Annotated in this window: 55 protein-coding genes and 2 tRNA genes; 24 read left to right on the top strand and 33 right to left on the bottom strand. The window is 68.1% G+C overall.

The genetic code is table 11. From position 1 onward, the window contains the following. Nucleotides 1-165: 165 nt before the first annotated feature. The 4 genes from ACSGC5_RS02760 to ACSGC5_RS02745 all read right to left on the bottom strand — a co-directional run bounded on the left by ACSGC5_RS02760 (nt 166) and on the right by ACSGC5_RS02745 (nt 2,414). Complete coding sequence (locus ACSGC5_RS02760) at nt 166-366, bottom strand: cold-shock protein (protein WP_228176859.1); 201 nt, start codon at nt 364-366, stop codon at nt 166-168. Nucleotides 367-495: 129 nt separating this feature from the next. Further along, nucleotides 496-1,095, bottom strand: a complete 600-nt coding sequence (locus ACSGC5_RS02755; protein WP_434969081.1) for a LytR C-terminal domain-containing protein — start codon at nt 1,093-1,095, stop codon at nt 496-498. Then, on the bottom strand, nt 1,095-1,394 hold the full coding sequence (locus ACSGC5_RS02750) for a DUF3263 domain-containing protein (RefSeq protein WP_434969080.1): 300 nt from the start codon (nt 1,392-1,394) through the stop codon (nt 1,095-1,097). The genes ACSGC5_RS02755 and ACSGC5_RS02750 overlap by 1 nt, the downstream gene beginning before the upstream one ends. Before the next feature lie 9 nt (nt 1,395-1,403). After that, nucleotides 1,404-2,414: a DUF2332 domain-containing protein gene (locus ACSGC5_RS02745; RefSeq protein WP_434969079.1), complete on the bottom strand. Its 1,011-nt coding sequence runs from the start codon at nt 2,412-2,414 to the stop codon at nt 1,404-1,406. A 109-nt stretch (nt 2,415-2,523) separates the two neighbouring features. On the opposite strand from ACSGC5_RS02745, the gene msrB reads away from it, so the two are divergent. Then, nucleotides 2,524-2,928: a peptide-methionine (R)-S-oxide reductase MsrB gene (gene msrB / locus ACSGC5_RS02740; protein WP_434969078.1), complete on the top strand. Its 405-nt coding sequence runs from the start codon at nt 2,524-2,526 to the stop codon at nt 2,926-2,928. Between the two features lie 10 nt (nt 2,929-2,938). On the opposite strand, the gene ACSGC5_RS02735 is transcribed toward msrB, so the two are convergent. The 4 genes from ACSGC5_RS02735 to ppk2 form a co-directional block, all read right to left on the bottom strand. After that, nucleotides 2,939-3,919: a DMT family transporter gene (locus ACSGC5_RS02735; RefSeq protein WP_434969077.1), complete on the bottom strand. Its 981-nt coding sequence runs from the start codon at nt 3,917-3,919 to the stop codon at nt 2,939-2,941. Between the two features lie 240 nt (nt 3,920-4,159). Next, a tRNA-Thr gene (locus ACSGC5_RS02730) sits at nt 4,160-4,235 on the bottom strand. A 40-nt stretch (nt 4,236-4,275) separates the two neighbouring features. After that, on the bottom strand, nt 4,276-5,232 hold the full coding sequence (locus ACSGC5_RS02725; protein WP_434969076.1) for a DsbA family protein: 957 nt from the start codon (nt 5,230-5,232) through the stop codon (nt 4,276-4,278). Between the two features lie 150 nt (nt 5,233-5,382). After that, on the bottom strand, nt 5,383-6,291 hold the full coding sequence (gene ppk2 / locus ACSGC5_RS02720) for a polyphosphate kinase 2 (RefSeq protein ID WP_434969075.1): 909 nt from the start codon (nt 6,289-6,291) through the stop codon (nt 5,383-5,385). A 157-nt stretch (nt 6,292-6,448) separates the two neighbouring features. Here ppk2 and ACSGC5_RS02715 point away from each other — a divergent pair, with 157 nt between their 5' ends. From ACSGC5_RS02715 to ACSGC5_RS02705, 3 genes are all read left to right on the top strand, one after another. Further along, on the top strand, nt 6,449-7,297 hold the full coding sequence (locus ACSGC5_RS02715; protein ID WP_434969074.1) for an NAD-dependent epimerase/dehydratase family protein: 849 nt from the start codon (nt 6,449-6,451) through the stop codon (nt 7,295-7,297). Between the two features lie 147 nt (nt 7,298-7,444). Continuing rightward, nucleotides 7,445-8,548 carry an ABC transporter ATP-binding protein gene (locus ACSGC5_RS02710; RefSeq protein WP_434969073.1) on the top strand — a complete coding sequence of 368 codons (1,104 nt, stop codon included), beginning with the start codon at nt 7,445-7,447 and terminating at the stop codon, nt 8,546-8,548. 76 nt (nt 8,549-8,624) lie between these two features. After that, complete coding sequence (locus tag ACSGC5_RS02705; RefSeq protein ID WP_434969072.1) at nt 8,625-9,938, top strand: DUF4032 domain-containing protein; 1,314 nt, start codon at nt 8,625-8,627, stop codon at nt 9,936-9,938. Nucleotides 9,939-9,953: 15 nt separating this feature from the next. Here the strand turns inward: ACSGC5_RS02705 and ACSGC5_RS02700 are convergent, their stop codons facing one another. The 3 genes from ACSGC5_RS02700 to ACSGC5_RS02690 all read right to left on the bottom strand — a co-directional run bounded on the left by ACSGC5_RS02700 (nt 9,954) and on the right by ACSGC5_RS02690 (nt 14,157). Beyond that, the gene (locus ACSGC5_RS02700; protein WP_434969071.1) at nt 9,954-10,592 is read right to left on the bottom strand and encodes an NAD(P)-dependent oxidoreductase; all 639 of its coding nucleotides are present in this window, start codon (nt 10,590-10,592) and stop codon (nt 9,954-9,956) included. 113 nt (nt 10,593-10,705) lie between these two features. Then, the gene (locus tag ACSGC5_RS02695; RefSeq protein ID WP_434969070.1) at nt 10,706-11,965 is read right to left on the bottom strand and encodes a dihydrolipoamide acetyltransferase family protein; all 1,260 of its coding nucleotides are present in this window, start codon (nt 11,963-11,965) and stop codon (nt 10,706-10,708) included. Nucleotides 11,966-11,982: 17 nt separating this feature from the next. Then, entirely contained in the window at nt 11,983-14,157 is a 2,175-nt protein-coding gene (locus ACSGC5_RS02690; protein WP_434969069.1) for an alpha-ketoacid dehydrogenase subunit alpha/beta, read from the bottom strand. Between the two features lie 163 nt (nt 14,158-14,320). Between ACSGC5_RS02690 and ACSGC5_RS02685 the strand changes: the two genes are divergently transcribed. Together ACSGC5_RS02685 and ACSGC5_RS02680 are read left to right on the top strand one after the other, a co-directional pair. Then, a complete protein-coding gene (locus ACSGC5_RS02685) occupies nt 14,321-14,845 on the top strand; it encodes a VOC family protein (protein WP_434969068.1) in 525 nt (174 codons plus the stop codon). Beyond that, on the top strand, nt 14,842-15,549 hold the full coding sequence (locus ACSGC5_RS02680) for a GntR family transcriptional regulator (protein ID WP_434969067.1): 708 nt from the start codon (nt 14,842-14,844) through the stop codon (nt 15,547-15,549). The genes ACSGC5_RS02685 and ACSGC5_RS02680 overlap by 4 nt, the downstream gene beginning before the upstream one ends. 62 nt (nt 15,550-15,611) lie before the next feature. Here the strand turns inward: ACSGC5_RS02680 and ACSGC5_RS02675 are convergent, their stop codons facing one another. Further along, nucleotides 15,612-16,640, bottom strand: a complete 1,029-nt coding sequence (locus ACSGC5_RS02675) for a ketopantoate reductase family protein (protein ID WP_434969066.1) — start codon at nt 16,638-16,640, stop codon at nt 15,612-15,614. Nucleotides 16,641-16,789: 149 nt separating this feature from the next. Here ACSGC5_RS02675 and ACSGC5_RS02670 point away from each other — a divergent pair, with 149 nt between their 5' ends. Together ACSGC5_RS02670 and ACSGC5_RS02665 are read left to right on the top strand one after the other, a co-directional pair. Then, a complete protein-coding gene (locus ACSGC5_RS02670) occupies nt 16,790-17,101 on the top strand; it encodes a Dabb family protein (protein WP_434969065.1) in 312 nt (103 codons plus the stop codon). Continuing rightward, the gene (locus tag ACSGC5_RS02665; RefSeq protein WP_434969064.1) at nt 17,098-18,168 is read left to right on the top strand and encodes a zinc-dependent alcohol dehydrogenase; all 1,071 of its coding nucleotides are present in this window, start codon (nt 17,098-17,100) and stop codon (nt 18,166-18,168) included. Before ACSGC5_RS02670 ends, ACSGC5_RS02665 begins: the two co-directional genes overlap by 4 nt. Nucleotides 18,169-18,212: 44 nt before the next feature. Here ACSGC5_RS02665 and ACSGC5_RS02660 read toward each other — a convergent pair whose 3' ends face one another. Both ACSGC5_RS02660 and ACSGC5_RS02655 read right to left on the bottom strand, forming a co-directional pair. Continuing rightward, nucleotides 18,213-18,932, bottom strand: coding sequence for a helix-turn-helix domain-containing protein (locus ACSGC5_RS02660; protein ID WP_434969063.1), 720 nt, complete (start codon nt 18,930-18,932; stop codon nt 18,213-18,215). Between the two features lie 53 nt (nt 18,933-18,985). Beyond that, nucleotides 18,986-19,693 carry an SDR family NAD(P)-dependent oxidoreductase gene (locus ACSGC5_RS02655; protein WP_434969062.1) on the bottom strand — a complete coding sequence of 236 codons (708 nt, stop codon included), beginning with the start codon at nt 19,691-19,693 and terminating at the stop codon, nt 18,986-18,988. Between the two features lie 125 nt (nt 19,694-19,818). On the opposite strand from ACSGC5_RS02655, the gene ACSGC5_RS02650 reads away from it, so the two are divergent. From ACSGC5_RS02650 to ACSGC5_RS02640, 3 genes are all read left to right on the top strand, one after another. Beyond that, on the top strand, nt 19,819-21,201 hold the full coding sequence (locus tag ACSGC5_RS02650) for a M24 family metallopeptidase (protein ID WP_434969061.1): 1,383 nt from the start codon (nt 19,819-19,821) through the stop codon (nt 21,199-21,201). After that, nucleotides 21,198-22,094 (top strand): NAD(P)-dependent oxidoreductase, encoded by an 897-nt coding sequence (locus ACSGC5_RS02645; RefSeq protein WP_434969060.1) that lies wholly within the window; start codon nt 21,198-21,200, stop codon nt 22,092-22,094. Before ACSGC5_RS02650 ends, ACSGC5_RS02645 begins: the two co-directional genes overlap by 4 nt. Nucleotides 22,095-22,163: 69 nt before the next feature. After that, nucleotides 22,164-23,594 (top strand): amidohydrolase family protein, encoded by a 1,431-nt coding sequence (locus ACSGC5_RS02640; RefSeq protein ID WP_434969059.1) that lies wholly within the window; start codon nt 22,164-22,166, stop codon nt 23,592-23,594. 71 nt (nt 23,595-23,665) lie between these two features. Here the strand turns inward: ACSGC5_RS02640 and rlmB are convergent, their stop codons facing one another. From rlmB to ACSGC5_RS02620, 4 genes are all read right to left on the bottom strand, one after another. Further along, complete coding sequence (rlmB, locus tag ACSGC5_RS02635; protein ID WP_434969058.1) at nt 23,666-24,664, bottom strand: 23S rRNA (guanosine(2251)-2'-O)-methyltransferase RlmB; 999 nt, start codon at nt 24,662-24,664, stop codon at nt 23,666-23,668. Further along, nucleotides 24,661-26,094, bottom strand: a complete 1,434-nt coding sequence (cysS, locus tag ACSGC5_RS02630; protein WP_434969057.1) for a cysteine--tRNA ligase — start codon at nt 26,092-26,094, stop codon at nt 24,661-24,663. Before cysS ends, rlmB begins: the two co-directional genes overlap by 4 nt. Before the next feature lie 120 nt (nt 26,095-26,214). After that, nucleotides 26,215-27,417 (bottom strand): 2-C-methyl-D-erythritol 4-phosphate cytidylyltransferase, encoded by a 1,203-nt coding sequence (ispD, locus tag ACSGC5_RS02625; RefSeq protein WP_434969056.1) that lies wholly within the window; start codon nt 27,415-27,417, stop codon nt 26,215-26,217. Nucleotides 27,418-27,462: 45 nt separating this feature from the next. After that, nucleotides 27,463-27,945 (bottom strand): CarD family transcriptional regulator, encoded by a 483-nt coding sequence (locus ACSGC5_RS02620; protein ID WP_195692045.1) that lies wholly within the window; start codon nt 27,943-27,945, stop codon nt 27,463-27,465. Nucleotides 27,946-28,112: 167 nt separating this feature from the next. Between ACSGC5_RS02620 and ACSGC5_RS02615 the strand changes: the two genes are divergently transcribed. Continuing rightward, on the top strand, nt 28,113-28,577 hold the full coding sequence (locus ACSGC5_RS02615; RefSeq protein ID WP_434969055.1) for a DNA modification methylase: 465 nt from the start codon (nt 28,113-28,115) through the stop codon (nt 28,575-28,577). A 69-nt stretch (nt 28,578-28,646) separates the two neighbouring features. On the opposite strand, the gene ACSGC5_RS02610 is transcribed toward ACSGC5_RS02615, so the two are convergent. After that, on the bottom strand, nt 28,647-29,330 hold the full coding sequence (locus ACSGC5_RS02610; protein WP_434969054.1) for a response regulator: 684 nt from the start codon (nt 29,328-29,330) through the stop codon (nt 28,647-28,649). Continuing rightward, entirely contained in the window at nt 29,327-30,607 is a 1,281-nt protein-coding gene (locus ACSGC5_RS02605; protein ID WP_434969053.1) for a sensor histidine kinase, read from the bottom strand. The genes ACSGC5_RS02610 and ACSGC5_RS02605 overlap by 4 nt, the downstream gene beginning before the upstream one ends. Nucleotides 30,608-30,773: 166 nt before the next feature. On the opposite strand from ACSGC5_RS02605, the gene phoU reads away from it, so the two are divergent. After that, on the top strand, nt 30,774-31,445 hold the full coding sequence (phoU, locus tag ACSGC5_RS02600) for a phosphate signaling complex protein PhoU (RefSeq protein ID WP_434969052.1): 672 nt from the start codon (nt 30,774-30,776) through the stop codon (nt 31,443-31,445). Between the two features lie 69 nt (nt 31,446-31,514). Here the strand turns inward: phoU and ACSGC5_RS02595 are convergent, their stop codons facing one another. Continuing rightward, the gene (locus ACSGC5_RS02595; RefSeq protein ID WP_434969050.1) at nt 31,515-32,264 is read right to left on the bottom strand and encodes a phosphoglyceromutase; all 750 of its coding nucleotides are present in this window, start codon (nt 32,262-32,264) and stop codon (nt 31,515-31,517) included. A gap of 93 nt (nt 32,265-32,357) precedes the next feature. Here ACSGC5_RS02595 and ACSGC5_RS02590 point away from each other — a divergent pair, with 93 nt between their 5' ends. Further along, on the top strand, nt 32,358-33,179 hold the full coding sequence (locus ACSGC5_RS02590) for a class I SAM-dependent methyltransferase (protein WP_434969049.1): 822 nt from the start codon (nt 32,358-32,360) through the stop codon (nt 33,177-33,179). A 33-nt stretch (nt 33,180-33,212) separates the two neighbouring features. Here the strand turns inward: ACSGC5_RS02590 and ACSGC5_RS02585 are convergent, their stop codons facing one another. From ACSGC5_RS02585 to ACSGC5_RS02570, 4 genes are all read right to left on the bottom strand, one after another. Beyond that, a complete protein-coding gene (locus tag ACSGC5_RS02585) occupies nt 33,213-34,358 on the bottom strand; it encodes an FUSC family protein (RefSeq protein ID WP_434969048.1) in 1,146 nt (381 codons plus the stop codon). A gap of 10 nt (nt 34,359-34,368) precedes the next feature. Beyond that, on the bottom strand, nt 34,369-35,481 hold the full coding sequence (locus ACSGC5_RS02580; RefSeq protein ID WP_434969047.1) for a YgfZ/GcvT domain-containing protein: 1,113 nt from the start codon (nt 35,479-35,481) through the stop codon (nt 34,369-34,371). Further along, nucleotides 35,481-36,089, bottom strand: coding sequence for an FABP family protein (locus ACSGC5_RS02575; RefSeq protein WP_434969046.1), 609 nt, complete (start codon nt 36,087-36,089; stop codon nt 35,481-35,483). Before ACSGC5_RS02575 ends, ACSGC5_RS02580 begins: the two co-directional genes overlap by 1 nt. A 151-nt stretch (nt 36,090-36,240) precedes the next feature. After that, nucleotides 36,241-36,549, bottom strand: coding sequence for a hypothetical protein (locus ACSGC5_RS02570; protein WP_434969045.1), 309 nt, complete (start codon nt 36,547-36,549; stop codon nt 36,241-36,243). 79 nt (nt 36,550-36,628) lie between these two features. Between ACSGC5_RS02570 and ACSGC5_RS02565 the strand changes: the two genes are divergently transcribed. The 4 genes from ACSGC5_RS02565 (at nt 36,629) to ACSGC5_RS02550 (ending at nt 41,087) form a co-directional block, all read left to right on the top strand. Then, nucleotides 36,629-37,324 carry a response regulator transcription factor gene (locus tag ACSGC5_RS02565; protein WP_434969044.1) on the top strand — a complete coding sequence of 232 codons (696 nt, stop codon included), beginning with the start codon at nt 36,629-36,631 and terminating at the stop codon, nt 37,322-37,324. Nucleotides 37,325-37,402: 78 nt separating this feature from the next. Next, the gene (locus ACSGC5_RS02560) at nt 37,403-39,568 is read left to right on the top strand and encodes an RNA degradosome polyphosphate kinase (RefSeq protein ID WP_434969043.1); all 2,166 of its coding nucleotides are present in this window, start codon (nt 37,403-37,405) and stop codon (nt 39,566-39,568) included. 29 nt (nt 39,569-39,597) lie between these two features. Beyond that, nucleotides 39,598-40,536, top strand: coding sequence for an NUDIX hydrolase (locus ACSGC5_RS02555; RefSeq protein ID WP_434969149.1), 939 nt, complete (start codon nt 39,598-39,600; stop codon nt 40,534-40,536). Next, on the top strand, nt 40,533-41,087 hold the full coding sequence (locus ACSGC5_RS02550; protein WP_434969042.1) for a chemotaxis protein CheY: 555 nt from the start codon (nt 40,533-40,535) through the stop codon (nt 41,085-41,087). Before ACSGC5_RS02555 ends, ACSGC5_RS02550 begins: the two co-directional genes overlap by 4 nt. Here ACSGC5_RS02550 and ACSGC5_RS02545 read toward each other — a convergent pair. Together ACSGC5_RS02545 and ACSGC5_RS02540 are read right to left on the bottom strand one after the other, a co-directional pair. After that, a complete protein-coding gene (locus tag ACSGC5_RS02545) occupies nt 41,084-42,535 on the bottom strand; it encodes a M1 family metallopeptidase (protein ID WP_434969041.1) in 1,452 nt (483 codons plus the stop codon). The genes ACSGC5_RS02550 and ACSGC5_RS02545 overlap by 4 nt on opposite strands. Beyond that, the gene (locus ACSGC5_RS02540; protein WP_434969040.1) at nt 42,532-46,551 is read right to left on the bottom strand and encodes a Pls/PosA family non-ribosomal peptide synthetase; all 4,020 of its coding nucleotides are present in this window, start codon (nt 46,549-46,551) and stop codon (nt 42,532-42,534) included. Before ACSGC5_RS02540 ends, ACSGC5_RS02545 begins: the two co-directional genes overlap by 4 nt. A gap of 175 nt (nt 46,552-46,726) precedes the next feature. On the opposite strand from ACSGC5_RS02540, the gene ACSGC5_RS02535 reads away from it, so the two are divergent. The 4 genes from ACSGC5_RS02535 to pstB all read left to right on the top strand — a co-directional run bounded on the left by ACSGC5_RS02535 (nt 46,727) and on the right by pstB (nt 50,806). Next, nucleotides 46,727-47,827, top strand: coding sequence for a phosphate ABC transporter substrate-binding protein PstS (locus ACSGC5_RS02535; RefSeq protein ID WP_434969039.1), 1,101 nt, complete (start codon nt 46,727-46,729; stop codon nt 47,825-47,827). Nucleotides 47,828-47,955: 128 nt separating this feature from the next. After that, the gene (gene pstC, locus ACSGC5_RS02530; protein ID WP_434969038.1) at nt 47,956-48,918 is read left to right on the top strand and encodes a phosphate ABC transporter permease subunit PstC; all 963 of its coding nucleotides are present in this window, start codon (nt 47,956-47,958) and stop codon (nt 48,916-48,918) included. Continuing rightward, on the top strand, nt 48,918-50,009 hold the full coding sequence (pstA, locus tag ACSGC5_RS02525) for a phosphate ABC transporter permease PstA (protein ID WP_434969036.1): 1,092 nt from the start codon (nt 48,918-48,920) through the stop codon (nt 50,007-50,009). Before pstC ends, pstA begins: the two co-directional genes overlap by 1 nt. Nucleotides 50,010-50,026: 17 nt before the next feature. Then, nucleotides 50,027-50,806, top strand: a complete 780-nt coding sequence (pstB, locus tag ACSGC5_RS02520) for a phosphate ABC transporter ATP-binding protein PstB (RefSeq protein ID WP_434969034.1) — start codon at nt 50,027-50,029, stop codon at nt 50,804-50,806. 166 nt (nt 50,807-50,972) lie between these two features. On the opposite strand, the gene ACSGC5_RS02515 is transcribed toward pstB, so the two are convergent. The 4 genes from ACSGC5_RS02515 to sigK all read right to left on the bottom strand — a co-directional run bounded on the left by ACSGC5_RS02515 (nt 50,973) and on the right by sigK (nt 54,195). Beyond that, on the bottom strand, nt 50,973-51,857 hold the full coding sequence (locus ACSGC5_RS02515; RefSeq protein ID WP_434969033.1) for an aminodeoxychorismate lyase: 885 nt from the start codon (nt 51,855-51,857) through the stop codon (nt 50,973-50,975). Between the two features lie 323 nt (nt 51,858-52,180). Then, on the bottom strand, nt 52,181-52,819 hold the full coding sequence (locus tag ACSGC5_RS02510; protein ID WP_434969031.1) for a DNA-directed RNA polymerase subunit beta: 639 nt from the start codon (nt 52,817-52,819) through the stop codon (nt 52,181-52,183). 30 nt (nt 52,820-52,849) lie between these two features. Further along, complete coding sequence (locus ACSGC5_RS02505) at nt 52,850-53,608, bottom strand: anti-sigma factor (RefSeq protein ID WP_434969029.1); 759 nt, start codon at nt 53,606-53,608, stop codon at nt 52,850-52,852. Further along, nucleotides 53,605-54,195 (bottom strand): ECF RNA polymerase sigma factor SigK, encoded by a 591-nt coding sequence (sigK, locus tag ACSGC5_RS02500; protein ID WP_434969028.1) that lies wholly within the window; start codon nt 54,193-54,195, stop codon nt 53,605-53,607. The genes ACSGC5_RS02505 and sigK overlap by 4 nt, the downstream gene beginning before the upstream one ends. Before the next feature lie 120 nt (nt 54,196-54,315). Between sigK and ACSGC5_RS02495 the strand changes: the two genes are divergently transcribed. Further along, nucleotides 54,316-54,984 carry a fasciclin domain-containing protein gene (locus tag ACSGC5_RS02495; RefSeq protein ID WP_434969026.1) on the top strand — a complete coding sequence of 223 codons (669 nt, stop codon included), beginning with the start codon at nt 54,316-54,318 and terminating at the stop codon, nt 54,982-54,984. Between the two features lie 111 nt (nt 54,985-55,095). Here the strand turns inward: ACSGC5_RS02495 and ACSGC5_RS02490 are convergent, their stop codons facing one another. After that, the gene (locus ACSGC5_RS02490) at nt 55,096-55,524 is read right to left on the bottom strand and encodes a type II toxin-antitoxin system VapC family toxin (protein ID WP_434969025.1); all 429 of its coding nucleotides are present in this window, start codon (nt 55,522-55,524) and stop codon (nt 55,096-55,098) included. Next, complete coding sequence (locus ACSGC5_RS02485) at nt 55,521-55,772, bottom strand: antitoxin (protein WP_434969024.1); 252 nt, start codon at nt 55,770-55,772, stop codon at nt 55,521-55,523. The genes ACSGC5_RS02490 and ACSGC5_RS02485 overlap by 4 nt, the downstream gene beginning before the upstream one ends. 115 nt (nt 55,773-55,887) lie before the next feature. Between ACSGC5_RS02485 and ACSGC5_RS02480 the strand changes: the two genes are divergently transcribed. Continuing rightward, nucleotides 55,888-55,963: transfer RNA gene (locus tag ACSGC5_RS02480), tRNA-Lys, on the top strand. Nucleotides 55,964-56,024 lie beyond the last annotated feature (61 nt).

The following is a 56,024-nucleotide window of genomic DNA, read 5'->3' as shown; positions in this document are numbered from 1 at the left end:
TGTGTCGTCCCTCCCGGACGGGGCTAGGTCTTAGCACTCAGCGATACGGAGTGCTAACCCATTCTGGCACTCGACCATGGGGAGTGCAAGCCGCACGCGACGAAGACGACGAAGGGACGGATGCGGCAGCATCCGTCCCTTCACGAGACCTGTCGTGGGCGGATGCTAGACGACGCGCACGGACTCCGCCTGCGGGCCCTTCTGGCCCGTGCCGACGGTGAACTCGACTTTCTGGCCCTCTTCGAGAACACGGAAACCGGTCATGTCGATGTTCGAGTAGTGGACGAACACGTCTTGACCGTCATCGACAGTGATGAAGCCGTACCCCTTCTCGGCGTTGAACCACTTCACGGTGCCTTGGGCCATGCGTACTCCTGATGCTGGTGGGACACCGTCATCGTATGCACCGAGATCGCGCCGAAACCGCTGCCACGGGAAGTATTGACACGCGCGTCTTCACCTTGTTACGGCCCGGAAACACGGGGGCCGCGCGCGTCAGCCGGTGGGCTCCGGAGTGGGTGCGCCCGCAGCCGTGCGGTCGAGGCCGATCACGATCGTCAGCTGCTTCACGGCGCCCTCGTCGGCTTCTGTCGCCGGGTCGTCGGTGGGCTGGTAGATCGTGCTCTGCTGCACGGCGGCACCCCCGATCACGTCCGCAAGCCCGAGGGCGGCGGCAAGGTCGGCATCCGTCGCGTAGTACACGGTCGTCTCGGGGAAGTCATCGGTTCCCGCTTGACCTGCCAGGACCGTCTCCGGCACCCACCCTGCCGCGATGAGCTGATCCTTCATCTGGGTCGCGAGCCCCGTCTCGGGGGTGGCGTTGAGGATCAACACCGAATAGGAGGTGTCGACGACAGGATCGACCGTCACGGTCGGGGTGGGCTCGGGCGCCGCCTCGGGAAAGAGCACGATACGCCCCGCGACGACGAAGGTCGCAAAGATCCCGACAGCGATCAGGATGACGGTCGCCAGCGCCGCCCAGAAGAACACGACTCCCCCACGCATGTGAGGCTGCTCGGCGCGATGCGCGCCCACCCGTCCGACGTCCTCAGGCAGGTCGTCGAATCGATCGCGTGGGAACGGGGACTTCGGCATCAGACGATCGTACCGATGCCGCCGAGGGAAACCCTGCGCGTACCGGTCGCGGCGTCGCCACCGACCGAACCGGACCGTCCCCCTGCCCGACCACGATCGCGCAGGCGGCGAAGCCGTCCCATCAGCAGCGGGTCGTACGCTTGCGCGTCGACCGAGTCCAGCATCCGCACCAGCAGCTGGTAGTACCGCGCAGGCGACATCCCCAACGTCTGGCGAATCTGTTCCTCTTTCGCCCAGCCGCGCAGGCGGCACGACGATTCGAAGTCGAGAATCGCGCGTTCACGCTCGTTCAAGGGCACGGTGCGAGGTTATCCGCGAGCTGCGACATCCGCGGCGCGCCACTCCACCCATGCTCCGAGCGGGTCGACGACGGCAAGCGCTCTCTCGTCCATCCCCAACACGAAACCGGGCCAGCTGGCGGCATCCCTGCCCCAGCGATGGTGAAGCGCAGGCGGATCGATCGATACCCAGCGCGTGCCCGGCCGCGTCGCGCGCAGCGCATCGATCTGTGCGAACAACCGCTCACGTCCCGCGCGCGGGATATGGGGCAGCACGCCCGGTGTGGTCACGATGAGCGTCGCCCCTGCGGGCGCGGCCTCGGCAGCCCCGGCGAGAAGCCCGTCGGCGGTCGCGTCCCCCGCGACCAGCAGCGGAGGATCCTCACGGACGAGGTCCAGCGCCGCGGTGATCCGCTCGACGCGCCCCTCTTCGCCCGGCCACACGAGCGAGGTCAGAAAGCGACGGTCGGCAACGGATGCCGCATCCAGCGGCGCGAGGTCGATGCCGGCGCGCCACACGACCTCGGGAGGGCGAAGCTCGGGCAGCCCCTGCGCGCGGCTGCGAAGAACGACCGGCGATGGCCCACTGACCGGATCGAGGCCCGGTCCGTCCTCATAGCGGTAGGAGTAGCGGTCGGGGTACAGGCACAGTCCCGCGCTGGCGCCGACCTCGAGGAGCGCAAGAGGGCCGTCGACGAGGGCGAGCGCGGGCAGCAGAGCCGCGCACCGCAGGGGCTCGTTGGTCTGCAGTCCGCGGGCCACGCACTCGGCCGCGACGGCCTCGACGTGCTCCGCCAACCAGCGCGACCACGCCGGATAGTCCCCCTCTGCCGCTCCCAGCATCCGGGTGACCGCGAACACCAGGGGCGGTTGGCGGCGCGCCGCCGGAAGGCGGGCCAGGAGACGCTGCGCGACAGGGTCGTTCGCCACTCCGTCGGCCCACTGCGCGTACAGCTCGGAGCGCCCCGGCGCCTCCTCGGTCGCGAAGCGGCGGTAGCGCTCCGCGACGCGGGCCGCCTCGGCATCCGTTGTGGGCAGCATCCCCCCATTGTGAGGGCAGGGGCCGCTCACGAGGCGTTCGCGACGATGAGCGTCACGAGAACGGAACAGTCCGCCGCCGATTCGTGTTGACTTCTCTTGAGGAGGAACAATGTCCTATCCCACCCAGAAGTCCGAGTCCGAGTGGCGCGCAGAGCTCACCGCCGACCAGTACGCCGTGTTGCGCGAGGCCGCGACCGAACGCCCCTGGACCGGCGAGTTGCTCGACGAGAGCCGCGCGGGCCTGTACACCTGTGCCGCGTGCGGCAATGAGCTGTTCAAGAGCGGCACGAAGTTCGATTCGCACTGCGGATGGCCGAGCTTCTACGAATCGGTGCGACCCGAGGCGGTCGAACTGATCGAGGACCGCAGCCACGGCATGGTGCGCACCGAAGTGCGATGCGCCCAGTGCGGCTCCCATCTCGGGCACGTCTTCCCCGACGGGTTCGGGACCCCGACCGGCGACCGGTACTGCATGAACTCGATCGCTCTGAACTTCACTCCCGAAGAGTCCTGATGGCGCGTGGTCACGTGCGCGGTCCCGGCCGCGCACGTGACCATACTCGTGACCACACCCGTGACCACGGCACAACGACGATGGCGACGGATGCAAGAGCGATGAGCGCCACCAGCACCTCGCGCGCGAGGCCCGGACTGGCCGGCGCCGGCCAGATCGCGTCCAACACGAGCGCCGTCACGAGCTGACCGACCACCGAACCGAGAACGAGCAGCAGCACACCCGTCCTGCGCACCAGAGCGGCAGACAACAGGATGTAACCCACCCCGAGTGCACCCCCCAGGTACGGCCACGGGTCGCTCGGCCAGCTCGTCGGGAGCCCCACGGCGACGACATGCACGGCAGCGATCAGCACCAGGACGATCGTGCCGCCGAAGAAGTTGACCACTGTGGCGGCCATTGCGGATCCGGTTGCTCCGCGCAGTCTGCCGTTCGTCGCTTGCTGCCACGCGACCCCGCCACCTGACAGGAGCGGCAGAAGCAACATCCACCACGGAACTCCGGTGAGGTTTCCTCCGGTCACGGAGATCCCCACGGCGACCAGTGCGACAGCGCCTCCTGTCACTCGGCGGACCGTCACCGGCACCACGCCGGAGGGCCCGTAGCCGATCCGATCGATCAGGATACCGAAGACGATCTGGCCCGCGACGAATCCGACGGTGAACAGCGACACACCGATGATGCCGGCGGTCAGGCTCTGACTGGAGACCGTGAACGCGCCGGCGAGCCCTCCTGCCAGCATCCACCACCGGATGCTGCCCGCGCGCACGCCGTCGCGGAGCGCCAGGAGTCCGCGCCGTCCCGCAGGGGTGAGCGCCGCGATCACCGCGATGAGAACGAGTCCCGAGCCGAACGAGAACGCCGCTGCCAACGTGCTGTCGTCGATACGGTGACCGAGTTGGCCGTTGGCGCGAACCTGCAGCGCGGTGAGGGCGCCGACCAGGGCAGTGCCGAGGAGCCCGAGGGCCGTCGCTGCTCTGCCGGACGTCACCGGTTCATTCTGCCCGAGACGGCGGCGATGCCCGATGACAACGTCGGCGTCGGCATCCAATCGCGACACCGACGTACGTGGAGCCGACGACGGGACGTGAACCCGTAACCGCCCGATGACAACGTCGGCGTCGGCATCCGATCGCGACACCGACGTACGTGGAGCCGACGACGGGACGTGAACCCGTAACCGCCCGATGACAACGTCGGCGTCGGCATCCAATCGCGACACCGACGTGTGTGGAGCCGACGACGGGACTTGAACCCGTAACCGCCCGATTACAAGTCGGGTGCGCTACCAATTGCGCCACGTCGGCAGATGCCCCAGTCTATCGGGGCGCCGCTGTCCTCCCTGCCTCAGGAAGTCGGGGTCGGGGTCGGTGTGGGCGTCGGGGTCTGGTAGTAGGCGTCGGAGTCGATCGTGAGAACGAACTGCGCGAACTCCTTCGGGTCATCGAGCGCGCCGACGTACACCGACCCGTTCACGAGGACCAGGGGCGTTCCGGTGAGCTGCTCGCCGTCCGTCCCCGGGATCTCCTCGACCGCGCGCTCGGTGGCCTTCTTGGCCCACGCCAGGAAGTCACCGTTCTCGATGCAGCCGCGAACGACCTTGGGGCTGGACACCCCGGATGCCTGCGCGATGTCGGCGAGCTCGGTGTCGGAGTATCCGTCGGCGTCGACATCCGGCTGCTGGCTCAGCAGTGCGTTGTTGAACGCGAAGAAGGCTTCGGGCGCGTGGGTGGCGACGCAGGCGGATGCCGCGGCCGCGCGCAACGAGTACTTGGTGCCGTTGGACTTCGCGGTCAGCATCGCCACCGGGTAGTACGTGAGGCTGACGGCGCCCTCCTCGACCCACGTCGACAGCTGCGGCGCGTTGGCGAACTGGAACTCTGCGGAGCCGGTCGACAGGTAGTCCACGTAGACGCGGATCTCGATCTCGGGAGCCTCGGTGGCCACGGGGGTCGGCTCCGGGGTCGCGGTCGTCGTCGCGCCCGCTTCCAGTGACGTGCTGTCGTCAACGCCCTCGGCAGCGACCACGACACCGCCGACCGCGGTGACCGGGAATCCGTCAGCCTTCGCGGCAGCAGGGGTGAGCGCGCGCGTGGAGGTCGTCGAGGTGACGGCCCAGGTGACTGACACCGCGACGACAGCGACCACCGCGACGATCCCCACACCGATGATTCCGGCACGGATGCGGCGCGCGCGCGTCTGCTTCGCGTGGACCTTCTGGGCCTTCTCGCGTACCGCTTCGCGGCGGTCGCGAGCTTCGGGCGCCGCGGGCTGCTCGCCGCTGGGCGTCTGGTCGCTCGACATGGAACCTCTTCACACAACAAGGGGCCGGGCCGTGCCCGGCAGGGGGCCGTGGTGCCGGCCCGGGTGCCGCTCAGGTGACGGCCACCGCCCCCGATGGTAGCCAGAGAGCCTGGGAAAAGCCCAGACATGGCCCCTTTCTCGACGGCGGTGTTACTCGTCGGCTTCTTCCTGCTTGCCGCGCATCACGAGCAGCGGGTCGGGTGTGCCCACGACGTCGACATCCTTGTCGTCGTAGTCGAACTGCCCGAGGAAGAACCGCATAGCGTTGATGCGCGCCCGCTTCTTGTCGTTGGAACGCACGATCGTCCACGGCGCGTACTTCTTGTCGGTGCGGCGGAACATCTCCTCTTTCGCGACGGTGTACTCGGCCCACTTGTCCAACGAGGCGATATCCATGGGTGAGAGCTTCCACCGGCGCACGGGATCGAGCTGGCGCAGGGCGAAGCGGGTGCGCTGCTCGGTGCGCGAGACCGAGAACCAGAACTTCGTGAGGTGGATGCCGGATTCGACCAGCATCCGCTCGAACGAGGGCGTCTGCTCCATGAACGTCTCGTACTCCTCGTCCGAGCAGAACCCCATCACCCGCTCGACGCCGGCGCGGTTGTACCAGGAACGGTCGAACATGACGATCTCGCCGGAGGTCGGGAAGTGCTGGATGTAGCGCTGGTAATACCACTGGCCGTGCTCGCGGTCGCTGGGCTTGGCCAGCGCGACCACGCGCGCGGTGCGCGGGTTCAGGTGCTCGGTGAACCGCTTGATCGTGCCGCCCTTGCCCGCGGCATCGCGACCTTCGAACAGGATGATCGCGCGGCGGCCCGTGTCCTCGAGCCAGTACTGGAACTTCAGCAGCTCGACTTGCAGGCGGTACTTCTCGAGCTCGTACTCCTCCCGGCTCATCCGCTCCGCGTAGGGGTACCCCTCCTGCCAGGTGTAGACGGGGTTGCCCTGCGGGTCGATCAGGTCCGGGTCGGGGGTATGCCCGTCGCGGACGGTGTAGCCGCGCTCGCGCAGGTACTCGATGTAGGCCCGCATGTCGCCGGCAGGAACGTTCTCGAACATGGCTACCTCCGAGTGCGCCGTCGGGATCGCGCACACCCCGTTCGCATTGTCGCCCACTCAGCTGCGTCGCACGAGACCCTAGACCACCCCGGGGTGAACATCCGGTGACGATCGCCCCTCGCACCCGAGGGGCCGCAGCGCGTGGGAGGCTGGACAGATGCGTATCGCTCTGACCGGTTCGACCGGAAAACTGGGAACCGTCGTGGTCCGCGACCTGCGCGCCGCAGGCCACGAGGTGATCGGCATGGACATCGCCGGCAGCCCCGCGCCGGGCTTCTTGCAGGTCGATCTCACCGACTACGGGCAGGTGATCGATGCGCTCTCGGGCCTCGGGGACCGGGACGAACGAGGCGTGGACGCGGTCGTCCATCTTGCGGCCATCCCCGCTCCCGGCATCCGTTCCGACGTGGCTGTCTTCCACAACAACATGGCGGCGACGTTCAACGTCTTCTGGGCGAGCGTGAGACTCGGCATCCGTCGCCTTGTCTACGCCTCGAGCGAGACGGTCCTCGGACTTCCCTTCGACGTCCCGCCACCGTATGTGCCGGTCGACGAGGAGTACGAGCCTCGCCCCGAGAGCGTGTACTCGCTCGTGAAGACGCTGGAAGAGCGGATGGCGCACGAGCTGGTGCGCTGGCATCCCGACCTGTCCATCACGGCGTTGCGCTTCTCGAACGTCATGGTGCCCGAGGACTACGCGGCCTTCCCCGACTTCGACGCCGACGCACGGACACGCAAGTGGAACCTGTGGGGCTACATCGACGCCCGCGACGGCGCGCAGGCGGTGGCGCGCGCGCTCGAGGTCGCGCCTGCCGGTTTCGAGCAGTACATCATCGCCGCCGCCGACACGGTGATGTCCCGGCCCAACGCCGAACTGCTCGCTGAGGTGTTCCCCGATGTCCCCGTGAAGGGCGAGGTGGGGGCGAACCACACGCTGCTGTCGATCGAGAAGGCCCGACGGATGCTGGGCTACGCCCCGCAGTATTCCTGGCGCGATCACGTCTGACCCCTCGCACCGCGGCCCTCGCTGGTCGCTCCCAGGTGGGAGTGGCATACTGACAGGTGCGCCCGATGACGGGCGTGCGGGCCAAGCCCCCGCTCATCCTCACAACGGATCGTCCGGCACGTACCTGCCGGTGAAGGAGAAGAAGAAATGGCGTCCGTCACCTTTGACAACGCAACCCGCCTCTACCCGGGTGGAACCCGTCCCGCGGTCGACAAGCTGAACCTCGAAGTGGGAGACGGCGAGTTCCTCGTCCTGGTCGGCCCCTCCGGCTGCGGAAAGTCCACCTCGCTGCGCATGCTCGCCGGCCTCGAAGAGGTCAACTCGGGTCACATCCGCATCGGCGAGCGCGACGTCACCGACGTCCCGCCGAAGGACCGCGACATCGCGATGGTGTTCCAGAACTACGCGCTGTACCCGCACATGACGGTCGCCGAGAACATGGGCTTCGCCCTCAAGATCGCCGGCGTCAACAAGGACGAGCGCGCCGCCCGCGTCCTGGAGGCTGCCAAGCTCCTCGACCTCGAGCAGTACCTCGACCGCAAGCCGAAGGCCCTCTCGGGTGGTCAGCGTCAGCGTGTCGCGATGGGCCGCGCGATCGTGCGCCAGCCCCAGGTGTTCCTCATGGACGAGCCGCTGTCGAACCTCGACGCGAAGCTGCGCGTGCAGACCCGTACCCAGATCGCCTCGTTGCAGCGCCGCCTGGGAGTCACCACCGTCTACGTGACCCACGACCAGACCGAGGCTCTGACGATGGGCGACCGCATCGCGGTGCTCAAGGACGGCATCCTGCAGCAGGTCGGCACCCCCCGAGACCTGTACGAAGCGCCCAAGAACATCTTCGTCGCGGGCTTCATCGGCTCCCCCGCCATGAACCTGTTCCCGGTGGACATCGTCGACGGCGGCGTCAACTTCGGTACCCACCTCGTGCCGGTCGAGCGCGAGGTGCTCGCCAAGGCCACCGGCAAGGAGCTGACGATCGGCGTCCGTCCCGAGGACATCGAGGTCGCGCCGGCCGACGGCAAGGGCCTGTCGGTGGTCGTGGACCTCGTCGAAGAGCTCGGTGCCGACGGCTACCTGTACGGTCACGCCGACATCAACGGCAAGCGCACGGATGTCGTCGCTCGCGTCGACGGCCGCAGCCACCCGCACGCGGGTGAGACCGTCGTGCTGGCGCCGGTCCTCGACCACGTGCACCTGTTCGACCTCGAGTCGGGCGAGCGCTTGACAGAGAAGGCCGTCGCTTCGGTCTGACCTTTCCCCATCGTGACGGCGCGGATGTCTGGGACGTCCGCGCCGTCACGCATGTCACCCCGATGCGGAGGAACGGATGTCGCACACGCAGCTGTCCATCACAGCGAGCACCGTCGATCCCGGCCTGCTGACTCTGCCGTGGTCTGTGCCGCTGGTCGAGTGGCCCTCTGACACCATCGTCTCCCTCCCCAAGGGCATCTCTCGCCACACCGTCCGTTTCGCGAGCCTGTCGGGTCGGGTCGTCGCGATCAAAGAGACGACGGAGGAGATGGCACGACGCGAGTACGACATGCTGGGAAACCTCGCCCGCCTTGACGCCCCGTGCGTGGAACGGGTCGCGGTCATCGCCGGACGACGGGACGCCGAGGGTGAACCGCTGCCGGCAGCCCTGGTGACCGCGCACCTGAAGTTCTCGCTGCCCTACCGGGCCCTGTTCACCCAGGTGCTTCGCCCGACGACCGCGACGCGCCTGGTCGATGCCCTCGCGGTACTCCTGGTGCGGCTGCACAACGTCGGGTTCTTCTGGGGCGACGTGTCGCTCTCGAACACGCTGTTCCGTCGTGATGCCGGTGCGTTCGCGGCCTACCTCGTGGATGCCGAGACCGGTGAGCTGCACGAGAGCGGCCTGACCCCCGGGCAGCGGGAGCACGACCTTGACGTGGCCAGGACCAACATCGCGGGCGAGATCATGGACCTCGAGGCCGGCGGACGCCTGGAGGGCGGGGTGGATGCCGTCGAGATCGCGGACGGCATCATGAGCGCCTACCGATCGCTCTGGCGAGAACTGACCGAGATCGAGACTTTCGAAGCACGCGAGGCGTGGCGGATCACCGAGCGCGTCGAGCGCCTCAACGAACTCGGCTTCGACATCGGCGAGATGTCGATGGAGACCACCGCCGACGGAACCCGTGTATCCATCCAGCCCAAGGTCGTGGATGCGGGCCACCACCAACGCCGACTCATCCGTCTGACGGGACTCGACGTCGAGGAGAACCAGGCTCGCCGTCTGCTGAACGATCTCGACGAGTTCCAGGCGCGCGGATCGCGGGCAGGCGACGACGAAGAGATGGTCGCTCACGAGTGGCTCACTCGGGTGTTCGAGCCCGTCATCCGCGCCATCCCGTTCGATCTGCGCGCCAAGCTCGAGCCCGCCGAGGTCTACCACCAGTTCCTTGAACACCGGTGGTACATGTCGCAGGCGCGGGGTCAGTCGGTTCCCGTTGCGGAGGCCGTCACGAGCTACATCGACGACGTCCTCCGGTACCGCCGCGACGAAGCGACAGTGATGGGTCCGCCGACCGACACCCTCGCGATCCCCATCGTCACCGATGCGATTCCGACCACGCGCAGCCCGTCGACGGGGCCGACCGACTGGCGCGATCTGGTCTGAGCAGACCGGCGCCGGTCAGTATCCGACGGTGAAGCGCGCCCGAACGTGCTGGGGGTTCTCGATCTCATCGAGCACCGCCACGGCGAGGTCCGCCCCCGAGATGAACGACTCGCCCTGGGCATCCGTCACGATGACGTCGCCGCCGGTCCGGTAGGTACCGGTGCGCTCACCCGGATTCCAGGCGCCGAACCCGCCCGCCGGGTGGACGAAGAACCAGTCCCTCCCGGACGTGTCGGCCTGCAGGTCCTCGAGGATGCCGATCGCTTCGAACGCTTCGGGCTTGAACTCCTCGGGAAAGCCGCTGTCGATCACCCGCGGTCCGCCCGGAGCCACAAGGCTGCCGCCCGCGCCGCCGATCACGCCGATGCGCACATCCCCGGGCAGCACCGACAGCAGCTGCTCGATCGCGGGGCGGACCTTGCCGAGCATGTCGCCGCGCGGCGCGACAGCAGACACGAGGACATCGACACCCGCGAGCTCCTCGACGAGCCCGGGAACGTCGAGGATGCTTCCCTCGACATACGTCGCACCATGCACCCGCTCCGATGGCACTGACCGCGCAACCGAAACCACGGTGTGACCGCGGTCGACCGCTTCCTTGACGATGTGCGATCCGGCATAGCCGGTTCCTCCGAGCACTGCGATACGAGCCATTGTGGTCCCTTTCTGCCGATGCGGCCCGAGCAGGCCGTCGTTGGATCAAACCGGTCACGGGCCGCGCTATTCCCTCGCGCCGCCACGGCGAGCGACGCGAGGCCGGGGCTCGCTCAGACCAGGATGGAGACGGGGTTCTCGACCCGGCGCTGGAAAGCTGCCAGCCACTGGGCTGCGAGCGCGCCATCCCACACACGGTGGTCGGCCGACAGAGTCACCGTCATCATCGTCGCGACCTCGATCCCGCCATCCGCCCCGACCAGCGGCCGCTTCTCGGCCGCGCCGACGGCAAGGATCCCGGCATGGGGCGGGTTCAGGATCGCCGCAAACTCGGTGGTCCCATACATGCCGAGGTTCGAGACCGAGAAGGACCCGCCGTCCAGCTCGTGTTGCTTGATCCGCCCCGCGCGCGCCCTGTCGGCGAGGTCGCGGATCGTCGCACTCAGTTCGCTCAGCGGCATCCGTTCCACGCCGCGCACGACCGGCGTGAGCAGACCCCCCTCGACGGACACGGCTACCGCGATATCCACCGACGTGAAGCGACGCGTCGCGTCCTCTGTCCAGATCGCGTTCGCCTCGGGCACATCGCGCAGCGCAGCAGCCACCGCCTTGACCACGAGGTCGTTGACCGAGACCCGAACCGTCTCCGCCAGGTTGATCTGCCGCCGAAGCTCCAGCAACGCGTCGACTCGGCAGTGCGCGACGAGGTAGAAGTGCGGCACCGTCGTCTTGCTCTCGGTGAGACGGCGGGCGATCGCACGCCGCATGCCGGTGTGCGGGATATCGGTGTAGGCCGCGTCCGGCGAGGTTCCCACGGCGCGAGCGGCTGGATCGGATGCGGGCGACGTCGCCCTGAGGTCCTCGATGTCTCGGCGCACGATGCGTCCGTTCGGCCCGGTGCCGGAAACACTCGTGAGGTCGATGCCGCGCTCGCGCGCAAGACGGCGGACGAGCGGCGTCGCGAAGATCCGTCCGGCCGGTGCAGGATCGTCGGCCCGGGAGGGGTCAGGCTCGCCGTCCGCGGTGGGCACGGGCAGGTCGGACGCCGTGGCCGATCGTTCGCTCGCGTTCACCGCCCGCGCGGCATCCTCGGAGCCCGACCCGCCTGCCGGCGACGCCCCCGCGGCCGCGATCGCCTCCTCGGCGGACTCTCCGGGCGCGCCGAGGACAGCGATGGAGGAGCCGACGGCAGTCGCCTCCCCCGCGCTCACGAGCAGCGCAGCGACAACCCCGGAGTCCTCGGCCTCGTACTCCACGACAGCCTTCTCGGTTTCGATCTCGGCGATGGGCTGCCCTTTGGTCACCTCATCGCCGACCGCCACCAGCCAGGATTGGACGGCCGCGACACCGGTGCCGGTGGCGATCTCGGGCATGCGGATGACTGTGGCCATCATCGACCTCCCCACGCGGCGCGGACCCGTTCGAGCCCGGCGACGACCTCCTCGGTCCGTGCGATCGCGGCGCGCTCGAGCACCTGGGAGATGCTGGGACTGGCTTCGCCTCCCGTCACGCGTTCCACGGGCTGGTCGAGCCAGTCGAACAGTCGGCGCTGGATCTCGTCGGCAAGCCACGCGCCGTAAGAGGTGCCGCGAGCGCCTTGCTCCACGATCAGCACGGCGTTGGTCTTGCGCACACTCGCCTCGATCGTCGTCCAGTCCAGGGAGGCCCGGTCAAGCCACCGGAGGTCGATCACCTCCGCGTCGATCCCGGTCTGCTCGACGGCCTCGAGCGCGTGCCCCACCATCGACAGGTAGCTCACGACCGTGACATCGGAGCCTTCACGGCGCACCACGGCGCGCCCCGGCGGCAGGATGCCGTCAAGGTCCCCGTCGGGCACCGCTGACACCGTGTTGTAGAGGTCGACGTGCTCGATCACCAGCACAGGGTCATCGAGAGCGAGAGCGGCGTTCATCAGACCGACGTAGTCAGCCGCCGTCGACGGTGCGACGATCCGCCACCCGGGCGCGGTCGCGAACACGCCCGCTGGATCCATGAGGTGCTGGGATCCGTACCCGGAGCCCATCGCAACCTTCGTGCGCAACACGAGCGGCACGGGATTGTCTCCGCCGAACATGTGTCGCGCCTTGCCGACCTGATTGAAGACCTGATCGGCTGCGACCCACATGAAATCCGGATACATGAACTCGACCACCGGCCGGAAACGCCCGTCGAGAGCGAGCCCGCCTGCCAGTCCGAAGAACCCGTTCTCGCTGATCGGGGTACCCACGACTCGGCCGGGGAAACGCTCAGCCAAGCCCTTCGTCGCGCCGTTGGTGCCGCCCTTGAGCCGGTGGACGTCTTCGCCGAGCACCACGATGCGCTCATCGGTCTCCATCCGCCGGGCCATGACCTCAGCCACGGCGTCGACGAAGGTGATCTCCCGGGTCGCGGCGGCGTCGAGGATCGGCAGCTCCTCGAGCTCGCTGGCATCTCCCCGGATGCCGACATCGACGAAACTCGGATCGGGCCAGAGCTCCGGCCGGATGCGGCGGCGCCCGTCCCGATCGGGATCGGCTTCGATGAGCTCCGCAACCGCGGCTTCCATCGCCGCCTGGGAGCGAGCGCGAAGCTCGGCGACCTCATCCTCGGTGATCTGGCCGAGCGTGTGCATCTCAGCGGCGACGCGCGTGAGCGGATCACGCGCGCGCCAGTCCGCTTCTTCTTGCTTGGTGCGATACCCGAAGGCGCTCCCCGGGTATGGACCGTTCTGGTGGAAGTAGCGGTAGACGTCGGCTTCGATGATCGTGGCACCCTCCCCCGCACGCAGGCGCTCGGCCGCCTCGGTCATCGCGAGGTACACCGCGAGAGGGTCCATGCCATCGACACGCCACCCTGGGATGCTGAAGCCCTGGCCCCGTACCGACAGCCGCGTGTCGGCGGTGATCTCCTCGACGTGGGTCGAGACGGCGTACATGTTGTTCTCGATGAAGAAGCACACCGGCAGCCGCCAGGCCGACCCGAGGTTCATCGATTCGAGCACTGATCCGATCTGGCTCGCGCCGTCACCGAAGTAGTTCACCGTCAGGTCGGTGGTGCCGGCGTGCTTCTGGGCCCAGGCGTTGCCCGCGGCCATCGGCGCGCCCCCTCCGACGATCGCGTTCGTGCCGAGCGCCCCCGCTTCGAACCACTGCAGGTGCATCGACCCGCCGCGTCCGCGGCAGTAGCCCTGGGCGAGGCCGAGGATCTCGGCCAGGGTTCGCTGCAAGACAGTCTGCACGGCGGGCGTGACCGGATCGCGCGGGTCCACCGCGCCGCCGGTGACGTGGGTGAGGGCCTTGGCGAGGAACTGATGGTGTCCGCGATGCGAGCCGTTGACGGCATCCGTCGAGCGAAGCCCCACGATCGATCCGACGGCTCCGCCCTCCTGGCCGATGCTGGAGTGCGCTGGTCCGTGGACAAGCCCTTCCGCGGCGAGCGCGAGCACGGTCTCTTCGAACGCACGGATCAGGTGGAGTTCGGCGAGCATCGTTCCGAGAAGGTCGGGACCTGCAGCCTTCCAGTCGGCGGGGGTCGTCGTCAGCTGCACCCAGTCGGTGCCGGTTTCCAGTCGTCGGCGTCGCGGCATCTCATCCACCCTCGCGTCGTTGCGTATCCAGGTCTTGTCTGCTGAGACTGTACGCGCGATTGCATCCAATCACAACACTTTTGTGGGTGAAATCGGTTTCTGTTGAGCCTGAGCGGCCTATCTGGATACAATCCAGCCAACACCCGCGACCAAGGAGGTTCACATGGCACTCCCCGGCGTACGCGGCCTCGATCACGTCGGATTCACGGTTCCCGACCTCGATGAAGCGCACGGGTTCCTGGTCGACATCCTCGGCGCAACACACGTCTACACCCTTGGCGCGAAGCGCGCTGACGACGACTGGATGAGCGTGCACCTCGGGGTGGACCCCCGCACCGAGATCCGCGAGATCCGGTTCTATCGACTCGGACACGGCACGAACCTGGAAGTGTTCCAGTACGACAGCGCCGACGGACAGGCCCCCCAGCCGCGCAACAGTGATATCGGCGGCCACCACCTCGCTCTCTATGTCGATGACATGGACGCGGCCGTGGACTACTTGCGACAGCACGAAGTCGAGGTCATGGGCACCCCGGTGGCCAGCGCCGGCGCATCCGCCGGCCAGCGATGGCTGTACTTCCGGAGCCCGTGGGGCATGCAATTCGAGCTCGTCAGCTACCCCGCGGGCAAAGCGTACGAGGCTGGAGCCACGACGCTCTTGTGGCATCCGAAGGACCCGGCGCGGTGACCGGCGGGCCGCACCTGAGCTCGATCGCCGGTCCCCGAAGTCGAGACGGTGACGCGGGAGCCCGTATCGCCGACGACATCCGACGCGGCATCATCGACGGCAGCCGACCGCCGGGAACACGGGTCCGCCAGGAGGATCTGGCTGCGCGCTACGGTGCGAGTCGAGTTCCGGTGCGCGAAGCGATCCGCCAGCTCGAGTACGAGGGGCTGTTGACGGTTGTGCCCAACGCGGGCGCGTGGGTGTCGACGATGACGCTCGCCGAGTGCGAGGAGATCTACCGAATGCGCGAGCGCCTCGAGCCCCTCCTGCTGTCGTACAGCGCTCCCCACCTCTCCGACGAGGCGGTCACCGAACTCGCCGCGCTCGCCGACCGGATCAGCAACACCGGCCACGACACCGAGGCGTTCCTCGCGCTCGATGCAACGTTCCATCACGCCAGCTACGCTGCAGCCGACACGGCTCACCTGTCGGACCTGGTGCTTCGGCTCTGGAACATGACAGCCCCGTACCGCCGAAGCTATGTCGCCTCGTGGACCTCGGATGCGCGCCGCATCGCGCACGAAGAGCACCACCTGATCGTGGCGGCACTGCGCGACCACGACACTGCCGAGGCCGAACGGGTGCTGGCTGCGCATATCCGGCGCACACGCCGTCAGCTCGCCCGTACGCCGGAGATCTTCGCAGACCGGTTCGGTCCTCGTTAGTCCCTGAGCTTCGCCGGATCCGAGGACACGCACCCACCGAACCGAGCAGGCCGCGGTGGAGATCACACCGTGGCCAGCGGCTCCCGCAGAGCCGGGAGGTGGGAGGCCGCCGGCGAGAGGTGTCCCCCCTCGATCAGGCGCGCCAGCTCGACCACCCGCGAATTGACCGGGGTCGGGATGCCGTGAACGGCGCCGCGGGCGATGACATGACCGTTGAGGTCGTCGACCTCGCTGTGGCGCCCCTTCTCCCAGTCCTGCAGCACGGTCGTGGTGGCTCCCGGAACGACGAAACTCGCGAACAGCTTGTCCGTCATGATGTCCACCACCCGATCGGGGTCACTCACCTCGTCGCTGCTCAAACCGAAGATCGGCAGAACGGGGTGCCCTTCCGCCGCACCGACTCGCATCGCTTCGTTCCCCGCCGCGACCATGACCTCGCGAAAGCCCGGTTGCTGAAGAGCATCGATCATCGGCAGCCCCAGAATCGCCGAAGTGACCAGCAGAGTGCTGTTGCTGACGAGCCTCATCCACTTCGCCGCCAAGATGTCGTCGAAGACGTCCACCGTGCCGGACAGACCGAGGATCCGGACCAGCTCAGGGATACGGTGGGCCGGGCCGCCATCCGTCGCCCCGACCGCGAACCACGATCGGGAGACCGGGGTATGCCGGTGGACGACTCCCGGATCCGTCATCGTCGCGGAGCACTCGATCACACACCCGAGAGTCCGTGTCCGACCCACCGCCTCAGCGATGACCCCGGCGGTCATCCCGTTCTGCACGCCGACGAGGATGCCGTCGTCGGCGAGGTACGGCTCGATAAGTCGAGCAGCCCACGCCGCGTCATAGGCCTTCACGAGCATCAGCACGACGTCGAACCGGCCGCGCAACTCCGCCACCTGACAGAAGTGTCGGACATCCGGCTGCACACGGTACTCCTCGTCCGGCGTGATGATGCGCAATCCATCGGCCCTCATGCGCTCGACGTGGGCCGGCCACTGCTCGATGAGCGTGACATCCTCCCCCGCACGGATGAGATCCGCGCCGATCGACGCCCCGTTGGCGCCAGCACCCAGAACCGCGATCCGCGTCATCGTCGGCCTCCCCTCGTCCGTCGCCGCTGCCGGAACACTCGCACGATACAGCAGCGGCGTACATCCCTGTCGCCCGGGTCTCGAATCTGGGCCCCGAGGCTGATAGTGTTCACTGTTACTGGACACTATCAGCGCAGAGAGCGGACAGCATGATCCTCCACCTCGCATCCTTCCGGTGGGTCGACAGCGTCACCGACGATGATGTTGCACGACTGACGGCAGCCCTGACGACAATGGCCTCCCAGATCCCAGAGTTGCGGTCGTACGTCGCCGGGCCGAATCTGCGACTGCGGCCCAGCGGAATGGACTATGCCGTCGCCGCGATCGTGGACGATGAGGCCGGCCTGCACGCGTACCTCGACCATCCCGCCCACGCGCGCGTGTACGCCGAGCTCATGGGAGCAATGCTCGCCGAGCGCGCTGCCGCGCAGCTCCCCCTGACGCAGGGTGAACTCGCATGAGCACCATGCGCGCAGCGGTGCTGCACGAGGTCCACGATCTTCAGGTGGAGAACGTGCCTGTCCCCGAGCCTGGGCCAGGCGAGGTGCTCGTTCGAGTCGGGGTGTGCGGGGTGTGCGGGTCTGATGCCACCGAGTTCGGTCGCGGGCTCGTGCTCGCACAGCCGCCCGTCACGCTCGGGCACGAGTTCGCCGGCATCATCGAGCAGGTCGGCGAGGGCGTCACAGACCTGGCCGTGGGCGCGACGGTCGTGTGCGGCGCGGGCGTGTCGTGCGGCGAGTGCAAGATGTGCCGAGCGGGCAGGACCAACCTCTGCACGTCGTACACCACCATCGGCTTCCACCACGACGGCGGGCTTGCGGGCTACGTCGTCTGCCCCGCGGCGATCGTCTGGGACACGACCGCGAGTGGGCTGACACTCGACACGCTCGGGCTCGCCCAACCCATGGCGATCGCGGTTCACGCGGTGCGCCGCTCGGGCCTTCAGCCCGGCCAAGACGCCGTCGTCGTGGGCGTCGGCGGAATCGGCGCGTTCATCACGTATGCGGCGGCGGCCACCGGAGCGCGCGTGCTCGTTACAGACCTCAACGCCCAGCGACTGGAATTGGCGCGCGCCCTCGGGGCGGAAGAGACCGTGCAGGCCGGCACCCAGAGCCTTCACGATTCCCTCGCCGAACGGAGCATCGTGCCGGATGTCTTCTTCGAGGTCTCGGGGTCGGCTCCGGGACTCGCGGCCGTCCTCGAGGCCGCAAGTCCCGGAGCAACGATCGTTCCGGTCGGCATCCAGCGCGGGGAGCCACCGCTTCCGTTGGGATCCTGGACGTTGCGCGAGTACACGATCGTCGGAACTGTCGCCCACGTCTACCGTGACGACATCCCCGAAGCGGTGCGGCTGCTCGCGGCGCGCGCCGACTGGTCGGACGTCGCCGCGGAGGTCCTCCCGCTGGACGAGGTCGTCGACGGGGCGCTGCAACCGCTGCTGAGCGGAGCTCCCGGTCAGGTCAAGACGTTGATCGACCCCTGGATCGAGACCCGCAGGCCCGCCAATCACGCGCACACGCCAGCCTGACCTCGGTCACCGTCGGAGCGGGGCTGCGGAAGACCGACACGCTCTCAGGGAAGCCGCTCCATCGCGCGCAGCACATCCACGGCCGACGACGGAGCAGCGGGCTGCGAAAGCACGCCGCGCGCGGCCGGCATCGTCTCGTTCTGGGGGCGCCGGCCGAAGACGAACCACACCCCGCGCGCGACCTGGTCAGTGTGGTTGACAAAAAGGTGCGGGCGCATCGAGTCGAAGCTCAGCGAATCGCCCGGATGCAGCACATACGTGTCGAAGTCCAGCTGCAGAGTGAGCTCGCCCTCCAACAGGTAGGCGTACTCGACTCCGGCATGGCGCATCAGCCGGTCCTCGACCGAGCTGCTCGCGCCGGGCTGGTAGGTCACGAGGAGCGCGTCGGCGGGGCCACCGGGCACGCTGGCGAGCTTCTCCCAGCGGACACCGTTCTCCATCTCGATGACGGGGTAGTCCGATGCGCGGCGAACGACCGACGCATCCGGCGCGGCGGGCGCAGGAGCGATCGGTGAGGGACCCCCAGTGGGGACGTTTCCGACCAGTTCGTCCAAGGAGACGCCGAGGTGGTTCGCCATCGCGAACAGCGTGGACACCGACGGCTGCGTCTTTCCGATCTCCACCTGCGAGATGAGTGAGGCGGAAACGCCCAGTGCTTGCGCAAGCGAGCGAAGGCTCATGCCTTTCGCAGTGCGCACCTCGCGGAGCTTGGCTCCCAGGCCCTCGGTCATGATCTCCCACCAGCGCAGCCACTCCTCGGCCACGAACGTCCGCTCAGTCTAAAGCAGGACATGCGCGCCACCTCGGAACGCCGCGACTACATCAACACGGTTCCCCGGTCGACGGGGAGGTTGACCGCCGAAACGCCGCGATTGCGCAGGAGGAATTGGGTGGCATCCACGACGTCGGCCATCGTCGCCAGATTGCCTCCCGGGGTGTGCCGCTCGTACTGCTCCAGGACGCCGTCGGGCTTGGACGCCCAGAAGGGACTGTCGCCGATGATCCCGGGGTGGATCGCGTTGACCCGAATCGGTGCAAGCTCGAGCGCGAGAGTGTTGATGAGGCCCGTGACGCCGCCATTGATGGAGGACACCGTCGTCGACCCCGGGTAGGGCAGATCCTTGGCCCGCCCGCCGAACAGGACGATTCCGGTGTCGACGCTCGGCTCCATCCGGTCCAGGAGCGCACGGATCGTCGCCGCGTACCCCACCAGCTTGAGGGTGACCAGACGGATCGCACGGTCGATGTCGTAGTCGCGGATCGAATTCGCGTCACGTTCGATTGCCGCGAGGACGAGACCGTCCACGCGGCCGACTCCGGCGAGTTGATCAGCGATGGTGTGCGGTTCGGAGATGTCCAGCGCGACGCCGCTCGCACCTTCCCCGAGGCCGCTCGCGATGTCTCGGGTCCGCTCCAGGTCGCGTCCGGTGATGACGACGTGGTCGCCCCGCGAGAGGCAGTCCTTCGCAATCTCCAGTCCGATACCCGATGTTCCGCCGACAACGACGATGGTCCGTTCGCTCACGGTAACTCCTCACGCTCTCCCTACACCGACGAAGTGAAACTGGACATCGATGTCCAGTAGAGCTTTACTAGAGTGAACTCGACCGGAGAGTCGATGTCAAGCAGGCCATGGACGAGGGGGCTTCGATGAAGAGCACGGGAACGACGGGGACGGCCGCGGTCGACTGGGAGCAGCGCGTCGACTTCGAGCGCCTGCGTGATGCGCGGCTCGATCGCCTCCACGCAGAACTGGAGCGGTCGGATCTGGGCGCGGTCCTCGCTTTCGACTTCTCGAATATCCGATACATGAGCGGAACGCACATCGGTACATGGGCGATGGACAAGCTCATCCGGTTCGCGCTGCTGACGCGCAAGACCGACCCGATCGTGTGGGACTTCGGCTCCGCCGCCAAACACCACGCCCTGTACAACCCGTGGCTAGACGTCACGTCCGCCGAAGCCGACGCCGATCCGCACTCCCCGCACGAAGGCGCCAAGCGCCCTCGACTCGAAAGCGGCGCCCGTGCCGGCATCTCGACGCTTCGGGGCGCCTTCCCTCCTGATGCCGACCTGGCGGGAGATGTGGCACGCAAGGTCAAGCGCGAACTCGAGAAGTTCGGCCTGGCAAACGAGCCCCTGGGCGTGGACGTCATCGAGATGCCTGTCCTCATCGCACTCCAGCGCGAGGGGATCGAGGTGGTCGACGGCCAGCAGGTATTCATGGAGGCCAGGCGGATCAAGACCTCGGACGAGATCCGCCTCCTGACCCAGGCGGCCAGCATGGTGGATGCCGCCTACGAGGAGTTGTATCGGTTCCTCCGACCGGGCGTCCGAGAGAACGAGGCGGTGGGCGTCGTTGCGAAGACCCTTTACGACCTCGGCTCCGAGTATGTCGAGGGCGTCAACGCGATCTCCGGAGAACGATGCTCGCCGCATCCGCACGTGTTCAGCGACCGACTGATCCGGCCCGGGGATCCGGCGTTCTTCGACATCCTGCACAGCTTCAACGGCTATCGCACCTGTTACTACCGCACGTTCGCGGTGGGATCGGCAAGCCAGGCGCAGAAGGACGCGTACTCGCGCGCGCGCGAGTACATGGATCGGGCGATTGCGCTGGTGCGACCCGGTGCGACAACAGCCGACATCGCAGCGGTGTGGCCTCGCGCCGAGGAGTTCGGGTTCCCCGACGAGATGGCGGCCTTCGCGCTCCAGTACGGCCACGGCGTAGGCCTGTCCATCTGGGAGAAGCCGATCTTCTCACGGCTCACCTCGTTCGATCACCCCGAGGTGCTCGAGGAGGGTATGGTCTTCGCACTGGAAACCTACTGGCCCGCTGCGGATGGCTGGGGCGCAGCGCGCATCGAAGAGGAGGTCGTCGTGACCGCCGACGGGTGCGAAATCATCACGAAGTTCCCCGCCGAGGAACTCATCGTCGCCGGTCGCCGCTACTACACGATCGACGGGCCCCTCAATCTCAATCGCGATTCCCAGTCCCACCGCAACACGATCTGGGGACGCGGCGAAGCGTGAGTACCGTCGGCTTTCTCGGGCTCGGTTCGATGGGGTCGGCCATGGCAGCCCGCCTGCTCGCCGCGGGCCACGACGTACGAGTCTGGAACAGGTCGACCGCGCCCGTATCGGCCGCGGTCGCCCGGGGAGCACTCAGCGCGGACCGCCCCGAGGACGCGCTCGAGTGCGCCGTGTCGTTCTCGATGCTGGCGAACGACGACGCGATGCAGGCTGTCATGACGCCCGCTCGGATCGGCGTGCTCCGCGGACGCACTCACGTCGCGATGGCATCCATCAGTCCCGACCTGGCCACCGCACTGGCTGATGAGGTCGGCGAGGCGGGCGGCCACTACGTCGCGGCGCCGGTGCTGGGCCGCCCGTCGGTCGCGGCAGAGGGAGAGCTCAACATCCTCGCGGCGGGTGATCCGGACGCCACCGCAGCAGTTCGCCCGTATCTCGAGGCCATGGGAAAGCGTGTCTGGCTGCTCGGAGAACGGCCGGCGGTCGCCAACGCCGTCAAGGCGGCTGTGAACTACAACATCATTCACGCAATGCAGGCGATCGGCGAGTCGGTGGCAATGACCGAACGGCTCGGCGTTCCCCCCGAGACGTTCACCGAGCTTCTCTCGAGCACCCTCTTCGGAGGGGTCGTGTACACCGGCTACGGACACCTCATCGCCGAGCGCGGCTACGCACCGCCGGGATTTCACATCGGCCTGGGCCGGAAGGATCTCGATCTCGCCGAGCAGGTTGCGCGATCGGTGGGTCTGATGCCCGCGACTCTCCCGGCGCTCACCGCCGTCTTCGAGGCGGCGCTCGCCGACGACGACCTGAAGGATCTCGATTGGAGCGCGATCGCCGAGGTCAGTCGACGCGGTCTACGCATCCGGCCACGGGAGCAGTTCGAGGAGTAACACTGGACAAGAGTGTCCAGTAGTGCTTTATTGGGAGCATCGACCGCAAATCAAGGAGGATGAGCGTCAATGCCCGAGAGCCCGCTGCCCCAACCCGGACAGCCTGTCGTGTTCCGGCGCGGTATCGTCGTCACGATGGACGATGCCCACACCGTTCTGCCACATGGCGACGTGCTCGTCGTCGACGGCAAGATCGCTGAGGTCGGAGACGATCTCGCCGTCCCCGACGGCACCTTCGAGATCGACGCGGAGGGTGGCATCGTCATGCCGGGGATGGTGGACACCCACCGCCACATGTGGCAGACCGCGATGCGCGCGTACGGCGCCGACTGGACACTGACCCAGTACTTCGTGTGGTACTACCTGCAGCACGGCGCGAAGTTCCGCCCTCAGGACATCGCGGCGGGGAACCTGATCTCGGCGTTGGACGCTGTCGAGTCGGGCGTGACGACGAGCGTCGACTGGTCGCACGGGCTTCGCACGGTCGAGCACGGCGAGGCGGCCTATGAAGCGCTTGCGACATCGCCGGGCAGGTTCGTCCTCGCCTACGGCAACCTGGCCGGCTCGCCCTGGGAATGGACAGCCGATCCCGCGGTACAGGACCTGCTGGTGCGATCCCGCGACGACTCCCGGATGTTCGGTACGCAGATCGCTTTCGACGTTCCCAACCAGGACGACGAGTTTCCGGAGTTGGCCGCATACCGTGTGGCCGAAGAACTCGGGCTTCCGGTCACGACTCACGCGGGTGTATGGGGCGCCACCAACGACTGGGGCATCCGAAACGCCTACGACGCGGGAGTCATGAAGGAGGGCTACACCTACGTGCATGCCGCATCCTTGTCTGCCGAGTCGTACCAGAAGATCGCGGCGACCGGAGGCAACGTGTCGCTGGCGACCGAGTCCGAGGACACGTGCGGTCAGGGCTACCCCCCTGTGCACCAGCTGCGTCGATACGGCATTCCCGCGTCGCTCTCGGTGGACACGAGCGTGTGGTTCAGCGCTGATCTGTTCTCCGCGATGCGTGCTACCGTCAACGCCGATCGCGCCCTGGAGCACTACCTCGCTCACCAGCTCGAACCCGCAGAGACCGTCACGCACGTCAAGCTCCGCGCCGAAGAGGTCGTGCGCATGGCGACCCGCGGCGGAGCTCAGGCGATCGGCAAGGAGCACCTCATCGGGTCGCTCGAGAAGGGCAAGCTCGCCGATGTGGTGCTGCTCAAGAACGACGCGTCAGCCACCTGGGCGCCACTGATCAATCCCTGGGGCCAGATCGTCTACCAGGCCCAGCGTGGCGACGTGCACACCGTCCTGGTCGGCGGCGAGGTCGTCAAGTCGGAGGGTCGCCTCGTCGCCGGCGACCTGCCGGGAGTAAAGGCCAAGCTCGAGGACACCGTGTCGTACCTGGAGCGCGAGGTCGGCGACGACTGGGTCGCGGGACAGTTCCCCGAGATCCCGGAAGCCGAAGTGCTCTACAACCCGTACCAGTACAAGAAGGACTGATCCGACAGCCGATCACCGGCGTATCGACGGTGCCGATCCGCTCGGGTCGGCACCGTCGCCGCATCCGGCCTCTAGTGCTGCTGCCGCATCGTCGAGACCTGATACAGCGCGACGGATGCCGCGATTCCCGCGTTCAACGACTCAGCGGCCGTCGAGATGGGGATCGAGACGATCTGATCGCACGTCTCGGTCACGAGGCGCGAGAGGCCCTTCCCCTCGGAGCCGACGACGATCACGACCGGACGATCGGCCAGTTCCAGGGCGGGCAGAGAGACGTCCCCGTCGCCGTCGAGTCCGAGAACGAAGACGCCTTGCTTCTTGAACTCCTTGAGGGTCGTGGTGAGGTTCGGCGCGATCGCGACGGGGATGCGCGCTGCCGCTCCAGCCGAGGTCTTCCACGCCGCGGAGTTCACGCCGGCCGAGCGTCTCTGTGGAATGATCACGCCCTGACCGCCGAAGGCAGCGGTCGAACGGATGATGGCGCCGAGGTTGCGGGGATCGGTGACACCGTCCAACGCGACGAGCAGAGGCAGCTGGTCGGCGTCGACCACCTGCTCCAGCAGGTCCTGCGGATGCGCATACTCATACGGCGGCACCTTGAGCGCCACACCCTGGTGCACCCCATCGAAGCCGGCCATCCGGTCAAGCTCGGGACGAGTGACCTCCAGGACCGGGATCTCGCGATGAGTCGCGATCGAGAGCATCTCCTTGACCCGGTCATCCATCTCGACGCGCTGGGCGATGTAGAAGGCCGTCGCCGGGATGCGGGCACGCAACGCCTCGAGCACCGAGTTGCGGCCCGTGACGATCTCGGTGTCGTCGTTCTGCTTCGGACGGCCGCCGCGCGCCGCGCTCGCTCCCGCGATTCGCTGCCCCGGACGACCCGTTCCGCCCGCGGCGACATACCGCTCCTGGGCCGCCTTGCGCTTGCCGGCGACGTGCCAGCTGCGGTCCTCGGCCTTCGGTGTCGGCCCCTTGCCTTCGAGCGACTTGCGCCGCTGCCCGCCGGAGCCCTTCGTGGCGCCCTTCTTGGACGACTTGCGTGCGCCGGGGCGCCCTGGCTTGCTCATGAGATGCTCCAATGCGTTCCGTCGGGGCCGTCCTCGAGGGTGACCCCCGCGGCGGCGATGGCGTCGCGGATGCGGTCAGCCGCGGCCCAGTCTTTGTCGGCGCGCGCGCGGGCGCGCTGCGCGATGAGTTCGTTCAGCAGAGCATCCAGTGCGGGGACTGCTCCACCGGGCGCCGAGGCCCACTGCGCGTCGAGGGGGTTGAGACCCAGCACCCCCGTCAGCGCCGAGACCTCCCCTGCCAGGACGCGCGCTGTCTCGGTGTCCCCCGCGTCGAGGGCGGTGTTGCCCTCTCGGACGCGCTCATGAATGACGGCGAGCGCCTGTGGGACACCCAGATCGTCATCCATCGCCGCCGCGAAAGCCGCGTTCTCGGTGGCCACCCCCAGGTAGTCCCCGTGGCGGACGACGCGCTCGAGGAAGGTCCGGATGCGATCGAGAGCCGCCTCTGCTTCATCGAAGGACTTCGCAGACAGATCCAGGTTCGATCGGTAGTGCGCTGCCGCAAGGGCATAGCGCACCACCAGCGGATCGCGTTCTGCAAGCACGTCCTGGGCAAGCACGTAGTTACCCAGAGACTTCGACATCTTCTGTCCGTCGACCGTGACCAGTCCGTTGTGGACCCAGTACCGGGCGAAGGCATCCCCGGCCGCGCGGGACTGCGCCAGCTCGTTCTCGTGGTGCGGGAAGCGCAGGTCGAGTCCGCCCCCGTGGATGTCGAAGGCGTCCCCGAGATAGCGACGGGCCATCGCGGAGCACTCGATGTGCCATCCGGGGCGGCCGCGGCCCCACGGGGAGTCCCATCCGGCGTCGGCAGGTTCGTCGGGTTTCGCGCCCTTCCAGAGCGCGAAGTCACGGACGTCCCGCTTGCCGCGGGTCTCCGCGTCGGCGGCCGGGGCCACGTCGTCGATCGCCTGATGGGTGAGTTCCCCGTACGACGCCCAGGACTGCACGTCGAAGTAGACGTCGCCTTCGGCATCCGTTCCCGGCTCGGCCGGGTACGCGTGGCCCGCCCGGATCAGCTGCTCGATGAGCGTGATCATCTGCGGAATCGAGGCCGTCGCGCGCGGCTCGTACGTAGGGGGAAGGATGCCGATCGCCGCGTACGCGTCGGTGAACTCGCGCTCGACTCGGTATGCCAACGCCCACCACGGCTCGGTTGCCGTCGCGTTCGCGAGCACCTTGTCGTCGATGTCCGTCACGTTGCGCACGAACGTCACGCGGCCATAGCGATGCGTCAGCCAGCGGCGCAGGATGTCGAAAGCGAGAGCGCCGCGCAGGTGTCCGACGTGAGGCCCCGACTGGACCGTCGGTCCGCACACGTAGACGGTCACGTTGTCGGGCTCGAGCGGCGTGAACACGCGCAGCTGCTGCGTGCGCGTGTCGTAGAGCTGCAGGGGTCCTGAGCCCGCCGCCGTCGCCGCATCGGTCATCCCTCCAGCCTACCGGCGGGTCACCGCCCGAACCCGGCGGCGTTCGCGGCCGGGGACCGCGGCGTTGTGCGCGCGTAGGCACGCTCGCCGAGCGCGCGGCGCCGCGGTGGATGCCGTCGCCTATCGCGTGGGAACGACCATGGCGACGGCGTACGCGGCGACGCCCTCGCCCGAGCCGGTGAATCCGAGCCCGTCGGTCGTGGTCGCCGACACCGAGACGGGAGCACCGCCGAGCGCCCGCGACAGCGCAGCCTCGGCCTCGGCGCGCCGCGGCGCGAAGCGTGGGCGGCGCGCCTGAACCTGCACGGACACGTTCCCCACGCGAAACCCCGCCTCGGCGAGGAGCGCGAGCGTGCGGTCGAGGAAGGCCTCCGCGTGCGCGCCGTCGTACTCGGGCCGGTCGGTGCCGAAGTGCGTGCCGATGTCACCGAGGCCGGCCGCCGCCAGCAGGGCATCGACGATCGCGTGCGCCACCGCGTCGCCATCGGAGTGCCCCGACAGCGCGGTCTCGCCAGGCCATTCGAGCCCGGCAAGCCACAGCGTCCCCTCCCCTCCGAAGGCGTGCACATCCGTCCCGATGCCCACGCGCGGCGACAGCGGGGAATCCCCGGCGGGCAGTGTCACGTGCGGCACGGGCGAGACGAGGGTCCGCGCGCGCTCGAGGTCCGCGCGCGTCGTGATCTTGAACGCCGCCGGGTCGCCTGCGACCGTGGTGACGGTGTGACCTGCCGCCGCAAGAACAGCGGCGTCATCGGTGTACTCCTGGTCGGCAAGAGCGTACGCGCGCTCCAGGACGCCGCGGGCGAAGCCCTGCGGCGTCTGCGCCGCACGCAGGCTCGCCCGATCGACCACCCCCACGATCGCGTCACCATCCATTTGCCGGATCGTGTCGACGACCGGCATGACCGGAACGACACCCGGCGCACCCGCCTCGAGCGCTGCGGTCACCCGCGAGAACACCTCCGGCGGCGTGAGGGCGCGCGCCGCGTCGTGCACGAGGACGTACTCGATATCGCCCCACAGCGCCGCGATGCCGGCGGCGACGGATGCCTGTCTGCTGGATCCGCCGGTGACCACCGTCACGAGGTCGCGCCGATCGCCGGCGGCTTCCTGGGCATCGGTCAGCGCGTCGCCTTCACGACCGGCGGGCGCAACCACGATGACCTGCGCGGACGGTGCGTCGAACACTCCGCGCAGCGCATGCCTCAGAATCGTGTGCTCGTCCAGACCGACGAACGCCTTGGGAACGTCAGACTCGAGCCGTGTTCCGGATCCTGCGGCGACAACGATGACCGCGACGCGGGGAACCGGGACGATACTCACGGATGCCACGCTACCGCGCGGGGGCACCGCTGCAGGAGCGACGGCTCAGGAAGCGAGAACCTCGTCGAGCAGGACGCTGGCCTTCTCTTCGTCGGTCTTCTCGGCGAGCGCAAGTTCCGAGATCAGAATCTGCTTGGCCTTGGCCAGCATCCGCTTCTCGCCTGCCGACAGACCGCGGTCCTGGTCGCGGCGCCAGAGGTCGCGCACGACCTCGCTCACCTTGATCACATCGCCGGAAGCGAGCTTCTCGAGGTTCGCCTTATAGCGACGGGACCAGTTGGTCGGCTCTTCCGTGAACGGCGCACGCAGCACATCGAACACGCGCTCGAGCCCGTCCTTGCCGATCACGTCACGGACGCCGACCAGATCGACGTTCTCTGCCGGGACCTCGATGATCAGATCGCCTTGAGTGACGTTGAGTTTCAAGTACTTCTTGGTCTCGCCCTTGATGACGCGTTCCTTGACCTCGATGATCGTTGCCGCCCCGTGGTGCGGGTAGACAACCGTCTCGCCAACCTCAAAAAGCATGGAGTTATGTTCCTTTCGGCAAACTCCAGAATACCACAGGCGTCATACGCTAGAGTTCGCCACCCACTCGTGCGCGCAGCGGCGGTACAGCTTCAGCGAGACGTAAGCCGCACCCTCATCAACCCCTAGAATGCATGGGGAAGCCGTCATCCGCTCAAGGAGGATCCGTGAAATCGCGCCTCATCGCGTCGCTCGTTGTGGGCGCTGCTCTCGTCCTCGGAACCTCGGGGTGCAGCCTCATCGCCGCGCACGCCACGACGTACGAGTACACGCCCGGCGAAGGCGCCAACGTCCCGGACGAGTCGGGGCCGCTGCTGGTTCGCAACGCCCTCATCGTCGCCAACAGCGAGGGGACCGAGGGGAACTTCATCGCCGCCATCGTGAACAACACGACGGAGACCTACGTACTGCACATCGACTTCGCGGATGACGTCACCGAGCAGATCATCGTCCCGGCAGGCACGGTCAAGAGCCTGGGCGAGAACGCCGACCCGCTCTTCATCCGCGGCCTGAACGCCGCCCCCGGCTCGACACTGACAGCCTCGTTCCAGTCGGGCGACGGGGTCACCTCGGTGATCTCGGTGCCGGTCCTCAACGGGGACCTCGAATACCTCGCGCCCTTCGCGCCCTGAACTCCCCCGCGCACACACAGCGGCCCCGTCTCCGTGAGAGCGGGGCCGCTGTGTCGTGATGCCGCGGTGTCAGGATTCGAAGCGGTAACCGAGACCGCGCACGGTGACGAGCATCGTGGGGTCGCTCGGGTTCTTCTCGATCCGCGATCGGATGCGCTTGATGTGCACATCCAACGTCTTCGTGTCGCCGAAATAGTCGGTGCCCCACACGCGGTCGATGAGCTGGCCGCGGGTCAGCACCCGGCCGGCGTTGCGCATGAGCACCTCGAGGAGCTCGAATTCCTTCAGCGGCATGCTGATCTCGCTGCCATCGACGGAGACGGTGTGGCGATCGATGTCGAGCGTGACCCGGCCGCCCTCGAGCACCCGATCGTCCAGGTCGGCTTCGGCTGTCGACAGTCTGCGCAGGACGGCGCGCATGCGCGCCAGCAGCTCCCGAGCAGAGTAGGGCTTGGTCACATAGTCATCGGCTCCGAGCTCGAGACCCACGACGATGTCGACCTCGGAGTCCTTCGCCGTCAGCATGATGATGGGGACCGGTGACGATGCCCGGAGCTGACGGCACACCTCCGTACCCGGCATCCCCGGGAGCATGAGATCCAGCAGCACGATGTCGGCGCCGAGCTCACGGAATGACGCGAGGGCGGTCGGTCCGTCTTCGGCGATCTCGACCTCGTAACCCTCACGGCGGAGCAGGTACGCGAGCGGGTCAGCGAGGTCGGGTTCGTCCTCCACGAGCAGGACGCGAGTCATGCGGTGTCTCCATTCTTCCTCTGGGCCGCGGCGTCGTTCGTTCTGTGAGCCGTGACACCACTCATCGCTGCGGCATCCGCCGCGATGAGTTTCTTCTGCTTCTTCTTGACCTTCTTCTCTTTTCGAGCGCGCTTGCGCGGCGGCTCGTCGAGGGGCGAAGCGATCATGGGAAGCCTGATGGTGAACGTCGAACCACGGCCCTCGCGCGACCACAAGCGTACGTCGCCGCCGTGGCGCTGCACTGCATGCTTGACGATCGCCAGGCCCAGGCCCGTCCCCCCGGTCCGACGCGAGCGCGCCTGATCCGCTCGGTAGAACCGCTCGAACACGCGATCCTGATCGGCTTCGGCGATACCGATACCTCGATCGGTGACCGCGATCTCCACGATTCCATCGGCCCCCTTGACCCCGATTCCGACGCTCGAGCCTTTCGGTGAGTAGGCGATCGCGTTCGCGATGAGATTGCCGACCGCTTCGCTGAGCACCTGTGCGTCGCCTCGGACGAAGATCCCTCGTGTGCCGCCGCGCACCAACTGAACGCCCGCCGAATCGGCTTGGACGGTGTGGGCTTCGATGGCCGAGGCGATGATCTCATCGATCGACGCGTCCCGCTCATCGTTGAGTTCGTCCGCGGCCTGCAGCCGCGAGAGGTTCATGATGCGAGAGGTGAGCGTGGCAAGTCTGGTCGCTTCGGCCGACAGACGGGCCGCGAACACCCGCACCTGCGCGGGGTCATCGGATGCGGATTCGATCGCCTCCGCCAGCAGGCTGACCGCACCGACCGGGGTCTTGAGCTCGTGACTCGTGTTGGACACGAAGTCACGACGCATCTGCTCCACGCGCTCCTTCTCGGTGATGTCTCGCAGCACGAGGAGGGTGAGCCGGGCCGTGAGGGGCGTGGCCCGCACCGTCACCAACCGCAACTCCCCCGGACCCGATCCGCGACGGATGCGGAATGTCGCGTTGGAGGCGGCATCCGCATCGCTGACCCGCCGTGCCACCCCGCGCAACTCCGGTGTCGGCAGCATGCTTCCTTCGCGCAGTTCGAAGGGCGCGGCCGATGCTGACGCGGCGATGATGACGCCGGACGCGTCGAGAACGACAGCCGGATCATCCAGGCCCTGCAGCACGACCCGTGCGCCCTCGGGAACATCCATTCCCGCCCCGTACTGAGCGCGTTCGCGCGCACGCAGGGCCAGCAGGATGACGGTCGCGAGCCCCGCGCCGATGAGCAGCCCGACCAGGAGGCCGAGCAGAGCGATCTGCGCCGGTTGCATGGGAACAGCGTACGGGCGGCCCGAGCAACGACCTCGCGGGCGGCGCGTGAGGCCCGCCCCGGGCGCGCCACTATTCACCGGGGCGGCACTGTCCGTTAACCTTCGGTGGCGAGAATCGCCGGGTCGTCTGGCATCAGCCGGGCGACAACACACGAAAGGGATCGGAATGCGCGAAGTCTTCCACCAGTCGCTCGAAGATGTGCAGAACCGTCTCGTCGAGATCTCCGGGATGGTCACGACCGCTATCGAGAAGGCCACGACGGCGTTCAAGACCGGCGACGTCGCTCTTGCCGAAGAGGTGATCGCCGCGGATGCCGAGATCGACGACAAGGCACACGAGCTGGACGAGATCGCGATCGAGATCATGGCGCGTCAGCAGCCGGTGGCCCGTGACCTGCGGATCGTCGTCATGGCGCTTCGTGTCAGCGCGTCGCTCGAGCGGATGGGCGACATCGCCGAGCACATCGCTCAGCTCACCCGGTTGCGCTTCCCCGAGCGCGCCGTGCCGTCGGGCCTGAAGTCCACCTTCCAGCGCATGGGGGAGCTCGATGTCGAGGCGGCACGCAAGCTCACCGAACTGCTGCGGACCGAGGATCTCGCACTCACCGACCAGATCCGCGACATCGACGACCAGGTCGACGACCTGCACGTCAGCGTCTTCGAGAAGGTCCTCAGCGACAGCTGGTCCGGCGAGCCCGCGCAGACGGTGGATGCGACCCTCGCGAGCCGCTACCACGAGCGCTTCGTCGACCACGCCGTCTCCGTCGCCAAGAAGGTGCAGTACCTGGCCGAGGGCGGCGAGTTCTACGCCGGGGACGGGTCCAGCACGGGAGAGTAACCCCGGAACATCAGAAGAGCGGATGTCTCGCGCGAGGCATCCGCTCTTCTCGTTTCCGGCCGATCCGGCTTACTTCTTGCCCTGCGCGGCGACGGCGGCGGCGCCGGCGGCGGCAGCCTCCGGGTCGAGGTACTCTCCCGGCCCGAGTGGAGTGAGGTTCTCGTCGAGTCGGTACACCAGCGGGATACCGGTGGGGATGTTCAGTTCTGCGATATCGGCATCGCTGATGCCGTCGAGGTGCTTGACGAGGCCCCGAAGCGAGTTGCCGTGTGCCGCCACCAGCACCGTCTTGCCCGCCCGCAGATCCGCCGCGATATCGCTCTCCCAGTACGGCATCATCCGGTCGATGACGAGCTTGAGCGACTCGGTACGCGGCACTTCGCCGTCGATCCCCGCGTAACGCGGGTCGTGGACCTGGCTGAACTCGCTGTCATCGTCCAGCGGCGGGGGCGGCACATCGAACGAACGGCGCCACAGCATGAACTGCTCGGGCCCGAACTCCTCAAGGGTCTGCGCCTTGTCCTTGCCCTGGAGCGCGCCGTAGTGGCGCTCGTTGAGCCGCCACGTGCGCGTGACGGGGATCCAGAGGCGGTCTGCGGCATCCAGTGCGATATTGGCTGTCTGAATGGCGCGGCTGAGCAGCGAGGTGTGCAGGACGTCCGGGAGGATGCCGTGCTCGGCCATCAGCTCACCGCCGCGGCGCGCCTCAGCCCGGCCCTTCTCGGTGAGCCGCACATCGACCCATCCGGTGAAGAGATTGAGCTCGTTCCACTCGCTCTGGCCGTGTCGGAGAAGGATCAGCGTGTATGGCTCGGTCATGGCCCTCATGATAGCCAGGCAGGGTGTCGCGGAGGTTGCGGGGCGGGCCGTGAATGCCCACCACCGGCGCCGATCCGCTGGCATCATGGGGGCGTGTCCGCCCCACGTTCCGCACCGACCGGCCGGCCCACGCGCGGAACCACCGGAACGAACCGGCTGCGGCGGGTGGATCGGTGGATCGCCCGGCATCCGGTGCTGCGCCGCGCACCCGAACCTCTTGTGGTCGATCTCGGGTACGGCGCGAACGGTGTCACGACGTTCGAACTGGCGACGCGGCTTTCCCAGGCCCGGCCGGATGTCGAGGTCGTGGGCGTGGAGATCGATCCAGAGCGCGTCGCGCGGGCGCGCGAGCAACTGGCGGCTGTCCGCGCGGGAGCCACCGCGTTCGATCCGGGCCTGCGGGTATCGTTCGCGCGCGGCGGGTTCGAGATCCCCGCGCCGCGGCGACCGACCGTGATCCGGGCACTCAATGTGCTGCGGCAGTACGACGAGGGCGAGGTCGGTGACGCGTGGGAGCGCATGGCGAGCCGGCTCGAGCCCGAGGGCCTGCTCGTCGAGGGGACCTGCGATGAGATCGGACGGGTCATGACGTGGGTCGTGGTGGGGCCGGATGCCGCTCCCCGCTCCTTCACGATCTCGCTGCGCCTCACGGGGCTCGTGTCTCCGGCGGTCGCCGCCGAACGCCTGCCGAAGGCCCTCATCCATCGCAACGTGCCCGGGGAACCCGTGCACGCGTTCCTCGCCGGGCTCTCGCGGGAATGGGAGCGCGCCGCGCCCCTCGCGACCTTCTCCCCCGTGCAGCGCTGGCAGGCAAGTCTGCAGGCGATGCAGGATGCCGGCTGGATGCTTCCCGCGCGGCATCGCTGGCGATTGGGGGAAGTCACCGTGCCGTGGACAGCTGTCGCCCCGCGGTGACTGGTCGCGGAAGGCGCGATGACCGCCTCGCCGTCAGATGCGCGGCACGGCGTGGGAGGCGTCCTCTCCCGGCATTCCCGCGGCGGTGAGCAGATCCACAGCGAGCGGGCGCAGCGCGGCGATCAGGTTCTGATCGCCCAGCGTCGCGTCGGGAAGGACGGCCGCGGGATCCAGTCGCACGGCAACGGAGCGGAGTGTCTCGCGCGCAACGGGTTCGAGCGAGATGTCCCGCAACGACTGCGCGATGAGGTCTGCGCCCCGGCTGAGATCGGCCAGCAGGTCGGCGCCGACGGCTCGGGGCTGGCGGTCGTCGACGAGGTACACGGTGCGCCGCGCGATGACGCGCAGGTTGCGGCACGCGAAATCCATCGACTGGCAGATCCGCTGGTGGCGGGCGATCTCGTGGCGCTGCGACCGCAGGAACGGCGAGATCCGGGCGATCGCGATGCCGGACTCGAGGGTCAACCGCCAGTCGTCGATGTCGGCCTGGAGGGCCCGAGCCTTCTCGAGTCCTCGCTGGGCGCGGACTCGGTCGCCCCGGCGAAGAGCGCGGATGATGGTCTCGGTGGCGCTCTGGAATCGGGTGAACAGCAGTTCGCCGGACGCGACCTCGGTGCGTTGCGGGCTGCGCGGGATCAGCGCCGTCACCAGCAGCGCCGCGATGCCACCCACGACACCATCGATCAGCCGCAGCATCGGTGAACTCGTCGGGATGATCATGACGATGAGGGACTGGATGGCCGCCGCGATCGCGAATCCGGGTTGTGCGGAGAGAAAGCGCGCCACCGCGAGCGTTGCCGCCAGCGCGAGGCCGAGCTGCCACCACCCGGTGCCGGCGATGATGAGCAGCACTTCGGCGACGAGGATGCCCACGATCATGCCGATCACGGTCTCCAGGACGCGACGGGGGCGGGCGTCTCGGACCAATCCCAGGCTCGAGACCGTGACCGTCGCGGCCAGCAGCGGCGCGTCGTGTCCGAGGACATAGGCGGCGAACGCATAGGCGCCCGTTGCCGCCACGACGATCTGCACGATCGCGATCGCCGATCCTCGCAGCCGTGTCCATCCGGGGCGGGGACTGAACCGACTCCACCAGCGGATGCGCACCGGCAGGGTCAGGGGCGCCGTCTCATCGGGCGGATTCGTCCGCGGCGCGCGCGGATCCTGCCCCGGACTCACGGCGCCGAACTCACTGTGCCGAGGATCCCGACGATGCCGCGCGACGGCTGAGCCGGGGCAGGCGCGGCACGGAGGCGGCGGCGCCCGCCTCGGGCGGCACGATCGTCTCCAGGCGCGCCGCCACGGGGCCTTCGGCGGTGTCGACGGTCGCGTCGCCGTCCCGGGCTGTGCGCCGTACGACGGCGAGGCCGATCGGCCCCTCCTCGACGTGGAGCGCGACGGACGTGAGCACCCCCACGGTGTCCCCGTCGACGCGAACCTCGGAGCCAGGCGGGGGCAGGATGCTGTGTGCCCCGTCCAGGTGCACCGCCACGATACGGCGCGGTGGGTGACCGAGATTGTGCACCTTCGCGACCGTCTCCTGGCCGCGGTAGCACCCCTTGCTCAGGTGCACGGCGGTTCGCAGCCAATCGAGCTCATGCGGCAGAGACCGCTCGTCGACGTCGCTCGCCCAGCGCGGGCGCCACGCCGCGATGCGCAGAGCGTCGACGGCGATCGCGCCGGCGAGGGCGCGCTCTCCCGCCGTCGCCGCACGCGCGATCCGATCGCGTTCGGACGTGTCGACGAGGACCTCGACCCAGCGTCGCTCGGTGCCCGGATGCTCGCCGGCCGCGTACCCGTGCCCACCGAGGGACACGCCCGGCCACGGGTCGCGCCACACCACCGGGACACCGGCGGGTGAGATCGGAGTGAGGTCGGCCGACTCGAGTGCGCTGGCGCCGACGACGACGACATCCTCGGCGCGGCGGATCTCGACACGCATCCGGAACCGCATCCGAGTGAGCCAGGTCGCGAGCGCGTCGGCATCGGCGGCGTCTGCCAGCAGCCACGCCGTCTCGCCGTCGTCGACGATTCCCGCCGCGTGCTCGACGTGTCCGTGCGGGTCCAGGATGAGCAGTTCGCTGCTCTGGCCCGGCAGGAGGCTGCCGACAGCTTGGGAGGTGATCGAGTCGAGCCACGCCAGCCGGTCTGGGCCCGTGACGGCGACGACGGCGCGGTCCTCGAGGGGGGCGACGGCCTCGCCGCGCATCAGTCGGCGCTGCTCGACGAGCGGGTTGCCGAGGTGCCTCAGAATGCCGTCCTCGACGACCGCTCCGGGCACCGCGTGGAAGGGGGAGGCCATCAGTCGGCCTTCGCGAGTCGCGCCGACGCGTGCGAGGCGAGAGCGCTGCCGAGCGCCGCGATGTCCCAGGCCCAGAGGAGGTGCCCCTCGACCAGTCCGTACATGCGAGTCGCGGCGGAGTAGGGTTTGGCCGACGCGGTCCGGATGACGGCGTCGGTGGCGATGTCGATGCGGGGACCTCGAATCTGTCCGAGGTACAGCTCGCAGACGCCGTCCGAGTGGACGAGCGAGACCTCGATCTCGAATCCACCCTCGGGTGTGCGCAGCGCCTCGACGTCGTCGACCGTCAGCGGCGAGGGTGCACTGATCGCCGGAAGCAGGCCGGGGCCGGCGACAGCATCCGTCGCGGCGATCGCGAGCCGCCAGTAGCCGATCTCACTGACCAGCGGCGTCGCGGCGGCGGGATCGTCGGGGTCTGACAGCCAGGCCTGGGCCGAGTAGTTGAGGTGGTCGCCACCGTCATGGCTGAAGCTCACCCGGTGGCGGAACTCACCCGTGAAGTGGGTGCCGTCGGCCTCATAGTCGATGACACCGGTTCCCTCCCAGACACCGACGAGCCACGCGAGGGGGGCGAGTTCGGCAGGGAGGTCGGTGGGAAGATCGATCACGGCGCGTCAGCGCTGGCCGCGGTACAGGTTCTTCACGACGACACCCGAGACGAACACGATCGCCAGCGACGCGAGCGCAAGCAGGCCCACGAAGAAGAGTTCGAGCGCTACGAGGTCCATGGGGCCACTCTATCCCGGAATCGCTATCCGGTCATCGGGGGACGATCGAGGCGAGTCCGAAACCGAGGCTGATGACGCCGAGCACGATCGCGGCACCGAGAGTGCTCAGCGCGACCCGCTCGACGAAGGCCTGTGAGCGCCCGTAGGCCAGCTGCACGGCGAACGCCAGCACGAGGCACAGCCCCAACGCCACACCGAGCCAGGCGATACGCCATTCGGCGGGGACGAGGAACCCGATGATCGTGCCGGCAACTGCAGCTGCCGCCCACACGGCGACGATCCCGCCGAACGCGCGGCGGGGAGCAAGCGGTGGGAGGTCCATCGCCCTATTGTCTCCCATGGCCCTATTGTCTCCCATGGCGGGGTGACGCCCTAAACTGAGGGGCGCGGTGCGCCTCCGGCACCGGGAGGATGTCAGCGTGGCACAGCTATTGGTTCTGAGTTCCGCCCCCGGCGGCGGCCCGGCCCTGCCCGCGCTCGAGCTCCTGAGCCACCGCACGCGTCAGATCCCCGCGGAGCCGGCGCAGTTGGTGAACGCCCCTCACGCCGACATCGTGTTCGTGGATGCGCGCACCGACCTCGTCGGAGCGAAATCGCTCTGCAAGATCCTGGGGACGACCGGCCTGGATGTCCCGCTCATCCTCATCGTCACGGAGGGCGGACTGACTGCGGTCTCCCCCGACTGGGGTGTCGACGACGTGATCCTCGTGACGGCAGGCCCGGCCGAGGTCGACGCGCGGGTCCGACTCGCCGTCGGGCGGATGGCGAAGGAGCAGGTCTCCACGCGCATCCAGACCTCGGGCATCACGATCGACGAGTCTTCGTACTCGGCCAAAGTCCATGGCCGCCCGCTGGACCTCACGTACAAGGAGTTCCAGCTCCTGCACTTCTTCGCGACCCACCCGTCACGGGTCTTCACCCGCGAACAGCTGCTGAGCGAAGTGTGGGGGTACGACTATTTCGGGGGCACTCGCACCGTCGATGTCCATGTCCGGCGCTTGCGCGCCAAACTCGGCGACCTGGAGCAGCTGATCGGCACTGTCCGCAACGTCGGGTATCGGTTCAACGTGTATGAGGACGATGCCCCGCCGGCGCGCGAACGCGCGGAGGCGTGACGGCGCGGTCCGGGCGGCAGCTGCACCCCTGGCGAATCTGTTCACGCGAGAGTCACCTAGCGCTGACAGGATGGACCCATGATCGACCACGAGGTTCTCGACACCGGGCTCGGCGACGAGGATGACGACGACTTCGACACCGCGGTGGCAGACGACGATCTCCTGCCCAGCGACCGTTTCCTCGACCGTGAGCTGAGCTGGCTCGCCTTCAACCAGCGGGTGCTCGAGCTGGCCGAGGATCCCCGGCTACCGCCGCTGGAGCGCGCGAACTTCCTGGCGATCTTCGCGAGCAATCTCGACGAGTTCTTCATGGTCCGTGTGGCAGGTCTCAAGCGCCGCATCGTCACGGGACTGGCCGTGCCGACGAACATCGGCACCTCCCCCCAAGACGCACTCGCCGACATCTCCGCCGAAGCGCACCGTCTGCAACTGCGCCACGCGGATGCCTGGAGCCGCCTCGTGGCGCCCGCGCTGGCGGATGCCGGGGTCGAGTTCGTCTCGTTCGCGTCGCTCGGCTACGACGAGCGCACAAGACTCTACGAGTACTTCCACGAGCAGGTCTTCCCCGTCCTGATGCCGTTGGCTGTCGACCCGGCCCACCCGTTCCCCTACATATCCGGTCTCTCGCTCAACCTCGCGATCCGGATCCGCAACGCCAGGACGGGGCGGCAGGAGTTCGCGCGTCTGAAGGTTCCGCCGATGCTGCCGCGGTTCGTCGAGATCTCGCGGGACGGCGAACGCGTCCGCTATCTCGCGCTGGAAGACCTCATCGCCAACCACCTCGGTGACCTCTTCCCGGGTATGGAAGTCCTGGACCACCACGCCTTCCGCCTCACCCGCAACGAGGACATGGTCATCGAAGAGGACGAGACCGAGAACCTCATCCAGGCCCTCGAAGCCGAGCTCATGCGGCGCCGCTTCGGCCCGCCGATCCGCCTCGAGGTCACCGAGGACATGGATGAGCTGACACTCAAGCTCCTCATCAGCGAACTCGACATCACCGAGCAGGAGGTCTACCGCATCCCCGGGCCGCTCGATCTGCGGGGGCTGTTCGGTCTGAACCGCCTCAACCGCCCGGAGCTGAAGTACAAGCCCCACCTGCCGACGACCGCACTCGCGTTCCAGCCCGGCGACAACACCGAGCGTTCCGACATCTTCAGCGCGATTCGCACCGCAGACGTCCTGGTGCACCACCCGTACGAGTCGTTCGCGACGAGCGTGCAGGCCTTCCTCGATCAGGCGGCAAAGGACCCTCAGGTCCTCGCGATCAAGCAGACGCTGTACCGAACCTCGGGCGACAGTCCCATCATCCAGTCGCTGATCGACGCCGCCGAAGCGGGCAAGCAGGTGCTCGCCCTCGTCGAGGTGAAGGCCCGTTTCGACGAGGCCGCGAACATCGTGTGGGCGCGCAAGCTCGAGAAAGCCGGTGTTCACGTCGTCTACGGTCTGGTCGGACTCAAGACGCACTGCAAGCTCGCGCTCGTCATCCGTGAAGAGGAAGGCACACTGCGCAGCTACTGCCACATCGGAACCGGCAACTACAACCCCAAGACGAGCCGCATCTACGAAGACTTCGGCCTGTTCACCGCCGACGAGCAGGTCGGGCGCGATCTGACCCGCCTGTTCAACGAACTGTCCGGCTATGCGATCGAGAAGAAGTTCAAGCGCCTGCTGGTCGCGCCGCTCCACCTGCGCAAAGGACTGCTGCGGCTCATCGAGTCCGAACGCCGCAACGCGATCGAGGGCAAACCCGCCCGCATCCGCATCAAGGTCAACTCGATGGTCGACGAGCAGATCATCGATGCCCTCTACCGCGCCAGCCAGGCCGGAGTCCCCGTCGAGATCTGGGTCCGCGGCATCTGCTCCATCAAGCCCGGCGTGCCCGGCCTGAGCGAGAACATCACCGTGCGCAGCATCCTCGGCCGCTACCTCGAGCACTCGCGCATCTTCGCCTTCCTCAACGAAGGCGACGAACAGATCTACATCGGCAGCGCCGACATGATGCACCGCAACCTCGACCGCCGAGTCGAAGCACTCGTGCGGGTGACCGATCCCGGGCACCTGGCCCAGTTGATGACGCTGTTCGACCTGGCGATGAGCGACACGACCAGTTCCTGGTGGCTCGACGGCACCGGCACATGGGTGCGCCACCACCTCGACGAGCACGGCAACCAGCTCGTCGACCTGCAGGACCAGACGATGACGGATGTGCAGAGCAGACGACGGGCGCGTGCCACGCGATGACCGCCGCTCTCACCGTCCCCGACCCCACGATGGCCGAGAACACCGTCTACGCTGCCGGCGGCGTGCTGTGGCGCATTGTCGAGGGAAAACTGCGCATTCTGCTCATCCACCGCACGCAGTACCGCGACGTCACCCTCCCCAAGGGCAAGGTCGACCCGGGCGAGACGCTCGCCGAAACCGCTGTGCGGGAGATCCACGAAGAGACCGGCATCCGGGTGTCGCTGGGCGTTCCCGTGGGGATCTCGACCTACCACATGCCCTCCAAGCGCGAGAAGGTCGTGCACTACTGGGCGGCCGAGGCGACGGATGCCGCCATCAAAGCGTCGTCGTTCGTCCCCAACAAAGAGATCGCCGCGCTGGAGTGGGTCTCGGTGAAGAAGGCGCGCGCGAAGCTCAGCTACCCCGTCGACATCGAGATCCTGGACAAGTTCCTCGAGATCCGCGACAAGGATGTGCTGCGCACGTTCCCCGTCATCGCGCTGCGCCACGCGAAGGCCGTTCCCGCCGATGAGTGGGACGGGACGGATGCCTCGCGCCCGCTGGCACCGCGCGGACGCAAGCAGGCCAACGCTCTCGTCGGTCCGCTGCTGGCCTTCGGTGTGCGCCGCATCGTCTCGAGCCCTGCGGTGCGGTGCGTGAAGACCGTCGGCCCCCTGTCGGCAGCGCTCGGGCGCCGCGTCGACTACTCGCCTCTGATCAGTCAGGACGCGTGGGAGGAGGGGTCCAGCGACGCGCGCACCATCGTGGGCCAACGCGTTCGGGCCCGCAAGCCCGCCGTGCTGTGCAGCCACGGTCCGGTGCTTCCCGAGATCATCGAGGAGCTCGCGATGGCCACGGGGTCGCTCATGGGTTCGCACCTGGGCAACGCCTCCGCACTGTCGACGGCGGGCTTCTCCGTCGTTCACCTGTCCACCGACAACCCGGGCTCGGGGATCGTCGCGATCGAGACGCATCAGCCTCCCGCGTGAGCGGGCTCATCCGGCTCGGGTGGGCCGCCGTCAGTGCCGGTGATGACCGGCGCAAGGTCGCATGGCGACTGCTTCGCGAGGTCGTCGGCAATCCCGGCATCCGGATATCGAATCCGTGCCCCCGGTGCGGCGGCGACCACGGCCCGGTCCGGATCGAGGGCGCCGCGGTGACGGCGAGCGTCACCTATGCGGGCGGGTGGGCGCTGGTGGCTGTCGTCCCGTCGCATGCCGGCGCCGTGGGGGTGGATGCCGAACCCGAGGACGATGAGCGGCGCGAACGCGCGGGCCTTGCGGGCGTCCTGGGCGCGGGATCTGCGACAGTGCGGGACTGGGTGCGGGTGGAGGCCGCGCTCAAGGCCGACCGTCGGGGGCTTCGCGTGGAACCCGGAACGGTGCGTGTCACGCGAGGACGGGGCGGTGGCACCGACGCGTCAGCCGCCGACATGGGCGCGTGGCACGCCCATGTCCCCGGGCACGGAGGCACCATCGCGGGCTGGGACCTTGCCGGACCGCCCGGGGTGTTCGTGAGTGCCGCGATCGCGCGCGACTAGCGGCTGGACTTCTTCTTCGACGCGCGCTTGGAGGACGCTTTCGCGGAGCTCTTGGATGCCGCCTTCGGTGCGGACTTCGCCGCGGTCCGGGCACGCGCCGTCCGGGCGCGAGCGGGCAGGTCGGGCAGCGGGCGGGCGTCGAGCCAGGCATCCCACAGTCCTTCGAGGTCGTGCCCGCTGTGGGAGGCGAAGCGCCGAAAATCCTCGGTGGTCACGCACTCGTGAGCGTACGCGGCCCCCCAGCCTCGAAGGAGGTCGAAGAACGGGTCATCGCCGATCGTCAGTCGCGCGGCGTGAAGGGCCAGCGCCCCCCGCTTGTACAGACGGTCATCGAACATCAGGTCAGCGCCGGGATCGCTGATCACGAGGTCTTGAGCGAGACCCGCGAGCTTCGCGTGCGCCCGTCGCGCAGCGGCATCGGCGGATTCGACCCCGGCCGCTTCGAACCACAACCACTCCGCGTAGCACGCGAAGCCCTCGTTGAGCCAGATGTCGCGCCACTGCGCGACGCCGACGCTGTTGCCGAACCACTGGTGGGCCAGCTCGTGAGCGACGAGGCGCTCGGAAGCGGGATCGAGGTGGTTCGAGCCGAACACGGCTGTTCCCTGCGCCTCGAGGGGGATCTCCAGGGGGTCCGAGGTCACAACGATCGTGCAGTCATCCTGCGGGTACGGCCCGAACCGCTCTTCGAAGGCCGCCATCATGCGAGGTACGGGATCGAGGGCGCGCTTCACGTCCGCACGCAACGAGGCGGGCGCGGCTACCACGATGCGATCGTCGAGTCGGAGGGACTCGAACCGCCCGACGTACACGGCGACCAGATATGTCGCCGCAGGAACGCCGATCACATACTCGGCCGTGACCTGCCCGCCCGAGCGAGTCCGGGACTGCAGCACCCCGGTTGCGACGGCCGTGTACTCGGCATCCGTCGTGACCCGGATACGGTATCTCGCCCGATTGCCGGGACGATCGTTGCACGGGAACCACGTGGGCGCCCCGATCGGCTGAGAAGCGACGAGCGCACCCTCCGTGAGCTCTTCCCACCCGATCGCCCCCCAACGCGACCGTCGGGGAGCGGGTGCGCCCGCGTATTCGATCGTGAGGGTCGCCGTCTCCCCCGGCTGCATCGTGCGCGGCAGCGTGACCCGCAGCTTGCGCGGACCCTGTGTGTGCGCGGTGCGTCGCTGCCCCTCGATCCGCACCCGGCTGACGCGAAGACCGATCAGGTCGAGCGCGATCGAGGAGGTCGCGGCGAGCAGGCGGATGCGCAAGGTCGCGCGGGCCTCGAGCCGATTCGTGCGGACCCGGTAGGTCAGATCCAGGTCATACGCGTCGACGTCGAAGGACGGATCGCCGCTCTGAGGCGTGTAGGAGTCATGGGCGCGGGCATCCGCCGGGGCGGAGCCGTCCGCGGTGGAGCCATCGCGACTCCCGATACCCGAGCTCACGGCGCCGCCGCGTAAGCGCGGATCTTGACTGCACGCCACGGACCGATCGGGTTCCCGCTCCACCGCGAACCGACCGGGACGGTCTCGCCCCGCATGACGAGGGAAGCGGGTCCCACGGTCGCGTGCGCACCGATCGTGGCCGCGGGGAGGATCACAGAGTGCGGCCCGAGAGTCGCACCGGGTTCGAGTACCACGGCATCCATACTCATGATCCGATCATGGAAGAGGTGCGTCTGCACGACGCAGCCCCGATTGACGGTGGATCCATCCCCCAGATGCACCAGATCGGGCTCGGGCAGCCAGTACGACTCGCACCATACCCCGCGTCCGACCCGTGCGCCGAGCGAACGCAGCCACACCGTCAGCGCCGGGGTTCCGGATGCCGCCCGAGCGAACCATGGCGCTGCCACCATCTCCGTGAACGTATCGACCACCTCGGTGCGCCACACGAAGCTCGACCACAGCGGATGCTCGCCGGCGCGGATGGGGCCCACCAGGAGCCACTTGGCCGCGGTCGTGGCAGCTGCCGCCGCTGCGCCGGCAGCGAGCATGACGATCCCCGAGAGCACCACCGTCCACCAAGGGCCGATCGCCTGCCAGAGGGCAGCCAGACACATCATCACCGCGAACCCGATCAGTCCGGTCACCAGCACCGGGACGATCCGCAGCAGCTCCCACAGACTGCGAGCCACGCGAAGCGCCGCGGGCGGCTCGTACGTGCGCGACTCGTCGACGGTCGCGGCGACACGCCGCAGACGCACCGCCGGCGACCCGAGCCACGACGACCCCGCCTTCGCTTTCGCCGGCGCCGCCGACAGCACCGCGATGAGGCCGTCCTTGGGAACGCGGTGGCCCGGTGCCACCATCCCGGAGTTGCCCACGAACGCACGCTTGCCGATCTTCACGCGATCGACCCGCATCCACCCGCCACCGAGCTCGTAGGAGGCGACCATCGTGTCATCGGCGAGGAACGCGCCATCCTCGATCGTCGTCATCGCGGGAATCAGCAGCACCGTCGAGGCCTCCACGTTGCGCCCGACCGAGGCCCCCAGCATTCGGAGCCAGACGGGGGTGAACAGGCTCGAATAGAGCGGGAACAGCACCGTCCGTGCCGAGTCGAGAAGGCGCTCGGTCGTCCAGACCTGCCAGCCGAGCCGGCTGCGCACCGGGTAGGACCCCTCACGAAGACCGAGCGAGAGCAGCCGTACCGCGAGCACGACGGTGCCCGCGAACACCACGCCCGCCGTCAGGATGCCGGGCACGAGCCACGCGAGACCGATGAGCGCCGCCTCACCGAGCGTCGCCGCGTTCCGCATCGCGAGGGCCATCAGGCCACCACCGGCAGCGAAGGCGACGATCGGCAGCAGCGCGAGTGCGAGGGCCGAGACGATGTAGGCCCAGAGCCAGCGGTGCGGAGCCGGCGCGCGTCCGGGAGGCCAGTCGGCCGCCGGCTCGCCCACGCGCACGGCGGGCGAACCGGCCCACGCCTGGTCGGGCTTGACCCGGCCGAACACGGCGGAGCCGGGAGCGACGCGGGCGCGCTGCCCGATCTTGGTGCCCGGGGCGAGCGTGCTGCGGGCGCCGATCACGGCATCCGCATCGATCCGGATGCCCCCCACCCGCACCGTGTCGCCGTCGACCCACATGCCGCTGAGGTCGACCTCGGGGTCGATCGCCGCATTGTCGCCGACCTGCAGCATCCCCGTGATCGGAGGCAGCGTGTGCATGTGGACATCGCGGCCGATGGACGCGCCGAGGGCTCGCGCGTAATAGGTCACCCACGGCGCGCCGACGAGTCCGACGGCGTCGACCTGGTCGGCGATCTGCTCTGCGAGCCAGAGGCGGAGGTGGATGCTGCCGCCACGCGGGTAGTCCCCGGGCTGGAGCCCGGCAAGCAGTGCCCGGGCCGCGCCGACCGCGATCGCCATGCGACCGAACGGCGTCGCGAACACGACCAGTCCCGCCGCGAGCACCCACCACGGGACGTCCGGGAGGAACTCGAAACCTCCCGTGAGCTGCAGGAGCATGCCGGCGGTGAGCAGGTAGAGCAGCCACCGGATGCCCGACAGGATGAACAGCGGCACACCCAGGAGGGTCTGCACGATCCCGGTCGTGGCAGGCGTCGGGAGCGACCGACGGTACTCGCCCGCCGAGGCCCCGTCGTCGGCATCCGTGTCGGGAAGCAGGGAAGCCATCGCCCCGAGCCGCGGCATGTCGTAGATGTCGGCGACGGTGAACTCCGGAAGCCGCACGCGCACCCGCGATGCCAGCTGCGCCGCCGCAAGGGATCCGCCGCCGAGATCGAAGAAATCCGAGCTGCGGTCATCGGCGGGAAAGCCCAGCACCGCCTGCCACTGCTCGGCAAGCCATGCCTCGTTCGTGGACAGACCCGCGACCGGCTGCTCGGCGCCGGGAACCGGCCACGGCAGCGCGGCACGATCGACTTTGCCCGAGGTGCGCGCGGGCAGATCGGGCAGCAGCGCGAACAGCGGCATGATGCCGGCCGGCAACCGCTCGACCAGAGCGGCCCGTGCCGCCGCACGATCGAAACCGTCGGGCTCGTCCACCACGATGTAGCCGACCAGGACGGGGTTCCCGGCGTCCGAGGTCCGCACGGCTGCCGTCGCCGCGGTCACCCCGGGAAGATCCTGGAGAGCAGCCTCGACCTCGCCCAGTTCGATGCGGCGTCCGCCGATCTTGACCTGGTCGTCGGCACGTCCGAGGAAGACGAGACCCTCGGGTTCGTAGCGGACGAGGTCTCCCGAGCGGTAGGCGCGCTCCCACCCGAGGGTCGGCATCGGCGCGTACTTCTCGGCATCCTTCACCGGGTCGAGGTAGCGAGCGAGCCCCACCCCGCCGATGATGAGCTCGCCGCTCTCCCCCTCCGCGACCGGGGTGCCGCCCGCATCGACGACCGCGAGCGCCCATCCCTCCAGGGGAAGCCCGATCCGGACGGGAGCATCGGGCACCAACGGCGCCGCGCACGAGACGACCGTCGCCTCGGTAGGGCCGTACGTGTTCCAGACCTCGCGGCCCTCCGCCGCAAGACGCGTGCCCAACTCGGGTGGCACGGCTTCGCCGCCGAAGATCAACAGGCGGACGTTGTCGATCGTCGCGCTCGGCCACATCGCTGCGAGAGTGGGCACCGTCGAGATCACGGTGATTCCCTGCCGCGCAAGCCAGTTCGCGAGATCGACTCCCGACCGCACGAGCGATCGCGGAGCGGGAACGAGGCAGGCTCCGTGCGCCCACGCGAGCCACATCTCTTCGCAGGATGCGTCGAAGGCCACCGAAAGCCCGGCGAGCACCCGGTCGGCGGTGCCGAGCGGCTCGTCCTGGAGAAAGAGACGGCTTTCGGCATCCACGAACGCCGCCGCGCAGCGATGCGTGACCGCCACGCCCTTCGGGACTCCCGTCGAGCCCGAGGTGAAGATGATCCACGCATCGTCGTCGGGCTCGGGCTGCCGCAGGATGTCGAGCGCGCGTGTGTGGCCGGCGGGGGCATCGCCGGCGAAGAGGTCCTCATCTCCCGCGTCGTCGGCGTCATCCGTCTCGTCCACGCGCGGGATCTCGGCTGTCACATCCGACGGTTCGGCCGGATCGTCACCGGGCGCGCCGTGAGCCGGGGAGTAGAGCCCCCGACCCGTGATGACACCTCTGACACCCGCCTCTCCGAACACGAGCGCGGCGCGTTCCTCGGTGTCATCGGCGTCGACGGGCACGTACGCGGCGCCCGCGGCCATGACCCCGAGGATCGCGATGTACAGCTCCTTGGTTCCCGAGGTCATGCGAATGCCGACGCGGTCCCCATGCCCCACGCCCGCCGAGGCAAGGCGCGAGGCGGTGAGGGCGACCCGCGCTGCGAGCTCGCGATAGCTCAGGGCGGCGCCGGCACCGTCATCGATCGCGGAGGCCTCGGGGTGGCGGCGCACTGTCTCCTGGAGGACGTCGATGAGAGTCCGCGGCGAGGAGGCGAGGGCGGCTCGATCGAGGACGCTCGACTGGTCGTGGGTCACCGTACGACGGTACCCGCGACCATGGCCGCGTGAGCCGCACACACCGCAGACCGCCTGAGCCCGTTTACCTCGTGTTCACCTCTACCAACCGAACCCTTAAGAGTCGCTGTCTAGCGTCGCCTGCGTGCCCTGCACCGGGCCACTCACGAAAACCTGACACAGTGAAGGATTCACAGTGAAGATCAACCGCTTCGCCCAGCTGGGCGCTGTCGCAGCTGTCGCCACTCTCGCACTCGCCGGCTGCGCCACCAACGAGTCCAGCGGCGGCTCGACCGAAGAGCCGATGGAGTCCACTCTTTCCGGGACGATCGGCGGCACGGGTTCGTCCGCGCAGACCGCCGCTCAGGAGGCGTGGGTTGCCGGCTTCCAGACGGCGAACCCCGACGTCACCGTCAACTACGAGCCCACCGGTTCGGGCACGGGCCGCGAGAACTTCGTCGCCGGCGCCAGCCAGTTCATCGGTTCGGACCGCTCGTTCAACGACGAGGAGCTCGCGGGCTCCTTCGCCGCGTGCGCGAACGACGGTGAGGCCGGCATCGTCCAGCTGCCGATCTACATCGCCCCGATCGCCGTCGCGTTCAACCTCGAGGGCATCGACTCGCTGAACATGACCCCCGACGTCATCGCGGGCATCTTCGCGGGCACGATCACCAACTGGAACGACGAGGCCATCGCGAGCCTCAACGAGGGGGTCGAGCTCCCCGACCTGGCGATCTCGCCGGTTCACCGCTCGGACGACTCGGGCACCACCGAGACGTTCACCGACTACCTCTCGCAGGCCGCACCGACCGTGTGGACCTACGAGGCCGACGGCGTGTGGCCGATCGAGGGCGGCGAGGCTGCGCAGGGCACCTCGGGTGTCGTCGACGCGACCAAGAGCGGCAACGGAACCATCACCTACGCCGACTCCTCGCAGGTCTCCGGCCTGGGCACCGTCTCCGTCGGTGTCGGCGGCGAGTTCGTCCCCTACTCGGCTGAGGCTGCTGCGGCGATCGTCGACGCGTCGCCGTTCGTCGAGGGCCGCGGCGAGGGTGACCTCTCGATCGAGATCGACTACGCGACCGAAGAGGCCGGGGTCTACCCCATCGCCCTCATCAGCTACCTGATCGGCTGCATCGAGTACGAAGACGCGAACACCGCCGAGCTCGTGTCGGCGTACTTCACCTACGTCGCCAGCCCCGAGGGTCAGGACGCCGCTGCCGAGAACGCCGGTTCGGCTCCGATCTCCGAGTCGCTGCGTGAGCAGGTCGACGCTGCGATCGCACTGATCGGCTGATCTCTTCCCCGCGACTGCCCGGTTCGGTACATTCACGGATGGACCGAACCGGGCAGGCTGAGCAAGGGGGCCGGACCTCCCGGAATCCTCGCTGAGCCTGACCCGGACTCGACACGAAGGACACGTACATGGCGACGAGCACGGACGCGGGGCCGGTAACCGCGACAAAGATCACAGCCCGCAAGAGACCCGGGGATGTGATCTTCTCGGGGACGGCACTGGGCGCCGGGATCACCATCCTGGTCGTGCTCGCGGCGGTCACCGTCTTCCTCATCGCCGAGAGCGTTCCCGCATTCACGACCCCCGCTGACGAGAACCCGATCCTCAAGGGCACATCGTTCCTCGAGTACGTCTGGCCGCTCATCTTCGGCACGATCTGGTCGTCGATTCTCGCGCTGGTCATGGCAGCGCCGGTGGCGATCGGAATCGCCCTGTTCATCTCCCACTACGCGCCGCGGCGCGCGGCCGCGGTCCTCGGCTACATCATCGATCTTCTCGCCGCCGTCCCCTCGGTGGTCTTCGGCCTCTGGGGCGGCCTCGTCCTCGCCGGCTTCGTCCAGCCGTTCTACGTCTGGCTGAACACCTACCTCGGATGGTTCCCGCTCTTCAGCGGCCAGGTCTCGGCCACGGGACGCACCATCCTCACGGCGGCGCTCGTCCTGGCGATCATGGTCCTTCCGATCATGACCGCGATTTCTCGCGAGGTGTTCCTGCAGACCCCGGTCCTCCACGAAGAGGCAGCCCTCGCGCTCGGCGCGACGCGGTGGGAGATGATCAAGATGGCCGTGCTGCCCTTCGCCCGCGGCGGAATGGTGTCGGCGGCGATGCTCGCTCTGGGTCGAGCGCTCGGTGAAACGATGGCCGTGACGATGGTCCTCTCGGTGTCGGGCGTGGTCACCTTCGAGCTGCTGACAGCAACCAACCCGACCACGATCCCCGCCAACATCGCGCTCAGCTTCCCTGAGGCCTACGGCACGGGAATCAGCGTCCTGATCGCGACCGGTCTGGTCCTGTTCGTGGTCACCTTCGCCGTCAACGCGATCGCTCGCTGGATAGTCAACCGCCGCGCTGAATTCTCGGGAGCCAACTGATGACCACCGCTACTGCTACCGAGTCCCGTCCCACCGCGAACCACTTCGCGAACGGGCGGCTTCCCAAGGGAACCAGCTGGCTCCTGCTCCTCGGCTCCTGGCTGGTCATGGGCCTGGTCTTCTTCCTCGTCAACCTCGGCCAGCCGATCGCGAACTTCAACATCGTCGCAACCGTCTTCCTCGGCGCAGTCCTCTACGCGGTGCTCATCTTCGTGGTCGCATCCATCGTCGAGGGACGCCGTAATGCGACCGACAGGTTCGTCACCGCGGTCGTCTCGGCAGCGTTCATCGTCGCCCTGCTGCCGCTGGTATCGCTGCTGTTCACGGTCCTGGTCAACGGTCTCGCTCGCTTCGACATCGCCTTCTTCAGCGAGTCCATGCGAAATGTCGTCGGCGCCGGCGGCGGCGCTGCCCACGCGATCGTCGGTACGCTCCTGATCACGCTGACCGCGACGATCATCTCGGTGCCGATCGGCCTGATGACCTCGATCTACCTGGTCGAGTACGGCAACGGCGGCAAGCTCGCTCGGGCCATCACCTTCTTCGTCGACGTCATGACCGGCATCCCGTCGATCGTCGCGGGTCTGTTCGCCTACGCGGTGTTCGTGATCTTCTTCGGCGCGGGATATTCGTCGGGCTTCGAGGGTGCCATCGCGCTGAGCGTGCTCATGATCCCGGTCGTCGTACGCTCCTCCGAGGAGATGCTGCGCCTCGTCCCGAACGAACTACGCGAGGCGTCCTACGCGCTCGGTGTGCCCAAGTGGCTCACCATCGCGAAGGTCGTGCTCCCGACATCCATCGCCGGTATCACGACCGGAATCATGCTCGCCATCGCCCGCGTCATCGGTGAGACCGCTCCGCTGCTGCTGACGGCAGGCTTCACCCAGAGCATGAACTGGAACATCTGGGACGGGAACATGATGACCCTCCCGGTGTTCGTCTACAACCAGTACGCCAACCAAGGCACCAGCCCCGACTCGGCTATCGCCCGCGCCTGGGCCGGGGCCTTGACCCTGATCCTCATCGTCATGGTGCTCAACCTCGCCGCCCGCCTTGTCGCGAAGTTCTTCGCGCCCAAGACCGGTCGCTGAACCCGAAGGAAATATCCGTGTCCAAGCGCATCGATGTCAACGACCTCAACGTCTACTACGGCAACTTCCTCGCCGTCGAAGGCGTCTCGCTCGCGATCGAACCCCGCTCGGTGACGGCCTTCATCGGCCCCTCCGGCTGCGGCAAGTCGACCTTCCTTCGCACGCTCAACCGGATGCACGAGGTGATCCCCGGCGCCCGGGTCGAGGGCGAAGTGCTCATCGACGGAGACAACCTTTACGGCCCCGGCGTCGACCCCGTGCTTGTGCGGCGTCAGGTGGGCATGGTCTTCCAGCGCCCCAACCCGTTCCCGACGATGTCGATCCGTGAGAACGTGCTCGCCGGCGTCAAGCTCAACAACCAGCGCATGTCCAAGAGCGACCAGGACGCGCTCGTCGAGAAGTCGCTGCAGGGCGCGAACCTCTGGAACGAGGTCAAGGATCGCCTCGACCGCCCGGGTTCGGGCCTCTCGGGCGGTCAGCAGCAACGCCTGTGCATTGCCCGCGCCATCGCCGTCGAGCCCGACGTGCTGCTGATGGATGAGCCGTGCTCGGCGCTCGACCCGATCTCGACCCTTGCCATCGAGGACCTGATCGAGGAACTCAAGAGCGAGTACACGATCGTGATCGTGACCCACAACATGCAGCAGGCCTCGCGCGTGTCGGACAAGACGGCGTTCTTCAACATCGCCGGGACCGGCAAGCCGGGCAAGCTCATCGAGTACGACGAGACCACGACGATCTTCACGCGCCCGAAGGTCAAGGACACCGAGGACTACGTCTCGGGCCGCTTCGGGTAAGCATCCGTTTTGGATGAGGGGGCGTGGCGATCAGGCCGCGCCCCCTCTCTCGTTCGGTCGCAACGGCGCATTCCCTAGCCGATACGCCGGGCCGAGGCATCGGTGATCGGCACACTCGGCGGCAGGCCGTCGTAACGGCGCTGCCCTCTCGCGGCGAGGACGAGCGTCAGTCGCGGGGGCTGAGCAGATAGGCGTTCAGACCCGCCGTGAATGCGGCATCCGTCGGGATCGCGACGCCGTCGACGGCGGTGATCGGCGCGGCGAGGCGGACGCTCGAGACCAGCCAGGCCGCATCGACGGTCGCGAGGGCATCCGTCGGGATCTGCTCGTAGCCCGTCTCGAACCCCCGTTGTTCGAGGTGGGCGAAGAGGCTCAGCTGCGTCGTGCCATGCAGGATGCCGCCCGTCGGCGCCGGCGTCGTGAAGCGGTCTGCGCGACGCAGCACGAGCGAGGCGGTGGGCGCCTCGAGCACGAAACCATCGGTCGTGGTGAAGATCGCATCATCCGCCCCGCGCCGCCGGGCTTCGCGAAGCGCGGCCATGTTGACGGCATACGAGAGGGTCTTGGCGCCCAGGAGCAGCCAGGGTGCTCGGGCGGGAACGGTCGAGTCGTACCCGCGATCGAGGGTCACGACACGGATGCCGCGCTCCCGCGCAGCCGTGAAGTCCGCTGCCGGCGCAAGAGTCGCCCACGCCGTCGGAGTCGGTCCGTGCTCGATCCCGCGACTGAGGATGAGTTTGATCACCGACTCCCCCGCGCTCGCGTGCGCGGCGACCTCGTCGATGGCCGCTCGCCACTGTGCGAGATGCGGTGCGGGAAGATCGCAGATACGCGCGGAGTGAGCCAGCCGCTCGAGGTGCGCGTCGACTTCCTGTGCGTGCCCGTCGACGACACCGATCGACTCGAAGATGCCGTCCCCGCGCTGTGTGCTCAATTCCCCGACGCTCAACGCCGGCGCCTCGGGGTCGACAGGCGCGAACGTGTCTGCGAAGTCCGTGCGGTCAGCATCCACGTCGACCGGCTGGATCATGAGGGCATACGTCGTGGGCATGAGATGAAGCCTACGCGGCGGAATACCCACCGCGTCGTGGCGGTTAGACTGGGGTAGCCGGGCCGCAGTAACCCCGGGCTCCATCTTCTGCCGCTACGAGCGGCCACGCGCCGAGAGGCGTTCTGCGGCCCGGCACTTTCTTGCCCGACCTGCGGGCTGTCCTTCGGGCGCGCACCCTTTCCGGACGCACCGTCTGGATGCCCAACCCACACATTTCCGCATGAACCCACAGCATCCGGCGCCCGAAACCGGAGGGTTCGCGACGGATGCTGTGGGTTCGCGCCAGGGGGCGCGCGAGGATGCCGGCGGCGCGGCGCGCCGGGTCAGGTGAGGGATTCGCGACGCCACAGGGCCGCGCACGCGCTCAGATCGGATGCGTAGTCGCTCAGTCGCAGGGCTCGGGTCGTGAAGGCGGCGCTGCGGTCGGACTCGGTCGCGTCGTAATCGTCGGCGAGGTAGGTGGCGCCAGCGGCCTGCACACGGCAGAACGCGGCAGCGCGATCGAGGGCGACGGCAAAATCGCCCCGGAAAAGCCCCCGAAGGATCGTGTCGACGAGTGTCACGAGCTCGTCCGGGCTCGCGGGCACCGGCGCCCCGGCGATGAGCGCGTCGGCGGTCTCGAGCGCGGCGCGTCCGCGCTCATAGGTAAGCGCCGCGGTGAGCGGGTCGTCGTGGATCATGAGCTGCACCAGATACAGCCGCCACAACGCCCCGGGAAGGGTCTTGGCTGGCGAGCGGGACCACAACTCCGCGATGTCGTCGATGCCGTGCTCAGCAGTGAACGCCACGAGCCTTTCCACCACGGCCTCGTCGGGGTCGGCGCGAACGCGAGACAGCAGCGCCTGCGCCGTCGAATGGGCCACCCGGGATACTTCTGCGGGGTCTTCCGCCGCGAACAGCCGGTCGAACAGCTCCGCGGGTCTGCGCACGGGCTTGTGATAGGGCCGGGAGTCGTCAGTCACTCGCTCCAGGGTAGTCGCGACGGCCTCGGCTCAGGTCGGAATTGCAACGATCGCGTCGCCGGAAGGAACACCATCCGGCGACCCGCCCTGGGGTTCGACAGTGATCGCGATGACGTCCCCGGGCTCCATTTCGCCCTGCAGCAGCCACGTGTCCTGCTCGCCGCCGCTGGGGTCGAAGGCGCCCGCTGCGATCGGGACATCGTCCCGGATGAACCACAGTTCGAAGCTGCGGTCATCGGGGATCTGCGGCAGCCCGTCCGACACGATCACGGCCTTGCCGAGGGATTGCGACCAGTAGACCGTGGACTCTCCTTCGCCGCCCTCGATCTCGGCCGCCGCGGATTGGGCATCCGGCGCCGCCCGCACCTGCTCCAGCGCGAGGACGGCGTCGGACGGACGATTGAGCCAGTCGTTGACGCTCACGGCCGTGAACCCGAGCGCGACCAGCAGGACGAAGGATGCTGCGAGCGCGAACATGCTCCGCATCCACCGCGTTCGCGATCGCGTCTGGATCACACCGGTGTTCGGTCGCGGTTCAGCGCCGACAGGAACGGCATCCGTCTGTGGTGCCAGCGCGATGCGCGTAAGGATGTGGTGCCGAAGCTCTGCGGGCGGCTCGACCTCGGGCGTGTAGTCGGCGAGAGCGGCAGCCGTCTCGAGGTCGCGCTCGGCGATGCCTCGCCACTCCGGATGCATCGCGAGGGCGAGATCGAAGGTCTGTTGCTGCTCGGCGTCGAGGGCGCCCAACGCCGACGCCGCCGACAGCTCGGCGAACTCCTTCTCGTTCATGAGGCCACCCCCATCTCTGCTCTCAGGCGCGACAGTCCGTCACGCATCCGGGTTTTGATTGTTCCTAGCGGCGCTCCCACAAGCGCCGCGATCTCGCTCTGACTGTAACCCCCGAAATATGCGAGAGTCAGGGCCTCGCGCTGTGAGTCGGGAAGGGCGGCGAGAGCCTCTGTCACCCGTCGGCTCTCGATCCGCAGCTCCGCCTGCTCGGCGACCCCGTCGTGGGCGACGTCGATGTCACGGAACCCGATCCGGATGTCGCGTTCGACGCTCGCCTGCGACGACCGCACGCGGTCGACGGCTCGGCGGTGTGCGATCGTCAGCACCCAGGACCTGCCCTGTCCCTTGTTCGGAGCGAAGCGGGCGGCGGATTGCCACACTTCCAGGAACACTTCCTGGAGGACTTCCTCACTCTGGGAACGATCGACCAGAACCCGCAGGATAAGTCCGAAGACCCGCGCCGAAAGCATGTCGTAGAGGCTCGCGAACGCCTGCTGATCTCCACGCGCAGTGCGTTCGAGAAGCTCGGCGACGTGATCGACGGCATCCGTCCCGTCGTCTGGCACGTCCATGCCGTCGATCACCATGGATCCAGCATGCCGCATGATTTCCCATCCGATGTCGCCGCGCTTCCGAAGACCCCTGTGTACGCCGCACGTGCGGACGATCGAGAGCCCCGACGAGGCTCCGAATACACCGGAGGAACAATGCTGATCACCAAGAAGTCCCGCATCGCAGCCGGCGCCTCGCTGGCGTTCGTCGCCGCGTTCGCCCTGTCCGCCTGCTCCACCGCGAGCACGGAGGGCACGGATGACGAGATGGCCGAAACGCCGATGGCCGAAGAGACCGCACCCATGGACGACATGGAGGAGATGGACGCCGCCGCCTACCTCGTGGGACCGGGCTGCATGGAGTATGCCGAGGCTGTGCCTTCCGGGGCCGGATCGGTCGACGGCATGGCGATGGATCCCGTCGCCACGGCAGCATCCAACAACCCGCTGCTGACGACCCTCACGGCGGCCGTCAGCGGTCAGCTGAACCCCGACGTGAATCTGGTCGACACCCTCAACGGCGGCGAGTTCACCGTCTTCGCGCCCGTCGATGACGCCTTCGCGAAGATCGACCAGGCCACGATCGACACGCTGTCGACCGACTCAGCGCTACTGACCTCGATCCTCACCTACCACGTGGTTCCCGGTCAGATCCTGCCGGAGGACCTCCCCGGCACCCACGCGACCGTGCAGGGCGCCGACGTCGAGGTGACCGGCTCGGGCGACGAGCTCATGGTGAACGACGCCATGGTCATCTGCGGCGGGGTCCAGACCGCCAACGCGACCGTCTACCTCGTCGACACGGTGCTCATGCCTCCCATGTGAGCGCCGGTTGGCGATCCCCCAGGGTGGAGGGGTAGTGGAGCCGTCGGTGTCTTCGGATGCCGGCGGCTCCGCTGCGTCCGGCACTGCGCCTACGGATGCCAGTGGGCTGACTCAGTCCCCGGGTCGGCGCCACGTGACGCCAGGGAAGCGTGCGAAGTCTCCGTCGAAGGTCACGACCGTGGCGCGATTCTCGATCGCGAGGGCGGCAAGGTGCGCATCCGTCACGAGGTTCCCGCCGGTTCCGGTCACAGCGAGCAGGGAGCGCATCCGGTCGAGGTGTCCTGCCCCCGGCTCGGGGCTCACAACGCTCGGGCACCTCATCCACCGGTTGACGATGTCGAACGCGTCGTCGGGGTCGAGCGGATGCGGGAAGATGCGCGGACTGGTCGTGAAACGCACGAACGCCAGGGCGCACACCCACGGGATCGCCACGGTCTCGCTGGCGCTCAAGGCGCCGTCGAGCCACGCCTTGGCCTCCGTGTGGTGGCGGGCGTCAGCGTCCACGGCATAGAGGAGGACATTGGCATCGACCAGCTTCATTTGCCGAGTTCGTGCTTCTGCGCGATGGCCTCATCTTCGAGATCGGCCGCGAGAGCCAGAGCCCGATCTAGCGGAACGCGCGCCTGCCCGAGCTGACGAACGGGAGTCTCGAAGGGCGCAGCCGCGTCGGGTGCAAGCCCCGCAAGGATCGCCGAATTCACCGCATCCTTGAACGACAGCCCGCGCTCTCGCATGACCTTGCGCACAGCCTCCTCCGCGGCGGGGGTCAGGGTGATCGTCGTGCGCACGCGAGCATCATCTCATCCGAATCGATGATGCTTTGATGCGCGGGAGCGATCCGGAGATCTCGCTTCCGGGGCGCCGTCGAACGCCGAGCGCGCACGAAGTAGGCTGGGAGGCCTGGGGCCTGTAGCTCAGTCGGTAGAGCATCGGACTTTTAATCCGCGGGTCGAGGGTTCGAGCCCCTCCGGGCCCACCACAAAACCGAACTATTCCCGAATCACCCTCTGACCAGGGTGATTTCTTGCATCTCGGCGCCC

Origin of the sequence: Microbacterium sp. bgisy207, assembly GCF_965345035.1 — a bacterium.
GTDB lineage: Bacteria > Actinomycetota > Actinomycetes > Actinomycetales > Microbacteriaceae > Microbacterium.
Note: the sequence above shows the minus strand (reverse complement) of the source record. Positions and strands in the feature narration are given on the sequence as shown.

Bases quoted from the DNA above. Each gene is read 5' to 3' on its own strand.
- ppk2 (WP_434969075.1), bottom strand. From the start codon at position 6,291: ATGTTCGAGAACGTTCCTGCCGGCGACATGCGGGCCTACATCGAGTAC.
- ACSGC5_RS02610 (WP_434969054.1), bottom strand. From the start codon at position 29,330: ATGACTCGCGTCCTGCTCGTGGAGGACGAACCCGACCTCGCTGACCCG.
- ACSGC5_RS02675 (WP_434969066.1), bottom strand. From the start codon at position 16,640: ATGACGCGGATCGCGGTTCTGGGTGCTGGCGCCAACGGGGCGTCGATC.
- rlmB (WP_434969058.1), bottom strand. From the start codon at position 24,664: ATGAGCAAGCCAGGGCGCCCCGGCGCACGCAAGTCGTCCAAGAAGGGC.
- ACSGC5_RS02755 (WP_434969081.1), bottom strand. From the start codon at position 1,095: ATGCCGAAGTCCCCGTTCCCACGCGATCGATTCGACGACCTGCCTGAG.
- ACSGC5_RS02620 (WP_195692045.1), bottom strand. From the start codon at position 27,945: ATGCTTTTTGAGGTTGGCGAGACGGTTGTCTACCCGCACCACGGGGCG.
- ACSGC5_RS02670 (WP_434969065.1), top strand. From the start codon at position 16,790: ATGATCCTCCACCTCGCATCCTTCCGGTGGGTCGACAGCGTCACCGAC.
- ACSGC5_RS02695 (WP_434969070.1), bottom strand. From the start codon at position 11,965: ATGCCCGAGATCGCCACCGGCACCGGTGTCGCGGCCGTCCAATCCTGG.
- ACSGC5_RS02580 (WP_434969047.1), bottom strand. From the start codon at position 35,481: ATGGCCTCCCCCTTCCACGCGGTGCCCGGAGCGGTCGTCGAGGACGGC.
- sigK (WP_434969028.1), bottom strand. From the start codon at position 54,195: ATGGTGATCGACGGCATGGACGTGCCAGACGACGGGACGGATGCCGTC.
- pstA (WP_434969036.1), top strand. From the start codon at position 48,918: ATGACCACCGCTACTGCTACCGAGTCCCGTCCCACCGCGAACCACTTC.
- ACSGC5_RS02700 (WP_434969071.1), bottom strand. From the start codon at position 10,592: ATGGCTCGTATCGCAGTGCTCGGAGGAACCGGCTATGCCGGATCGCAC.
- ACSGC5_RS02690 (WP_434969069.1), bottom strand. From the start codon at position 14,157: ATGCCGCGACGCCGACGACTGGAAACCGGCACCGACTGGGTGCAGCTG.
- phoU (WP_434969052.1), top strand. From the start codon at position 30,774: ATGCGCGAAGTCTTCCACCAGTCGCTCGAAGATGTGCAGAACCGTCTC.
- ACSGC5_RS02515 (WP_434969033.1), bottom strand. From the start codon at position 51,857: ATGCCCACGACGTATGCCCTCATGATCCAGCCGGTCGACGTGGATGCT.
- ACSGC5_RS02665 (WP_434969064.1), top strand. From the start codon at position 17,098: ATGAGCACCATGCGCGCAGCGGTGCTGCACGAGGTCCACGATCTTCAG.
- ACSGC5_RS02760 (WP_228176859.1), bottom strand. From the start codon at position 366: ATGGCCCAAGGCACCGTGAAGTGGTTCAACGCCGAGAAGGGGTACGGC.
- ACSGC5_RS02715 (WP_434969074.1), top strand. From the start codon at position 6,449: ATGCGTATCGCTCTGACCGGTTCGACCGGAAAACTGGGAACCGTCGTG.
- cysS (WP_434969057.1), bottom strand. From the start codon at position 26,094: ATGACCGATGCGGCGACGGCGGCGGGCTCAGGACCCCTGCAGCTCTAC.
- pstC (WP_434969038.1), top strand. From the start codon at position 47,956: ATGGCGACGAGCACGGACGCGGGGCCGGTAACCGCGACAAAGATCACA.
- ACSGC5_RS02685 (WP_434969068.1), top strand. From the start codon at position 14,321: ATGGCACTCCCCGGCGTACGCGGCCTCGATCACGTCGGATTCACGGTT.
- ACSGC5_RS02490 (WP_434969025.1), bottom strand. From the start codon at position 55,524: ATGAAGCTGGTCGATGCCAATGTCCTCCTCTATGCCGTGGACGCTGAC.
- ACSGC5_RS02640 (WP_434969059.1), top strand. From the start codon at position 22,164: ATGCCCGAGAGCCCGCTGCCCCAACCCGGACAGCCTGTCGTGTTCCGG.
- ACSGC5_RS02650 (WP_434969061.1), top strand. From the start codon at position 19,819: ATGAAGAGCACGGGAACGACGGGGACGGCCGCGGTCGACTGGGAGCAG.
- ACSGC5_RS02745 (WP_434969079.1), bottom strand. From the start codon at position 2,414: ATGCTGCCCACAACGGATGCCGAGGCGGCCCGCGTCGCGGAGCGCTAC.
- ACSGC5_RS02705 (WP_434969072.1), top strand. From the start codon at position 8,625: ATGTCGCACACGCAGCTGTCCATCACAGCGAGCACCGTCGATCCCGGC.
- ACSGC5_RS02560 (WP_434969043.1), top strand. From the start codon at position 37,403: ATGATCGACCACGAGGTTCTCGACACCGGGCTCGGCGACGAGGATGAC.
- ACSGC5_RS02570 (WP_434969045.1), bottom strand. From the start codon at position 36,549: ATGGGAGACAATAGGGCGATGGACCTCCCACCGCTTGCTCCCCGCCGC.
- ACSGC5_RS02710 (WP_434969073.1), top strand. From the start codon at position 7,445: ATGGCGTCCGTCACCTTTGACAACGCAACCCGCCTCTACCCGGGTGGA.
- msrB (WP_434969078.1), top strand. From the start codon at position 2,524: ATGTCCTATCCCACCCAGAAGTCCGAGTCCGAGTGGCGCGCAGAGCTC.
- ACSGC5_RS02725 (WP_434969076.1), bottom strand. From the start codon at position 5,232: ATGTCGAGCGACCAGACGCCCAGCGGCGAGCAGCCCGCGGCGCCCGAA.
- ACSGC5_RS02505 (WP_434969029.1), bottom strand. From the start codon at position 53,608: ATGAACGAGAAGGAGTTCGCCGAGCTGTCGGCGGCGTCGGCGTTGGGC.
- ACSGC5_RS02495 (WP_434969026.1), top strand. From the start codon at position 54,316: ATGCTGATCACCAAGAAGTCCCGCATCGCAGCCGGCGCCTCGCTGGCG.
- ACSGC5_RS02605 (WP_434969053.1), bottom strand. From the start codon at position 30,607: ATGCAACCGGCGCAGATCGCTCTGCTCGGCCTCCTGGTCGGGCTGCTC.
- ACSGC5_RS02595 (WP_434969050.1), bottom strand. From the start codon at position 32,264: ATGACCGAGCCATACACGCTGATCCTTCTCCGACACGGCCAGAGCGAG.
- ACSGC5_RS02555 (WP_434969149.1), top strand. From the start codon at position 39,598: ATGGCCGAGAACACCGTCTACGCTGCCGGCGGCGTGCTGTGGCGCATT.